The sequence below is a fragment of the Streptomyces lateritius genome (assembly GCF_014649715.1).
GTDB lineage: Bacteria > Actinomycetota > Actinomycetes > Streptomycetales > Streptomycetaceae > Streptomyces > Streptomyces lateritius.
In genome coordinates, this window is the sequence record NZ_BMTO01000012.1 from 123,647 (window position 1) to 170,084 (window position 46,438).

Below are 46,438 nucleotides of genomic sequence, written 5' to 3' on the forward strand. Positions count from 1 at the left end.
TGCAGGTCGCACGCGAGGTTCGGAGGAGCGGACAGCAGTGTGGTCGCGGTCACCGTGCAGGTGGGTCCGGGGCCGGTGGTGAGGCTGCCGATGCGGATCGGTTCGGGCGTGTGCGTCAGCTGGCCTTCGGCCAGGGCGAAGCGGAGGAGCAGCCTTCCGGCGTCGTTGGCGTGGACGCGGAGCTGCTGGCGCACGCTTCCTCCGGCGGGGAGTGGCGGCAGGTCGAAGTCGACGGTGTTCAGGGCGGCGTGCGCGGCGGTCTTGACAGTGAGGACGGCGCTGCCGTGAGTGGCGTCCGTGGGGCGGGCTCCGGCGGTGCGGGCGGCCTCGATGCCGGCGGCGAGGTCACCGCCCCTGGGGACGTAGGCGAAGCCCCAGTAGACGGCTGTCATGTCCGCCGCGTCGTTGGGGATGAGGAATTGTGGCCGCATATCAGCGGGGCCGCACACGTAGACGGCGACGAGCCCTGCTACCTCCGTGCAGTCGTTGCGGTTCGCGATGAATCCCGTGGGGACTCCCGCACCGTCACCGGCCGGTCCGGTCAATGGCTTGGTGGAGAAGGCGATCACGGTCTTGCCGTCGGCGGTCCCGGACTCCACCTTCGGGCCCAGGCGGGGTGCGGTGCCGGGGGCCGCGGCCTGGTCCTGCGTGGAGTGCCGCACGGTCTCCTCGGTAGGGACGGAGCGGAGTTCGCGAGGGTTGCCACGGTCAGCAGACCGGCGGCGGCGCTCAGGGTGGCTATACGGCGTGCTGCTCGTCTCACGGGATCCTTCGCAGGTGCGGTTGAGGTGGGCGGAGCGTCGGCGTCCCGCTTTTTCGGCGCCGCTCCCTCATCCTGGAGGTGAGGGAGCGGCGTGGAAGGGGGGGTGACCCCTGGGGAGGGTCAGAAGACGTTCATAAGGCGGAACCACGTGTAGCCGTTGGTCAGGTTGGTGGCGACCCGGCTCTTGAAGGGCTTGCGGTAGTCGCCGGTTCCCGCGTACGAATACGTACCGCCGCCGGCGTCCATGGCGAGCAGGTCAGCCCGGCCGTCTCCGGTGCCGTCGCCGATGCCCACCAGGTGCGGGTACGCGTTCCAGCCGCCGCCGATCCTCACCCGAGGAGCGAAGGTGCCGTCGCCCTTGCCGAGGTACAGCCACAGCACACCCTCCTTGTCGCGGGCGAGAAGGTCTCCTACCGTGCCTCCGGCGATGTTGCCGGTGGCGGTGAGCTGGTTGTAGATCCCCCAGCCGGTGCCGATCTGCTTTCGTGGCGAGAAGGGCGCGTTGACGTTGCCGACAGAACGCGTGACCCGGCCCGGCTAGCACGACGCGCCACAGATTGGGGGGCCCTCCTCACCCACGGCGTGCTCCAGGGCGGACTTGATCACGGAGTGGATGTCGGCCAGCGTCTCAGACGGGGAGTGGCGGGGCGCTGCCTCGGCTGTCGTTCCAGGCCGAGCGGTGGGCCCGGGACGCGGCTTCCGCGTGGCGGAGGGCCGCGGGCGGGAGCGGGACGCGGCACAGGGCGTCGAGGGATTCCAGCATGCGTGCGGCGAAGCGCCGACCGAGGGGTGTGAGGCGGCCGGAGGCCAGGAGGACGACGGTCGCCTCGTGGGTGGCCGAGCGCCAGCGGGCGAAGCGGGTCTGGGCGGCGGCGCGCTGGGCGGGGTCCGGCTCTGTCTCGCTGCGGCGTCCCCAGAAGCGGGCCACTCCCAGGTGTGCGTACGCCCCGTGGAACAGGCCGAGGAGCGGGCGCGGGTCCGGGCGCCAGGGGGCGTAGAACAGTTCCTCGCCGTCCGCTTCGAACAGGTCGAAGAGGTGGAGGAGGGCCCCGAACTTGTTGTGCTGGAGCTCGTGCGCCATCGTCGCCGCGAAGACGGACCCGTTCTGCGGCAGCGACATCGCCATGCAGCCGAAGGTCTCCGCGCTGCTGCCGCTGACGTTGCCCCGGCCGGTGCCGATCAAGGGGACGATGAGCCGGGGGCCGGCGGCCAGTTCCGCGTGGACCTCCGGATGGTCGGCGCGCAGCAGCGCGCACGCGCCCCGCGCCCCCGACGCCCACGCGCGGACCTCGTCCGCGTGCAGCTCGCCGGGGCGGTCCGAGGCGCTCGGGAAGGACGCCGGGTCCAGGGTGTCGAGTAGCAGGGGCGCGCCGGTGCGGAGTGTGGTCAGCAGGTACGGGGCGCGCCAGCGGTCAGGGGGACTCTCGGGCCGGTACGGGGTTGTCGGCACCCTGACAGGGGCGCTGCCGGGGACGGCGAGGCGCGCGTGGCCGTCGGTGTCGACGCGCAGCTCGACGGGGGCGCCGGGGCGGGCGCCGGGGAAGTGGGCCCGGCCGAGCGACGGCAGTGCCAGCACGGGTCCAGGCGCCGGCCACCGCACCTGCGCGGGGACGCGGGCGCGGACCGCCGCCGCGGCGGCGAGCGCGGTCAGCCGGTGCATCGTCATCCGCGGCGGGGTCTCCCCGCCGGTGAGACGAGTGAGCAGGCCGAGCAGGGCGGGCCCCGCCGAGGGGTGGGTCAGGACGGCCGCCACGGCCCCCGGCTCCGCCCGGTCGGCGGCCACCAGCAACTCCCAGGCCTCTTCGGCCGCTTCGGCCGCCGCGCCCCCTGCCTCGCGGGCGGCGGTCACCACCGCGTACACGCAGGCCAGACGCCTGCTGTGCTCGGCGCGCGCGAGCATCCCCATGGCCTCGGCTCCACCTCCGCCCGCGGCGAGCGCGTCGAACATCGCGCCCGGCAGGCGGTGCGGCAGCGGCGTCATGCCGGCTCCGTCGACAACGCGGGGGAGGGGATGGCGGGGGAGGCCGCTCCGGCCCCCGGTGGGGCCGCCGCCGCCCGTGCCGTCGGTCGGGCGCCGGGCAGCTTCGCCATGTCCGCCGCCAGCCGGCCCCGGACGCGGCCGATCAGCGCCGTCAGGTCCGCGCAGTACACGCTCGGGTTGGCGAAGCCCGTGTCGGGGCGGTAGCGGTTGGCGTAGTGGCCGCCGCCGCACACCTGGTGCAGGGGGCAGGACCGGCAGGTCGCGCACAGGGCGTCGGCGCCCCACTGGCGTGCCGCGATGCCCGGGTGGCGCAGCAGTTCGTCGAAGGAGTGGCGCCACACGTCCAGGCCCGTGCGGGCCGCCCCGTCGTACGCGGTGCGCAGGGTGTCGTCCTGGGCGAGGGAGCCGTCGGTCTCCACCACCGCGTACCGCACCGGGGAGAGGCCGAGCGCCTCCGTCTGCGGCGCGGCGCCGAGCAGCAGGGCCATCAGGTCGTCGAGGAGGCGTACGCCCGTCTCGCGCGCCGGCGCTCCGTACCAGCGCTCGAAGACCGCCCACAGCCAGTCCGCGTACGGGGTGCGGCGCGCGCCCGGGACGAGACCGGGCGGCGGGGTGCGCCAGTGCCCCAGCGGGAGCAGGAAGTCGACGGTCGGCGGGCGGTGGACGAGCAGCTCCTCGTACGTGCGGACGGGGTCGTTGCGCAGGTCGATCGTGCACAGCAGGGCGGCGAACAGCGGCCGGTACGGCTCCTTTGCCAGCAGTCGCAGGGCCTCGCGGACCCGGCCGTGGCTGCCACGCCCGTCGGCGCCGCGCCGGTGCCGGTCGTGGGCGGCGCGACCGCCGTCGACGCTCACCCCGATCCGGACGCCCAGCTCGCCGCAGAGGTCGAGCCGCCGCTCGGTGAGGCGGACACCGTTGGTCTGGAGGGAGAAACGCAGCCGTACGCCGGGGCCGACCGCCGCTCGCAGGGTCCGGACGGTGCGGGCGAGCGCGGCGTCGCCGGCGAGGAGGGGTTCCCCGCCGTGGAGGACGACACCCGCCTCGCTCAGTCCGTGCGCGGACAGGTGCTCGGCGATCCGCCGCGCCGTCCGGTCCACGGTGGCCGGGGCCATCGTCCGGGGCTGGGCGCGCCAACCCTGGTCCGCCGAGCGGTACATGTAGCAGTAGTCGCAGGCCAGGTCGCAGCGGCTGTGCACCTTGAGGACGAAGGAGTGGAGCGGATACGGCACCCAGCCCGCCGCCTCACGTGTCGCCACGTCCGTGGAGCTCGGCCAGGGCGGCTCGCCATGGCGCAGTGGCGGTCGGCTCATCCGCTCCCCCCGAAAGCGTGTGCGGCGATCCGTCGAGCATCGGGACCGGGCCCACTCCGTTCGTCCAGTATTCGGTTGGGGTGCGCCGGCAGTCAATATCATGAATGAGCCAACAGGTGTCCATGGCAACGAAGTTGGGGCCGCTCGGACGGTACGCCGACTGCCGTGCCGGAGGGGGCGGCGCTAGGCTGGGAGGGACACCGGTCTCCCGGTCCACGCGACCCCACGGAGTGGACACCATGGCAGTTGCCGAAGGCGCCGCCCCGGTCCCTCCGGGGCCCGACGCGAACTCCGCCGTCCCCGAATCCGGCGTTCCGGATTCCGCCGTCCTGGAATCCGTCGTCCTGGACATCGCCGGGCTCGCGCTCGACGAGGTCGCGGCCCTGCCGGACTCCGTGCTCGGCGCGGTGCTGCGCCGGGTGCGCGACAGTTGCGCGGCGGGCGACCCGTTCGTCACCGGACACACGGAGAGCGCGTGAGCGACGCGAGCCCGGCGGGGCGGGACCGGGGCCGGACGGGTCCTATACTGACTTCCCCGCATGTCTGTTATGTCCATCTTCATTTGCCGCCACCTCGCCGAGCGGAGAGGTCATGCCGGACGCCAACACCCTGGACGGCGCAGGTTCGTTCGCCGTCTTCTTCACCACCTCGGAGAACCTCGGCCTGAGCACCACCCTGCGCAACGCGGCGGACATCCTCGCCGAGGGCAACCGCAGTGTCCTCCTCGTGGACGGCCGGCCCCGTGCCCGGCGGCACGACGACCCCACGAGCGACGCGACCGCCGCCGGCGTGACCGTGCCGGAGCCCGTGGCCGGACAGGTCGCCGCCGTGGCCGCCACCACCCCGGACCGGCTCGCCGCGATCGGCGACGACCCGACGGCGGCCCGCTACGACCATGTCCTGATCGAGGCGCCCGTGCCCGAGGCGCCCGGCGCCGTGGAGCACGGCAGGCTGATGGAGTTCGCCGACGCGCTCGTGGTCTGCTTCGCGCTGACCGCCTGGTCCATCGACGGAGCCGCCGCCCTCGCCGAGGACCTGTCCGCCCGCCGCACCGAGCGCCCCGTACGGCTGCTCACCCTCGGACTCAAGAGCGACGTCGGCGTGCGGGACCGGCTGCGCGAGAGCCGTGAGCGGGCCCGCCGCAAGTTCTCGGCGCTCGCCCGGACCCTCGGCGAGCGCGAGTTCCCCCTGCTGGAGATCCCGTACAACCCGCTCTACCTCGACAGCCGCAGCCTCGCCGTCGAGACCGAGGACGCCGGCACCGTCGTCGGCCTGCGCCCCTACTACGAGCGGCTCGCCGACTGGCTGCGGGAGCGCCGCCCCGCACGGCTCGACGGCGTCACGGTCGTGCACTCCGGACGCCACGTCCTCTGGGCGGCCTGGCTGCGCGACCGGCTCGCGGAGAAGAACCTCCGGATCGAGCTGCGCCGAGCCGACACGTACACCGGGTGGCGCCCCGAGCCCGGCACGGCCCTGCTCTTCCTCTCGCCCGGTGACGGCGACGACACGCTCCTCGCCCAGATCGGCACCCTCTCCCACACCGACGTACGGATCGTCCTGGTCGACGAGGCCTTCCCGAACGCCGAGGCGGCGCACCACGAGCTGATCGACCTGCGCGTCCCCACCGAGGACGAGGCGCTGCGTCGCCTCTACACCGGCCTCGGCCTCGGCCCGGCGGACCCCCGCGAGCGCACCGCCGAGACCCGCTTCCCGCGCCTGCCCGAGACCACCAACATCACCCCCCGGGGCGGTGGTTTCGTCGACCGCGACGACCTGCTCACCACCCTCGAGGAGAAGCTGCGGGAGGCGGGCCGCAACGGTACGGGCCTGGTCCTGCACGGACCCAGCGGCTGGGGCAAGAGCGAGACCGCCCGCGAGCTGTGCCACCGCTACGGCGCCGGATACGACGTGGTGTGGTGGGTGCGGGCCTGGGAACCGCAGCGCATGCGCCGGGGCCTGACCCGGCTCGCCGCCCGCCTCGGCGCCACCGGGGACCGGCTGGGCGCGGTCACCGCCGACGGCGACCTCTCCCCGCTCCTGACCCGTCTCTCGCGCCCGGGTGACGACGCCACCAGCTGGCTGATCGTCTACGACGGCGCGGCGGACCCCGCCGACCTGGACGGCCTGCTCCCCGTCCCGCACGAGCGGGGCCACCTGCTGATCACCAGCCGGGTCGCGCCGGCCGAGGCACCGCGCGACGCCGTCCCGCCGCACCTGGCGGGCTGCGCCATGCGGGCCATGGTGCCCGCCGAGTGCGCCGCGCTGCTCGGCGAACGCGTGCCGGAACTCACCGAGGAGCAGGCCCAACAGGTCGGCAGTGCCGTGGACTTCGTGCCGCTCGCCCTGCGTCTCGCCGCCCACTGCCTCGCCGCGCGGGCCGACACCCACCGCCGCGACGACCACATGAGCCAGGACGCGGCCGTCCGCGCGGCCGTCGCCGACCTGCTCGTCGCGTACCGGACCGCAAAGACCGGGATCCTCGGCGAGGCGGACGCCGCACCGCCCGTCACCGTCATGGTCCGCGTCGCCCGTCAATTCGCCGCCGCGACCCCGGGCGCCGCCGCCTGGCGCGCCGAGAGTCCCGCGCACGACGCCCTCGGCTGGCTCCTCAACGCGGCCTCCCTGCTCACCGGCCGGGGCATGGGCCTGGAGCTGCTGCTGTCGCGCCGCATCCTGTCCGAACTGGCCCGCGACGACTCGGCCGGACCGGACCGCGTCGGCGGAGGGGCCGACGCCCGCCCCCGCCACCCCGACGACGTCCAGCTCCCCGACGAGCACATGGTCGGCGTCGCCCTGTGGTCGCTCGCCCAAGTCGGACTGCTGGAGGTCGACTTCGATGACAAGGAGGAGCCGCTCGCACAGCACCACGCGCTGCGGGACCTGATCCGCGACTCGATGGACCCCGAGGAGCGGCGGCACGTCGAGTCGGTGCTGCGCGGTGTCCTCGCCGAGTACGGCCCCCGGGACGAGGACCTGCCGCCCGACTGGGCCCGCGAGGTCAACTCGCTGCGCCTGTGGGAGGACCCCCGGCCCCGGGTGCGCCGCTCGCTGCTGCGGCACCTGAACGCCCTCGCCTCCCGCGGTGAGAGCGCCGACCTCGCCCGCCTCCTCGGTATCGCCGAGGAAGCCCGCAGGGAATGGGCCGGCGACAGCGACGAACCGACGCCCGAATACCTGCGCCTGCTCAACCTCACCGCCCGCGCCCACCGCCTCTGCGGCGCGTACGAGAAGTCCCGCGAACTGTCCCAGGCCGCCCTGCGCGGCCACCGCAGGCTCCTCGGCCTCACCCACCCGCGCACCCTGCTCTCCGCCGACTCGCACGCCGCGACCCTTCGGGCGCTCGGCCGCTTCGAGGACGCCCTGATGCAGATCAGGCCCGCCGTCGAAGGGCTCACCCTGCTGCTCGGCTGGAAGCACTCCGCCACGATCCAGGTCGAGCGCAACCTCGCCCTCACCGAGGCGCTCACGGGGCGCGTCGCCGCCGCCCTCGGCCGGGTCGAGGAGCGCTTCCGCTACCGCCAGGCCGTCGGCGGCAAGGACGACCCGGTCGCCTGGGCCTCGGCCGACCTCCTCGCCCACCTCTACCGCGCGACCGGCCGCGACGGCGAGTCCCGCGACCTGCTGCGCCAGCGCCTGCGCCGGCACGGCGACGCCTGGGACGCGGCGCGGCTGCGCACCGAGGTCGGCCTCGCCGTCAGCGAGCGCCGCCTCGCCGACGGCTTCCCCGCGGCCAGGGACCCGCGCTACGGCTTCGAGATGGCGCACGAGCGGGACCTGCGGACCCTGCGGGAGTACATCAGCCGCTTCGGCACCGATCGTCTCGACACCCTGCGCTGCCAGTTCAGTTACGCCGCCGACCTGCACGCCCTCGGCAAGGCGGACGAGGCCGAACTGCAGGCACGGCAGTGCGGAGAGATCCTCGGGGAGCAGTTCGGCACGGGCCATCCGTACACCGCGCTCAGCGACGTCCGCCACGGTGTGTACCTGCGGGCGACGGGCGACCTGCAGCGCGCCGAGGTGGCGGGCCGGTGGGCGCTCGACCGCCTCGGTCACAAACTCGGCCGGGCCCACCCGTGGGTCGCCGCGGCCGAGAACTCCCTGGCCGCGACCCTCGCCGCCGACGGCCGGACCGAGGAGGCGGTGGAGCTCGCGCGCAGCGCCCTGGACCGGATGCGCGACCTGGGGATCGCCCACCGCCCCGACGGACGGCGGGTGAAGGCGCATCACGCCCGCCTGACCGGAGCCGACACCGCGGTCCCTCCGTCGGGCTTCGACATCGACCTGGAGCTCCCGGGACTGTAAGAAGGAATACAGACACCTGCCAAGACAGACCGAAGACTGACGGAAGACAGACGGACACCGACGGAAGACGGACACAGTCGGACGACGGACACGGTCGCAGGACGACCCCCGGCGGACGGCGCGAGGCCGTCCGGCGAAAGGCGAGCGTACGTGGCAGCCCCCGCACCGCATCGCACCGAGACCCTCACCGAGCACCACTGGTCTCCCGAACGGCACGGCCGCATAACCGCGTTGTGTGAAGAGGCGGTCGCCTCGGAACCCGGGATGCGTTCGCTGTCCCACTACAGCAACGGCATCCTCGACTTCGTCGTCGGCCGCACCGGCCGGCCCCCTCTCAGCAGCATGGTCGCCGAGGCGGGCGACGACCGGCAGGACGAGTCGCTGCCGGGCAGCCGGCTGCTGCTGTGCACCCAGGACCTCGGCGCGCTCCTGCGCCCCCTGGGCACCGGCGAACTGATGCGCACCGTCCTCGCCAACGGGCAGGGTGGGCTGTGGGGCGGGCGCGTGAAGCCGGGGGAGTACCTCGCCGCGCTCACCGACAGCGGCGCGTGCGTCGACGCCGTGGACGCCGCCATGAACCGGCTGGTCACCCGGATCCGTACCGAGGTGCACAGCCTGCCCGACGAGCTGCCCGGCGGTGACGTCTCCGGCGATCCCGGCCTCGCCCCCGCCGGCCCTGTCTCGCGCTCCGCCGCGCGCTTCGTCCCGCTCACCGACCAGGGCCCCGCCGTCGGCGACGCCGGGAACGCGGTGCCGCGCGTCGACTTCGGTACGGCCGCCGCGCCGGACCCCGCGTACGAGGAGCGGCTGCGCGCCCTGTGGCGCCGGCACGTCAACACGACCGACCTCCAGTACGCCGGTTACTACCGCGACCTGACGCTGGTCTGCGCCGGGGACGTCTTCGACGCGCCCGAGCTCGGGCCGCGCTTCATCGACGTCAGCGTGCGCAGCAGGCGCACCGCCTACCGGGACCTCTCCCGGGGCCTGCGCGGTCATCTGGTCCGGCTCACCGACGCGCTCCACCTCGTCGCCCCGGCGCAGGACGGCAGGCCACCGCTCGACCGGCTGGTCCTGGACGTGCAGGAGGGCGCGGTGTACGTCGTGTGGACCTCGGCCCGCGAGTTCCTCATCGGGGTCACCCTCGACCAGACGCAGGTTCGCAACGCCGACATCCGGCTGAACCGGCTCGCGAGCGCCCTGCGCGGGGTCACCCCGGCACAGCCGTCGAGCTGAGCGTGGACCACACCTCCTCCGCGAGCACCTCGACCGTTCGGGCCGCCGTCCTCGGGTGAGGGGGGCCCGCGCCGCCCAGGAGGTGCACCGGCAGCACCTCGACCGCCCGTTCGTACTCCCGGCAGATCCGCCGCAGTTCGCGCCACTGCTGCTCACTCGGCGCACCCGGCAGGGCGGCGCCGTGCCAGACCACCACAGCGCCCCGGAACTCCTCCGTCAGCGTGCGTACGAGCGTGGCGCAGCCCAGCACGCCGAGCTCGGCCGGCGTCGCGGTCGAGCGGCGTCTCATGGTCAGCCCGGCCATGCGCCGGGTGACCGTGTCCAGGACGGTGAGGGCCTCCTGGAACCGGCGCCGTACCGGCACCGGAAGCCTCTCCACAGCCGCCTCAGGCTCGGCGCGGACCTCCACGTCCATGGGCTCCATGTCGACGGACTCGGGCCGCTGCCGGTGCGAAGGGCTGCCCCCCGCCCGGCCGGCCGAGGCCATCGTGGCCACGCTCCGGCTCAGTTCGGCGAGCTGGACCGTCTGCTGCTCGAGATCGCGGCGCATGCGCTCGCCGAGCTGGACCAGGCCCTCCTCGCGGCGGCCCTCCGCGACCCGGCCGGACAGCTGCCGCAACGCCTCGTGCACCTCGCGCGGGAAGTCGGTGGTCTGCCGGTACACCAGGGGCCGCGAGCCGATGGAGCGGCCAAGACGGTCCCGCATGGGCCGCGCCACATGGCCGTTGACCACGAGCAGCGCCTCGCACCATCCCGGGCGCACCGCGCTGCGCAGTCCGTGCACCTGGGCGGCGATCCGTTCCGCGTCGTCGGCGACGAGGACCGAGCGGGTGAGGATCACCGCGAGGTACGCGTTCGGTGCGGGGCAGATCCAGTACAGCACGTCCTCCGGGGCGCCCGGCGGGGACGACAGGCGGGCCGGGACCGGCTGGTGCGAGGCGATGCGCCACTGCCCCAGGTTCAGGGCCTCCTGCACGTCCGAGAGGACCTGCTCCCGGGAGACCTTCTCGTGCAGGTCGCGCACCGCCCGCAGGACGGCCGCGGCGGACACGTTCCGTACCGCCCCGTCCGGTTCCGCGCTGAGCCGCCAGGCCCGGCGGCAGGTCTTGAGGACCTCGCGGGGCACGCCTTCGGTCAGCTCGTGCAGCAGCCGCAGCGCCTCGGCCGAGAACGGACCCGCCGTCCGCTCGGGAGCCGCCCCGGCACGCTCCCGGCCGGCCGCGTCGGACCGGCCCGTCCCGACGTACGCGGCGACGAGCTGCCCGGTGAGCCGCTCGTCGAAGCCGGTGGGCCACAGCTGGACGATCCGCTCGTGCACGCTCGGGCGCAACGCCCGCAGCCCCTGCGGCGAGACGCAGAAGACCAGCAGACCGCCGCGGCTCACATAGATGTTGACGAGGCGTTCGAAGGCGTCCACGAAGGGGCGTCTGGTCGCCTCGGGCCATTCGAGCACCTTCTCCAGGGAGTCCATCAGCAGCGCGTACGGGCTGCCGACCCGGCCGTGCAGAAAGCCCTGCACCGCCAGCGCGTCGAAGACCCGGTCGATGCCGCTCCCCGGGTGCTGCTGCCCGCCGTGGCCCGCCGAGGGGCCGATGGCCGCCGTGATGCCGCGCTCGCGCAGGGGCTCGGCGGGCTCGCCCCCGGTCAGCCACTCCCACACCATCCGCGTGAACGGCGGTTCCTGGAGCAGCGCGAGGGCGGTGGCGAACCGGCGGTGCTCGGTCACCTCGCCCAGCGTGCCGCGCAAATCCGCGTGGATCACCTCGGGGTCGTAACGCAGCGCCGAGACCACCTTGTCCGGGTCGAGGCTGCGGTCCCGCAGCCCCGCCGCGATCCCGTCGAGCGTGCCCAGGCGGGGGTCGCTGCCCTGCGCGCCGACCCGGTTCGCGGTCACGTACGCGTAGTAGTCCCGGACCAGTTCCTCGAAGGCGCGTCTGCCCTGAGGCGTGTCGCCGGGGCCGCGCAGCCGGTCCCGGTACATCCCGCCCATGTCCTCCGCGGGCTCGTCCACGATCCAGGTCGCCGGGGCGTCCGGGCGGGCGCCGAGCGTGGCGTACACCTCGCGCAGCGCGTGGCTCTTGCCCAGGCCGAAATCGCCCACCAGCGCGATCGCCCGGCCGCGCCGGCCACCGGCGGCCGGCGCGGCGAGATAGTCGCCGACCAGGTGCCGCAGCTCGTCGAGGGTCGGCGTCAGGATCGTCGCGTTGCCCGAGTCCGCCGCCTCGACGGGCACGTCCCCGAGGTCGGCGGAGGGTCCGAGGCGCACGACAGGGGTCAGGGGGAAGGGGTTGCTGTGCCAGATCTCTCCGCTGTCTGGGGCCACGACGGCACTCCTCGGTGGTCGGTGCGGTCAGGGGTGGTGGGCCGGGGGCGGGTCACGTCTCAGGGTGGCCAGGTCCAGGCCCCCCGTGTGTTCTCTCAGCTCGTCGGCGGTGATGCGGACCGGTCTTCCCTCGCGTATCTGGCGTTCGGCCGTCGCGTGGTAGACCTGCCGCAGCTCCCGTACGTCGGCCGGGTTCCAGCCGTTCAGGAGCGTGTGGTCAGGGTCGGGGTGGCCCGAGCGCGCGCTCCGGCTGAACCGCGCCCTGTCCTCCTCCCGCAGGCGTTCGAGGGCGAGGTGGGTGACGGCGGGGTGCGGCAGGAGTTCCTTGACCACCTCGGCCGCCGGCTCGTCCGTCCCATGACTGATCTCGACGAACAGTACGATCCTGCTCTGCGCGTGTTTCAGACATGTCTTGAGGAACTTGGTCCGCACACCGGCGTCCCTCCAGTCGATGTGGGGCACGATCACGAAGAGCAGCGCGTCCTGCCGGAAGAGCAGGGTGCTGATCGCGCTGAACGCCTTGGCCGGGGCCTCCTGGGAGATCGCCGGGTCGAGGTTGGTGAAGTGCTTGCCCAGGGCGGCGACGACCTTGTCCCGGATGGTGGAGTTGATCGCCGGGGTCGAGGCGAAGTCGCCGTTCTCGTCGGTGCTGATGGCCTTGCCGTTGTTGTCGTAACCGGCCGCCATCGCCACGACGTCCGTCAGGGGTGCGGGCTCGCCCTCCGCCTCTGGGGCCAGCTGGGCGATGTACTGGCGTGCTTCGTGGACGCACCGGTGGATGAGCGTGGTCTTGCCCATGCCGGCCGGGCCCGTCACCACGACGAGACGGCCGTGGTCCACGCCGTCGTTGACCAGCTCCGGCAGCCGGTCCAGACAGAGCCGGAAGGCGTCAAGCTGCTCCTGGGCGTGATCGACGTCCACCCACTGCTCGATGTGGCTCGTGTCGTCCCACGGCACCAGCGGATGGTCGTCCATCGGCCGGGCGGGGGCGTGGGGCAGGCTCTGCCTGCTTCTCGGCACGAACACGCCGTACGGATTGTGCTGGGCGGGAATCGTCATGGCGCCGCCTCCGGAGCCGGGCGCCTCAGACGCGCACGCACCGTGCGCCATCTCCAGTGGAGAGCGCGGCCGTTGAGCTCGGCGACGGCGCGCAGCTCCCGTTCCACCGCCCCCCGCACCTCCTGCGCGTCCCGGGCGCGGGCCGCCGTACCGAGCAGGGTGCCGGCGCGGGCGCCGGGCAGGGGCTGTGCCAGGGGCAGCCCGTCCGCGAGCTCCTGGGCCCGCTTCCGCCGCGCACCGGGTCCGGCCACCTGCGCGAGGGCGCCCAGCAGCGCTTCGCGGGCGCCCACCACCGCCGTGTGGTCCGCCTGCGGATCGGCCTCGTACGCCGTCAGGTAGGCGTGGGCCGCCGTCCGGAAGGCCGTCGCGCCCGCGTCCAACTGCTGCTTGAGGAGGCGACGTTCGGTGGAGAGACGCTCCGACATCTGCCCGCCGAGGGTGAGCAGCGCGCCCACCGCGAGGAGCGGCAGCGAGGTCAGGAACGCCTCGAACCAGCCGTCCTCCTTCTTCTCCGCCGGGGCGCCGGGCGCGTCGGCGTCGGCCGCCATGAGCGCGGAACAGGCACGCGAGAAGTCGCCCTCGTGGCGCACCGCCCACGTCTCCGGGCTCATGCGCCCGACGGGCGGCGCGGTGGGCATGACGCTGTCCGGGGTCGACACGTCCGGCCGGAGCAGACCCAGGCGTACGGCGGCGGTGACGAGGTCCCCGCGGTGCGCGGAGTCGAGGCAGTACACGAGCTGGACGTCACGCTCCTTGGAACCGGGGGGCGCGGCGAACGCCGGTGCGGCGGCGGCCAGCAGTGCGATCACCGCGGCGGCCGCCGGCGGCACGACCGCCGCGGCGGCGCTCCTGCCCGGCGCTCGGTCGTCGAGCGGTGCCGCCACCGTGCTGGAGGCCCGGCGGGCCGCTCGGCCGAGGGAAGGTGCCGCCACCGCGGCGATCCCGGCCCCCGTCCGGCCTCTGAGCGGTGCCGCCACCGTGCCGTGCCTCGTCCTCTGCCTCATGCGCCCCTCCCCGTCCGGCCGCCCCAGGCCGGGTCTCCGCCGTGCGTCGACTCCCCTTCGTGTCCCCCGTACCGCTCGCATGGCCTCCGATCAGGCGGGTGAACGCCCGTTCGCCAGCGGCCCCTTCGCCATGGGGCCGCCGTGCGCCGGCGTCACGTGCGCCGCCGACTGGTCACACCCTTCCGAGGGACGCCCCTCGTCGGCGTCGAGTTCCCCCGTTCCGGATCGCCGCCACAGGCGCGGCGGACGAGCGAGCAGCGCCTGCGACGTGGCGTGCAGCAGGTTGACGGTGATGACAGCGGGACCGACGGTGGCGACCGTGCCGGGGAAGTCGCGCTCCAGGGCGAGCGCGATGAGGACGGCGGTGATGCCGTTCTGCTGCCCGAGCCCGAGCGCGACCCTGTCCCGCCGCTCCAGGCCGCGCACGAACAGCGGCATGACACCCAGCGCCACCACCGCCTGCGCGCCGAACGCCGCCAGGCCGAGGACGACACCGGGCAGCAGTGCCACACCCTGCGCCAGGAACAGGCCGAGCGCCAGGAACGCGGCCAGATAGGCCACCGTGACGGCGCGGTCGACCGCCTTGTCGAGCACCGCCGAACGGACGACGAGACCGGCCACCGCCACCGCGAGCATCAGCATGTCCGCCGCGGCGAGCACCAGCATCGCCACCACGAGCGCCCCCGTCAGGACCGCCCCGACGTGCTTCCGGAACCGCGGGGCACGGGCCGCTGACGCCGCCGCCGAGGCCACCCGCCGACCCGCCCACCACAGCAGGACCACGCTCGCCAGCAGGGCGGCGTTCAACGCGAGGCCGGTGGCGTAACCGCGCGCTCCGTCGCCCGCGACCGCCGGTGCGCCCGCGTGCCCCGTCGCCGTGTGCGCGTAGGCGGCGACGTACAGCGTCAGCAGGACCGTCATCGGGTCGTCGAAGGACGCCCATGCCGTCAGAAGCGACCGGGCACGGGGTGACATGCGTCCGCTCCTGCCCAGCGCGGCGACGGAGAGCGGATCGATCTGGGCCACCGCGATGCCGAGCACCACGTACTCGGGCCGCCCGAAGGAGAGCACCATCACGCCCGCGATGAGCGAGGCCTTCAGGACGACCCCGAGCGTCACGGCCGCGACCACACCGGACAGGTCGGCGCGCAGGGCTGTGAGGTCCATCGAGTACGTGCTGCCGTACAGGCCGACGGCGAGGAGGAGGCCCGCCCCGAAGAGATAGCCGCCGGTGCCGACCAGCGCGTGCGGATCGGCCACCAGGCCGACCGCCAGGCCGAGGAGCAGCGTGCCCGCCGCGCCGGCCACGATGCCGGGGACCGACGCGGGCAGCCGCCAGGTCCGGGCGCGTCCGGATGTCGCCACCGCGTCTTCCTCCCCTTGACGTGCCGACGTGCCGATGTGGCCCCGCGGCCGTCCAGCACCGGGGACAGGTGAATCGTAGGGGCCCCGGACGGTGCGCCGGAAGCCGGACTCCAGCCTGTCGTACGGCAGTTGGCCTTATCGCTCACCTGTGTGAGTGGGGCGCTCCTGTCGGGAGGATGCCCTGCCGCGGGCCCCGCCGAACGCGCGGCCCGCGGTGTGTCGAGCAGTTCACCCGTTCCCCACCGCGGGCTGGAGCAGGTCCCAGCGGTTGCCGTACAGGTCCTCGAAGACGACGACGGAGCCGTACGGCTCGTGGCGCGGCTCCTCCAGGAAGCGCACCCCCGCCACGGTCATCCGGGCGTGGTCGCGCGCGAAGTCGTCGGTGTGCAGGAAGAAGCCGACCCGGCCGCCCGTCTGGTCGCCCACGCGGGAGGCCTGTTCGCCGTTCTTCGCGCGGGCGAGCAGCAGCCCCGTGCCGGCGGCGGCGCCGTCGGGGCCCGCGGGCGGGCGGACGACGACCCAGCGGCTGCCGTCGCCCCGGTCGGTGTCCTCGACCAGGTCGAAGCCGAGGGCGTCGGTGTAGAAGGCGATGGCCTCGTCGTAGTCACGGACGACGAGGGCGACAAGAGCGAGGGAGGACATAAGTCCAACGTCATACGTACAACTGGTCCGTGTCAAACGGAGCGGGGCCGAGTGGAAGAACGAGGAGCACACGGAGCGGGTCCGCGTCGAAGCACGAGGGCCGAGGGAGCGGGTCCGCGTCGAAGCGCGAAGGCCGGACGGAGCAGGGTCCGCGTCGGACGGAGCGAACCGGACGGAGCGGGTCCGGGTCGGACGGAGTGGGAGAATCCCCGCATGGACGCCCAGCAGCTCGCCGAGCTCACCGCCCGCGCCCGGCTCCTCGCCGTCCCCGGCCGACGGCGGATCCTGGGCATTGCCGGCGCGCCCGGCGCCGGGAAGTCCACCCTGGCGGCCCGGCTCGTCGACCGGCTCGACGGACGCGCCGCGCTCGTCCCCATGGACGGCTTCCACCTGGCCCAGAGCGAGCTGGCGCGGCTCGGCCGCGCCGGGCGCAAGGGCGCCCCGGACACCTTCGACGCCGCCGGCTACACCGCGCTCCTCGCCCGTCTCCGTACGCCCGAACCCGGCACCACCGTCTACGCCCCCGCCTTCGACCGCGCCCTGGAGGAGCCCGTCGCCGGGGTGATACCTGTCCCGCCCGACGTCCCGCTCGTCGTCACCGAGGGCAACTACCTGCTGCACGACGAGGGCCTCTGGGCCGGCGTCCTGCCGTTCCTCGACGAGGCGTGGTACCTGGAACTGGACGACGGGCGCCGGCTGTCGCGGCTCGTCGAACGCCATGTCCGCTTCGGCAAGGAGCGGGCCCACGCCGAGCGCTGGGTCCGGGACTCCGACGAGGTGAACGCCCGGCTCGTCGCGCGCGGCCGCGACCGCGCCCACCTGGTCGTCCCCATGAGCTGACCCGCCCCGAGCCGCCTGCGGGGCATCGGCGATGATCAGCGCATGAATCTCACCAGCCGACGCACCCTGCTGACCTCCGTGGCCGCCGCTGCCGCCACCCTGCCCCTGCTCAACGACCTCGCCGGGAACGGCTCCACCGCCGCCGCGGCCACCACCGCGGACACCTTCCCCTCCAACTCGGCGCTGTACAGCAGCACCGAGTACCAGGAAGGCACCCACTGGATGCGGCGCTTCCGCACCCACCCCCGGGCCGACCTCTTCGACAACGTCAGCGCCACGAGCGAGCCCGTCCGCAGCACGGCGATCATCGCGCCGCACGGCGGCGGCATCGAGGCGGGCACCAGCGAGCTGTGCCTCACCCTCGCCGGCTACAGCCGGGTCGGGGCCGGCACCGACCCGGTGGCGGAGACCGGAGCGCCGCAGCGCGACTACTGGATGTTCGAGGGGATCGCGTCCTCCGGCTCGCTCCACGTCACCTCCACCCACTGCGACGACCCCGCCGCCCTGGCCGTCTGCGGCAACAACATGTACGCCGTCTCCCTGCACGGCTTCGCCCCCGACGCGGGCACCCCTGCCAAGCAGATACTCATCGGCGGCCGGGACCAGCGGCTGATGCGGAACCTCGGGGCGGCCTTCGCCGCGCACGGCCTGAAGACGGGGAACAGCAACAGCGCGCTGGACGTGACGGTGCTCATCGCGGGAGTCAACAGCCCCCTGAACGGCGACGACCCCGCGAACATCGTCAACCGCACCCGCACCGGAGCGGGCGCCCAGCTGGAGATCTCCACCGAACTGCGCAGGGCCATGTTCGGTGACTTCAGCACCGCCTCCGCCCGCAGGACGACCGCCGGCGTGGGAACCGCGAACCAGGCCCACTTCTGGAACGGGTTCGTCGGCGCCGTACGCGAGGCCGTCGACCGCCACGAGCGCGGCCTCGACTCGCTGTAGGGAGCCCGGGCCGCACGCACTCGCTGGAGACGGGGCCGCACCGACCGACCTGCCGCACGCCGTCGGGCCCTCGCTAGGCTGGGCCGGACGACGACGCAACGGCGACGGAAGGCGGCGCACGTGGGGTTGTTCCGGCGCGGACCCAGGCGGGACGGCGACGAGGTCTCCCGGGACCCCGAGTTCGCCTACTTCTCCGAGCGCGAGGCGGCCCTCTTCCGCAGCCTCGTCAGGGAGTCGTTCGCCGAACTCGGCCTGGAGGTCACCGTCTACGCCGACTTCGTCCGCGACGACGCCGGCCGCCAGTTCGGGCTCGGCAACCTCGCCGCCGTCTGCCACAACGACCGGCGCGGACCGCGCGTCTGGCCCCAGCTCGTCCGCCGCCACGTCGGCCTGGTCCTGCGCACCATGGACGGCCCCTCCGCGCTCGACACGCTCCCGGCCGAGCAGATCCGCTCCCAGCTCTACCCCCGGGTGGTCAGCGGCGAGGGCATCGACCCCGGGACCTTCGGCTACGCCAGGTCCGTCGCGCCCGGACTGTACGAGATCCTCGCCCTCGACCTGCCGGAGAGCGTCATGATGCTCACCGACGAGGCCCTGGAACCGCTCGGCGACCTCCAGCGGCTGCGCGACCGGGCGCTGGACAACCTGCGCGGGCTGCCCGTCGAGGGCCACGAGACGGTGCGGGACGCCGACGGCATGTGCTTCGAGGTGATCCTCGGTGACTCCTTCTACACCGCGAGCCGCGTCCTCGACCTCGACGCGGTGGTGCGGCGCGTCACGGGCCGGCCGCTCGGCGAGCACGGGGCCCTGGTCGCCCTGCCGTTCCGCCACCAGCTCGCCTTCCATCCGATCCGGGACACCACGATCGTTCCCGCGCTCGGTGCGATGGCCTCGTTCGCCGCCTCGGGTTACGAGGACACCCCGGGCGCCATCAGCCCGTACGTCTTCTGGTGGCGCGACGGCACGCTCACCCAGCTCAGCCGGCGCGACGAGGACGGCGGGGAACTGCGGATCGTCGTCGGCGACGACTTCCAGGAGCTGCTCGAACGGCTCATCGCCCAGGGTCCGGGACCGGACCGGCGCTGAGCGGTCGCGGCCCGCCCCTGCCACCGGCAGGATGCTGTACGTCGAGGAGGAGACCCATGTCCGTCACCACCCCACCCGCCCCCTTCACCGCCGAGGACTACCGGGCCAGGATGGACCGCGCGGCCGCCGAGGCCGCCGACGCCGGACTCGCCGGCATTCTCGTCGCCCCCGGCCCCGACCTGGTCCACCTGACCGGCTATCAGCCGACCGCGACCACCGAGCGGCTCACCGTCCTCGTCCTCGCCGCCGGCCGGGAACCGGTGCTCGTCGTCCCGACGCTGGAGGCACCGGACGCCGAGCAGGCCCCGGGCGCCGCCGCGTTCACCCTGCGGGACTGGACCGACGGCAAGGATCCGTACGCCGTCACCGCCCCGCTCCTCGGCGCCGGCGGCACCGGTGCCAGGTTCGGTGTCAGCGACAACACCTGGGCCCTGCACCTGCTCGGCCTGCAGAAGGCGCTGCCGGCCACGTCGTACGTCTCGCTGACCGAGGCACTGCCGATGCTCCGGGCCGTCAAGGACGCGCGGGAGCTGGAGCGGATCGCCGCCGCCGGGGCGGCCGCCGACGAGGCGTACCGGGAGATCCTAACCGTCCGCTTCGAGGGCCGCAGGGAGACGGAGGTGGCGGCGGACCTCGCCGCCGCGCTGATGCGCTTCGGTCACTCCCAGGTCGACTTCACCGTCGTCGGCTCCGGGCCCAACGGCGCCAACCCGCACCACGAGGCGGGGGAGCGGGTCATCGAGCGCGGGGACATGGTGGTCCTCGACTTCGGCGGGCTCAAGCACGGTTACGGCTCCGACACCACCCGTACCGTCCACGTCGGCGAGCCCACGGACGAGGAGCGGCGCGTCCACGACCTGGTCCGCGAGGCGCAGCAGGCCGGTTTCGAGGCGGTCCGGCCGGGCGTGGCCTGCCAGGAGGTGGACCGGGCCGCCCGCAAGGTGATCACGGACGCCGGGTACGGCGCGTACTTCATCCACCGCACGGGCCACGGCATCGGGGTCACCACCCACGAGCCTCCGTACATGGTCGAGGGCGAGGAGCGGCCGATCGTGCCCGGCATGTGCTTCTCCGTCGAACCGGGCGTGTATCTGCCGGGCCGCTTCGGCGTCCGTATCGAGGACATCGTGACGGCGACGGAGGACGGCGGGGGCCGGCGGTTCAACAACACCCCGCGCGAGATGGCGATCGTCGAGTGAGACGCACGCCGTGGCCGACGCCTCATGGCGTCGGCCTCAGCTGTCACCCGTCCGTCAGGATCACCGCGCACTCCGCCGGCAGGCGCAGGAGGCCGTCCCGGCCCGGGGCCTCGACCGGCTCCCAGGAGGCGAGGACCCGGTCGCGGCCGTTGGTGCCGAGGGCGATCTCCGTCGGCTCCTTCCCCAGGTTGACCGCGACCCGGACCACACCGCGGCGGAAGGCCAGCCAGCGGGCGTCCTCGTCGAACGCGACCCGGACCGCCGCCAGGTCCGGGTCGGTCAGGTCGGGCAGCGTCCGGCGCAGCGCGATCAGCTCCCGGTGCCAGGCCAGGAGCCGGTTGTGCGGGGGGCGTTCGCGCTCCGAGCGGTCCAGGACCGAGCGGTTCCGGGTGGCTGGGTCCTGCGGGTCCGGAATGTCCCCCTCCGCCCAGCCGTGCTCCGCGAACTCCCGCCGCCTGCCCCGCCGTACCGCCTCCGCCAGCTCGGGGTCCGTGTGGTCGGTGAAGTACTGCCAGGGCGTGGTCGCCCCCCACTCCTCGCCCATGAAGAGCATCGGAACCGAGGGGGCGGTCAGGACCAGCGTCGCCGCGCAGGCGAGCAGCCCGGGGGAGAGCGTCGCGGACAGCCGGTCGCCGAGCGCCCGGTTGCCGATCTGGTCGTGCGTCTGGGCGTAGCCCAGGAACCGGTGCGCGGGGGTACGTGTCCGGTCCACCGGGCGGCCGTGGGAACGGCCCCGGAAGCTCGAGAACGTACCGTCGTGGAAGAAGACCCGGGTCAGCGTCTTGGCGAGCGCGGCCAGCGGGGCCCGGGCGAAATCGGCGTAGTAGCCCTGGGACTCCCCGGTGAGCGCCGTGTGCAGGGCGTGGTGGAAGTCGTCGTTCCACTGGGCGTGCAGGCCCAGACCGCCCGCCGTGCGCGGCTTGGTCGTCCGGGGATCGGCGAGATCCGACTCGGCGATCAGGAAGTGCTGCCGGCCCTGCTCGCCGGCCAGCTCGTCGACGGCCTCCGACAGCTCCTCCAGGAACGTCAGCGCCCGGGTGTCGGCCAGGGCGTGCACCGCGTCGAGGCGGAGTCCGTCGATCCGGTAGTCCCGCAGCCAGGCGAGGGCGCTGCCCAGCAGATAGGCGCGGACCTCGTCCGAGCCCGGCGCGTCCAGGTTCACCGCCGCGCCCCACGGCGTGTGGTGGGTGTCGGTGAAGTACGGGCCGAAGGCCGGCAGGTGGTTCCCGGACGGCCCGAGGTGGTTGTGGACGACGTCCAGGACCACGCCCATCCCGAGCCCGTGCGCCGTGTCGACGAAACGCTTGAGCGCCGTGGGGCCGCCGTACGGCTCGTGGACCGCCCAGGGCGCGACGCCGTCGTATCCCCAGCCCCACGTTCCCGGGAAAGGACAGAGCGGCATCAGCTCCACATGGGTGATACCGAGCCCCGCCAGCTCCCCGAGCCGCTCCGCCGCCGCGTCCAGGGTTCCGTCGGGGGTGAAGGTGCCCACGTGCAGCTCGTACAGGACCGCGGCGCGCAGCCGCAGCCGCGGGGGTTCGTTGAACCAGACGAACGCGTCGTGGTCGACGACCGCGCTCAGACCGTCCGGACCGTCGGGCTGGCGCCGGGAGCGGGGGTCGGGCAGCACGGGCCCGCCGTCCAGGGAGAAGCCGTAGCGATCGCCGTCCCGGGCCGCCGCCACCCCGGTCCACCAGCCGGCGCGCTCGGCGTCCCGCTCCAGCGGGTGCCCGGCACCGTTCAGTTCCAGCGACACCCGGTCACGGGCCTGCGGAGCCCACACCTCGAACAGCACCGGCCGATCCCCTCGTCGATGGGCCAACGACTACGGCGTCCATCCTGGCAGCCGGGAGCCGTCGCCGCCCGGCGCGTCACGGAGCTGGTACAGGCCCGTTCTGGACACTTCCCGCCCCTCGGCCCGACAATCACGGATGTGACGACGCCTTTCGAGTTCTCCACGCACCCCGCTCGGCTCACCGACGCCGAGCGGGACCGTGCGCTGGTGCTGCTCCGTGAGGGTGCCGCGCAGGGCCGGCTCTCGCACGACACCTTCCTGTTCCGGATGGAGCGGGCGCTCACCGCGCGCCGCCCGGACGAACTCGCCCTCCTCACCGCCGACCTGCGGACCGAGTCCACGTGGACCCGGCGGGTCGTCGGCGCGGTCGAGAAGATGTCGGCGTTCACGGCCAAGGTCGGACGCGCCTGGCAGGCCGAGCGGCTGCCGAAGCTGCTCCTGCCCGAACCGGGCCCGTACCCGCTGCGGATCGGCCGCGATCCGGTGAACGGACTGCGGCTCAGCCACGAGACCGTCTCCCGGCTGCACGCCGAACTCTCCCTCCAGGGTGGCCTGTGGGTCCTGCGGGACCTCGGCTCGACCAACGGCACGACCGTCAACGGACGCCGGGTCACGGGCGCGGTGGCGGTCCGGGAGGGCGACATGGTCGGGTTCGGCCAGATGTCCTTCCGGCTCTCGCTGCGCTGAAGTCCTCTCGTCCGGCCGGGCTTTCCCTTACGGGTGGGGGTAACCCCCCTTGCCTTGCACCGGAGTCCACCAGTGACGCGCGGCGCCTCCGACGGGAGGCTGATCGGCATGAGAAGCCCAGGTCAGCAGTCCCACGTCGGCCGAGTGCCGGTCGGCCGAGTGCCGGTCACGGTCCGCACGGCGCGGTGGTGCGCCACCCACCCTCGGAAGGCGATCGCCGGATGGGTGCTCCTGCTCGCGCTGTGCGTCGGTGCGGGGGCGGCGGCGGGGACGAACAAGGGCTCCTCCGCGGACTTCTGGGTCGGTGAGGCGGGGCGTGCCGAGGCCATGGCCTCGGGCAGCGGGCTCACTCCGCCGCCGGTCGAGCAGGTGCTGATCGAGCGCCGGGCCGGGGGTCCGGCGGCGGGGGCGGCCGGACCGGGGGAACCCGGGGCCGCCGCGACCGAGATCCGCAGGCGGATGGCGGCGCTGCCCGCCGTCGAGTCGGTCGCGGAGCCGGTCGTCGCCCGGGACGGCGGTGCCGTACGGGTCGCGGTCACCCTGCGCGGTGACAAGGAGACCGCGAAGCAGGACGTCGACGCGCTGCTCGCGCAGACCGCCGCCGTCCAGAAGGCCCACCCGGCTCTGCTGATCGAGCAGACCGGCAGCGCGTCGATCTCCGTGGCCGTCAACGACAAGCAGGGCGAGGAGCTGGGGCGGACGGAGATGATCAGTCTCCCGGTCACCTTCCTGATCCTCCTCGCCGTCTTCGGCGCCGTCCTCGCCGCCGGCATCCCGGTCCTGCTCGCCCTCTTCGCCTTCGCCGGCGCGGTGGGCCTGTACGGGCTGGCGTCCTGGGTCTTCCCGGACGCGGGAGGCGCGGCCCTGAGCGTCATCTTCATGATGGGCATGGCCGTCGGCGTCGACTACTCGCTCTTCTACCTCAAGCGGGCCCGTGAGGAGCGCGAGCGCTCCGGCTCCACGATCTCCCACGTCCGGGCCGTCGAGCTGGCCGCCGCCACCTCGGGACGGGCCGTCGTCGACTCCGGCCTCGCCGTCGCCCTCGCGCTCGCCGGCCTGTACCTCGTCGGGGACGTCGTCTTCTCCTCCATCGCCACCGGGGCGATCCTGGTCACGCTGGTCGCCGTGGGCGGGTCGCTGACCGTCCTGCCCGCCCTGCTCGCCCTTCTCGGGCACCGGACGGACGGGGGCCGGTTCGCCCGTCGCAGGGGGCGGCGCGCCGAGGGGTGGATGTGGGCGGCGGTCCTGCGGCCCGTCGTGCGCCGACCGCTTCTCGCCCTGGTCGCCGGACTGGTCGTGACGGTCGCGCTCGCCGCACCCACGTTCTCCATGAGGCTCGGTACGGAGGGCAAGGAGACCTTTCCGGACAGCCTTCCGTCCGTCGCCGCGTACGACCGGCTCGTCGCCGCCTTCCCCTCGGAGGGGCCCGCGCATCTCGTTCTCGTACGAGGAGAGGACCCGGCCGTGCCGCTGCGGAGGCTGGCCGAGGCCACGCGCGGGGACGCCCTCTTCGCCCAGGACCGGGCGCCGGTGGCGCGCATCGCGCAGGACGGGCGCACGGCACTGCTGGCACTGCCCGTTCCGTACGCGGCGAACTCGGCGGAGGCGAGCCGCTCCCTGGAGCGGGTACGGGAGCGGCTGCTGCCCGCCGCCGTCGCGGGGATGTCCGGGGTGTCCGGGGCGCAGTGGGCGGTGTCCGGCGAGATCGCGGCCGGCGCGGACTACGCGGCCCATCAGGAACGGCGCCTGCCCTGGGTGGTCCTCTTCGTCTCGCTCGCCACGCTGGCGGTCATGTACGCGGCGTTCCGCTCGCTTGTGGCGGCGGCGCTCGGCATGCTGCTCAACCTGGCCGCGGTGCTGGTGTCCTGGGGCGTGCTCACCCTCGTCTTCCGGGGAACCTGGGCGGAGGGGCTGCTCGGCTTCGAGTCCCTGGGCTTCGTCGGCTCCCGCACGCCGCTGATGGTCTTCGCGATCCTGGTCGGGCTCTCCACCGACTACCAGATCTTCGTGGTCAGCCGGATCCGGGAGGCGGTGCGGCGCGGGGTGCCGACGCGGGAGGCGGTGGTCGACGGGATCGCCGGCTCGGCGAGTGTGGTGACGAGCGCGGCGGTGATCATGGTGTCGGTCTTCGTCAGTTTCCTCTTCATCGACCGCATCGAGATGAAGCAGATCGCGGTGGGCCTGACGGTCGCCGTCCTCTTCGACGCGATCGTCCTCCGCGCGGTGATCCTCCCCTCGGCGATGTCCCTCCTGGGCGCCCGCGCCTGGTGGCCGGCGCGCCCGCCCCGTGCGCGAGCGGGCGCGGCCTCGCCGGACCAGCCGGGAACCGTGACCGGTGACGTGGCCCGAGTCCGAGGCTCTGAGGCCTCTGAGAGGTGAGAGGCGACGGGGCCGGGGGCGGTGCTTCCGCGCCGCCCCCGGCTCCTGGTTCAGACCTACGGCGTTCCCCAGCCCAGGTCGACGGCGCTGTGGGTGCCGAGACCACCGGGCTTGCCGGGGTAGAGGTGGCCGCTGCCGTCGTTCCAGACGGCCATGAGGTCGGGCTGTCCGTCGCCGGTGAGATCGCCGGCTCCGGTCATGGCCCGGACGGGGCCCCAGCCGGTGGAGATCTGCGTCCGGACACCGAGCGTGGCCTGCGTGCCCGGGTACAGCCACAACGCACCGGCCCCGTCCACGGCGAGGACGTCCGGACGGCCGTCGGCGGTGAGATCGCCGACCCCGGAGAAGAGCCGCATGGTGTTCCAGTTCGTACCGATCTGGGTGCGTGTGCCCAGGCCGCCGGGCTTGCCGGGGTAGAGGTGGGCGGTGCCGTCGTTCCAGACGGCCATGAGGTCGGGCTGTCCGTCGCCGGTGAGATCGCCGGCTCCGGTCATGGCCCGGACGGAGCCCCAGCCGGTGGAGATCTGGGTCCGGGCACCGAGCCCGCCCTTGGCGCCGGGATACAGCCACAGCACCCCGGTGTCGTCCACGGCGAGGACGTCAGGCCATGTGTCGGAGTCGAGGCGTCCGATCCCGGACACCAGACGCATGGAGTTCCAGTTCGTCCCGATGGAGGTGCGGGCGCCCGCACCGTTCACGGCTCCCGGGTACAGGGTGAGGTTCCCGTTCCCGGCCAGGGCCGACGGGGAGGCGTCGGGTCGGACGGCGAGCAGGTCGGGCACGGTGTCACCCGTCAGATCGCCCCAGGTGCCGGTGAGGGAGCGCAGCGGTATCTCGGGCTTGGGCCAGCCGGTGTGGAACACCGTCCGGTCGCCCGGGGCTTCGTTGATCGTCCACAACTCGTCGGTGGCGGGCCAGTAGGAGACGTTCTGCGCGTAGATGCCCGTACGGGTCCACAGGCGTACCGGCTCTCCGGGCCAGGCGTGGTAGAGACAGCTGGCGATCCGGGTCTCCAGAGCGACGAACTCGGGGCAAGCCGCCGACACGACGACGCGACCCCGGTGCATGGCGACGCCCTGTGCGCCGCTGACGGTCGATTGGTAGGCACCCGCCGGGCGGACGATGTGATCGGCCTTCGCGGCCGGCAGGCCGGTGGTCCTGTCCAGCGGCCATCGCACGATGGACCTCTTGGTGCCGAACGTCTGAGGCTCGTGATCGGGGATCTCGCCGACCTCCGTGGTGACGAGAGCCGGTTCGGCGCCACTGTCGTCCAGGGAGACTCCGGCGAAGCACGGAGGGTCGCCGAACTGGGACCCGCAGTTCGTCGGGGAGTACGTCGGGCTGTTCTCCGGCTTGTACCGGGGGTTGTCCGGGTCCCACCCCGGATCGTTCGGTGCTTCGAGGAGATGCTGGTAGCGGTCGACCTGAGGAAGGGCGTACGCGTGCCAGGCGGCCGCATGCGTACCACCCGAGCTTCCGACGCCACCTGCGCTTGCGTCCGTGCGCCAGATCCTGGTCAGGTCGAATACCGCCAGACCGGCGGCGGTGGAGACGTACAGATGATTCCGGTACCACGTCACCGAATTGGCGTGGCCGCGCAGATTGGTGAATCCCGATGCGGTGGGCGTCACCAGGAGGGCGTGTCGGTAGCGCACATTCGCGGGATCGGTCACGTCCGCGAAGGTGACCCGCATGAGGTCTTCCTTGTCGTACGTCGGATGCGGGTCGCCGCTGTACCAACTGCTGACGACGATCCGCCGATCACCCACGAGCTGCTGGTTGTGCCGGGACTCACCCGATCCGGTCAGGCCCTGCGGGACGAACTCCATCTTGCTGTCGTCGCCCCAGGCGTCGTTCCAGCAGAACCCCTCGGCGCCGGCGGCGTTCGTCGCATGGCACAGGGGCCGCGCGGCGACGTTCAGATCTCCCAGGACCTCAGCGATTCCCACACGTTGGACCCCACGGGCCTCGGCCGCGGCGATGTTCTGCGTGAACGCGGTCCGGTGGGCCTGAGGGACGACTCCCGACTCGGTCGACGTCAGCACCCAGGACTTGCCCGGCGCGATCGGCGTGATCGTGGCGGGCACGACCTCCCCGTTCGGTACCGTGGCCGCGGAAGCCGACTGCGGCAGTACGCCGACGGCCAGTACCGCAGAGATCAACGCGACGGCGAACCGTGTGCCGCGCCCTCGTTTCAACATTCCATCGCCTGCATTCTCCTCCGGGCGTTCGAACAAAGCGCGGATGACTCTAGCGGCAGAGAGTGACAGCACCGCTATTTCACCCATTCAGCGGTTTACGAGGTGCGATGCCCCTCAACCGATGGTGGGGTGGGGGGACGCGCGCCAAGACCTCGGGCCGCGGAACGCAAGCGACCGACAGGGGGCGCGATGAGCGACGAGTCGAACCCGGGTATACGGCGGGACGGCTGGGCGGAACTCCCGCCCATGGCGCCGGCCGGGACTCCGGCGAGCAGCGCGATCCTGCCCCCCGCCGCCGCACGGGTCAGGGCCGTCCGGCCCGCGGCGGGCGAGGCGTCCGCCGCGCGGACCGTCGCGCCCAGTCCGCTCGACCCCGGGGCGACCCGCAATCCGCACCCGCTCCACCGCGTGCTCCGTGAGGAGTTCCCGCTGACCTACGACCCGCTGCTGCGGGCCTGGGTGCTCAGTCGGTACGCCGACGTCGCCGCCGCCCTCACCGACGCCCGCTTCACCCACGGCCACCGGCCCGGCGACCCGCCCTGCGCGCAGACCCACGTGGAGGTCGACGAGGGCGAACTCCGGCGTGTCACGGCGCGCACGGCGTACGTCCTCGCCCGGCGGATCGCCGACCGGCCGCAGGCCGACCTGGTCGCCGACTTCTGCCGCTGGCTGCCCGCCGGGGCCGTCGCCGCCGCGATCGGCGTGCCCTACCGCGACATGATGCGCCTCGTGCGCGGCCGGGCCGCCTCCGCGCTCGCCGGCCAGTGCACCGGGCAGATCTCGGTACGGGAGAAGGCCCTGGCCTCCTTCCTCGCCAACGTCCTCGCCGACCGCGAGCGGGCCGCGGCGCTCCAGGGCGCCCCGGCCGGGCAGATCGCCCGCGCCTGGACCGAGTCGCTCCGCCGGGACCCGCCCGTCCAGATCGCCGTACGCCGCACCGGCGCCGAGGTCCGGGTCAGCGGCGGCACCATCCCCGCCGGGGAGTCCGTCGCCCTGCTGATCGGAGCGGCCGGCCGGGACCCCGAAAGATTCCGCGACCCCGATCGCTACGACCCGCAGCGCGACGACCCCGGCCAGCTCACCTACGGCAGCGGCACCTGCCCCGCCGTCCTCCTCGCCGGACTGGAGGCGGAGTACGCCGTGCGCGCGCTGCTCGACGTCATGCCGAAGCTGCGCCTCCCCGACGGCTTCGTGCCCGAGCGGACCGGGCTCATCACCCGAGCCCCCCGGACCCTTCTCGTACGGCCCGGCGGCTGAGCAGCGCCACCGGCCGCTCGGCGAACAACTCGGCCAGCTTCACCTCCGAGTCCGGGCCGCCCGTGAACTCCCGCACTCCGTCGAGGAGATCGAACCAGCGGCCGGCCGGCAGCACCAGCTCCGTGTCCTGCCAGCCCCCCGCCTCCGCGAGCCGCAGCGGCAGCCGGGTGACCGCCGTGACCACCTCGTCGGAGCGGGCGAAGGCCAGGCAGTGGCCGGCCGCGGGCCCGGCCGCCGTCAGCGGGGCGTAGCCTCCCGCCTCGCCGAAGAGATCCGGGTGCCGGCGCCGCAGGGCCAGCGCCGCCCGGACCACCGCCGTCTTCTCGTCGTCGGGACCGACCGCGAACGGCCGCCGGTTGTCGGGGTCGACGAGCGCGCGGTACTCCCGCTCCGTCCCCTGGTACAGCTCCGGTACCCCCGGCATCGTCAGCTGCACCAGGGCCGCGCCGAGGACGTGCGTCCGGATGTGCGGCTCCAGGGCGAAGGCCGCCTCGGACGCGGTCCGCAGCGGAATCCGGCCGGGACCGGCCGCCACGAACTCCTGCACGGCCCGTTCGTACCCCGGATCGGGCTCGGTCCAGCTGGTGTGCAGCCCCGCCTCCCGTACGGACTTCAGCACCGCGGGCCCCAGCCGGGCGGCGTCCGGCGTGCCGAAGCCGAACGCGGTCTGCCACGCCGTCCACGCCAGATGCGGGTCGGGCGCGGGCACCCCGGCCGCCTCCTCCAGCAGGCCGGCCCACACCCGGGGGCATTGGGACAGCACGGAGATTCCGGCCCGGACGTCGGCGCTGCGCTTGGTGTCGTGCGTGGTCAGGACGGTCCCGGTGGCCGGCCAGTCCCGGGCGAGCCGCAGGCAGTAGGCGTGGAACTCCTCCGGAGTGACGGCGGGACAGCCGGGATCACCGCCCACCTCATTGGCCGACAGGAGCGGGGTGTAGCGGTAGAAGGCCGTGTCCTCCACGGACTTGGCGCGCAGCGCCGAGGAAGTCTGCGCGAAGCGCGCCTGGAACGCCTGGTGTTCGGGCCCTTCGCCGAGCCGGCCGAGCGCCAGATCCCGTACGGTGTCGACCGCCGACGCCTCCTCCGGCACGGCGAAGGCCGCCTTCGCGCCGCGGGCCGCGTCCGGGGTGAGGACGTTCTCGCCGCCCGTCCGGTAGGTGCGGTAGACCGGCACCCGGACGAGGAGTTCGCGGATCGCCGTCAGCAGCGCCCAGGGCGCGTGGTCGCGCAGATCCGGGTCCGCGGCGCAGATCCGCCCGGCGATCCGGGTCAGTGCGGCCGTCTCCGCCGCCAGTTCGTGCGTCACGACCTTGTACGCGGCGCGCCGGGCGGTCGCCTCCCAGTAGCCGCCCCTGTCCCCGGCGCGTCCGACGAACTCCCGGTAGAGATCGAGCAGTTCGTCTGCGCCAGCCGGGTCCACGAAGACCCCGTCCACGTACCGCAGGGCGTCGTAGCCGGTGGTCCCCGCGACGGGCCAGGACGGCGGAAGCGGTTCCGTACCTGTGAGGATCTTCTCCACCACCGTCCAGCACCGGCCGTCCGTCGCCTCGCGCAGCCGCTCCAGATAGCCCTCGGGGTCGGTGAGCCCGTCCGGGTGGTCGATCCGCAGGCCCTCGATCACCCCGTCCCGCACCAGCTCGACGATCTTCCCGTGGGTCGCCGCGAAGACCTCGGGGTCCTCCACCCGTACCCCGATCAGGTCCGAGATGGTGAAGAAGCGACGGTAGTTGAGCTCCGTCCGGGCCAGGCGCCACCAGGCGAGGCGGTACCACTGGGCGTCGAGCAGCTCGGCCAGGGGCAGCTCCTCGGTACCGGCGCGAAGGGGGAACTCCTGCCCGTCGAGGTGCAGCATGCCGTCGGCGACCCGCATCCGCTCCCGTACCTCCGGGAGCCGGCCCGGCAGGACGGGCAGCAGCATCCGGCCGTCTCCCGCCGCCCAGTCGATGTCGAACCAGCGGGCGTAGGGGGAGTCCGGGCCGTCGCGGAGCACTGCGCGCAGCGCGTGGTTGTGCCGGGGCACGGCGGCCATGTGATTGGGCACCAGATCCACGACCAGACCCAGGCCGTGCGTCCGGGCGGTCGCGGCGAGCGCCCGCAGGCCCTCCTCGCCGCCCAGCTCGGCCCTGACCGTGCGGTGGTCGGTGACGTCGTAGCCGTGCGTCGAGCCGGGCACGGCCTCCAGGACCGGCGAGAGGTGCAGGTGGGACACCCCGAGGCCGGCGAGGTGAGGGACGGCCCGCTCGGCGGCCGAGAACGGGAACTCCGGCTGGATCTGGAGCCGGTAGGTGGCGGTGGGAACCGTCGAGGCGGTGGGCGAGGGCGTCATGCGAACGTACGTACCCGCCTGGGAGGCTTCTGTTTCATCGCCTCATGCGTCCGTTCGGGTGCATCGCGTTACGTCCGGCCGATGCTCCGGATGCATCGCGACACCCTCTCCCCGCTCGGACCGGTGCTTCCGGTCGTCGCGTTCCCGGGGCGGCTGCCCACCGTCCTGTGCCGGCTCGCCACCCTGCTCCTGACCGCCGGGACGAGTGGGTCCCTCACCACGACGGGGCTAGCGGGAGGGGCACTCGCCGGGGCGACCGTCCCACAGGTCGGGCCGCTCGCCCGGACCCGCTCGGTCCCGCCGGCCCGGCGCTCCGGAGCGGACGACCGCCGGGTGGGGACGCTGCTGTCGTGCGAAGAAACGCTGGACGAGGTCTCGCTCGTCCTCGGTCCGGCGCTCGTGGGCTCGCCGCGGCGCTCACTCATCCGGCCGCCGCGGCGCTGGTCGTGGCCGCGGTTCTGCCGGTGACGTGCGGCACGGCGTTCGCCCTGCACTCGTCGGCCGGGGTGGCGGAGGCGCGGGGGAGGGCACGGAGGGAGGCGCGCACCACTCGGACGGGCGCCGCCCAACGGGGGCGGCTGCCCCGGTCCGCGTACGCCCTTCGGGTCACGATGGTGCTTCAGGGAGCCGTGTTCGGCGCCTCGCGGGCGGGGGTCACCGCGCTCACGGAGAAGCACGGCGCTCCGGCCCAGGCGGGGCTCGTCTACGCCGCGAGGGGGTGATGAGCGTGGCCGTCGGGCCCTCGATGCGGCGGGGCCGGCGCGGATCGGACTGGCGACGCGGTGGCGGCCGGCGACGGCGGCGCTCGTGGTGCTTTCGGTTCCGCTTCTGTCCGTCGACTCCCTCATGGGGCTGTACGGGTCGTGCTCGTCCTCGGTGCGGCGTACGCGCCGCACCTGATCACGGTCTTCGGCCTGACGGAGCGGGCCGTGCCGGCGCCCCGGCTCGCCTTGACGCGATGGCATTTCTGACCAGAGGGATCGCCGGCGGGCAGGCGCTCGCGCTTTCGGGTCGCCCGGCGGAGACCTACGGGCCGGTGGCGGCGTTCGCGGTGACAGTGACAGTGACCGCGGCACTCCTCTGCACCCCCTCTCCTGGACGGCCCGCCCCCCGAGCCCCAGCCGACCCACCAAGAGCCGGCGGCGGCCTCCTGACCGCCGGCTCCCGGGCGCGCCGGTCCCTACGGGGTGTCCGGTGGATCTTGCCGGGCGGCTTGATCCACCAGACATCCCCTGGGTCGTGTCCGGAATGTAGCGCCGTCTGCCCGCGGGCCAGGCGGAACTTCACGGACACGGCTTAGGCCGGACGGCGGAGGACCGTCAGGCTCAGGGGGGCCAGGGTCACCCGTTCGCCGGCCGCCACCTTGGGGCCCTCCTGGGGCGGGATGCCCTCCGGGTGGGACGTGTCGACGACCACGCACCAGGTCTGGCCGTGGTTGACCGGCACCTCGAACTCCAGCTCCTGCGACGACGCGTTGAACATCAGCAGGAACGAGTCGTCCGCGATCCGTTCCCCCTGCGGCCCCGGCTCCGAGATCGCGTTCCCGTTCAGGAAGACCGTCAGCGCCTGCGCGTGCGCCGCCTGCCAGTCCCGCGACGTCATCTCCTCGCCCTCCGGCGTGAACCAGGCGATGTCCGTCAGTTCGTCGTGGGTGCCCTCCACGGGACGCCCGTGGAAGAAGCGGCGGCGCCTGAAGACCGGGTGGTCGCGGCGCAGCCGCACCATCGCCCGGGTGAACTCGAGCAGCGTCCCCTCCTCCTCGGCACCCGGCTCCGGCCACCTCACCCACGCGACCTCGTTGTCCTGGCAGTACGCGTTGTTGTTGCCGCCCTGCGTCCGCCCGAACTCGTCGCCGTGGCTCAACATCGGCACGCCCTGCGACAGCATCAGCGTCGCCAGGAAGTTCCGCATCTGGCGGGCCCGCAGCTCCCGGATGCCGATGTCGTCCGTGTCGCCCTCGGCGCCGCAGTTCCAGGACCGGTTGTGGCTCTCGCCGTCCCGGTTGCCCTCGCCGTTCGCCTCGTTGTGCTTGTTGTCGTACGAGACGAGGTCGCGCAGCGTGAAGCCGTCGTGACAGGTCACGAAGTTGACCGAGGCCAGCGGGCGCCGGCCGTCGTCCTGGTAGAGGTCGGAGGAGCCGGTCAGGCGGGACGCGAACTCCGCCAGCGTCCGTGGCTCGCCGCGCCAGAGGTCGCGCACGCAGTCGCGGTACTTGCCGTTCCACTCGGTCCACAGCGGCGGGAAGTTCCCCACCTGGTAGCCGCCCTCACCGACGTCCCAGGGCTCGGCGATCAGCTTCACCTGGCTGACCACCGGATCCTGCTGCACCAGGTCGAAGAAGGACGACAGCCGGTCCACCTCGTGGAACTGCCTCGCCAGCGTCGCCGCCAGGTCGAAGCGGAAGCCGTCGACATGCATCTCCGTCACCCAGTACCGCAGGCTGTCCATGATCAGCTGCAGCACGTGCGGCGACCGCATGAGCAGCGAGTTACCGGTGCCCGTGGTGTCGGTGTAGTACCGGCGGTCGTTCGACAGCCGGTAGTACGAGGGGTTGTCGAGCCCGCGGAAGGAGAGCGTCGGGCCCAGGTGATTGCCCTCGGCCGTGTGGTTGTAGACGACGTCGAGGATGACCTCGATCCCCGCCTGGTGCAGTGCCCGCACCGCCGACTTGAACTCCAGGACCTGCTGACCCCGGTCGCCCCAGGAGGCGTACGCGTTGTGCGGCGCGAAGAAGCCGATGGTGTTGTAGCCCCAGTAGTTCGCCAGGCCCGCGTCCACCAGCCGGTGGTCGTTGACGAACTGGTGGACCGGCATCAACTCCAGAGCCGTGACACCCAGTTCCTTCAGATGGCCGATCACCGAGGGGTGCGCGAGCCCCGCGTACGTCCCGCGCAGTTCCTCGGGCAGCTCCGGGTGGAGCATCGTGAGGCCCTTCACATGCGCTTCGTAGATCACCGTCCGGTGGTAGTCGGTGCGCGGCCGACGGTCGTCGCCCCAGTCGAAGTAGGGATTGACCACGACCGAGGACATCGTGTGCGGCGCCGAGTCGAGGTCGTTGCGCGAGTCCGGCCGCCCGAAGTGGTAGCCGTACACCGCCTCGCTCCAGTCGATCGAACCCGACACCGCGCGGGCATAGGGGTCGAGCAGCAGCTTCGCCGAGTTGCAGCGCTGCCCGCGCTCCGGCGCGTACGGCCCGTGGACCCGGAATCCGTACCGCTGACCCGGCATCACTCCCGGCAGATAGGCGTGCCGGACGAAGGCGTCCGTCTCGCGCAGCTCCACCGCCGTCTCCGAGCCGTCGTCATGGAGCAGACACAGCTCGACTCTGTGGGCGGCCTCCGAGAAGACCGCGAAATTGGTTCCGGCGCCGTCGTAGGTGGCGCCCAGGGGATACGCCTGTCCCGGCCAGACCTGCATAGATAAGACTCTTCCATTCTGATCCGGGTGTGGGGGTGCACTCCGGCCAAATCCTGCCCGAAAGACGGGCAACCTCCTAGGACTTCGGCCCGTCCTACCGGGTGACCGCAGGGAAACAGGGGAGAACCGCAGCACAAGGGGGAAGTGTGTACGAAATAGTGCGCCGCCATCTGGGGAAGGTGGTGGCGGGCGCGGCCATCGCGGTGACGGGGACCGCCGTCATGGTCGGGATCACCTTGCCGGGGACGGCGGGGGCCGAGGACGGCGTGAGGACCGGAGCGGCGGCCGGGCGTGGCGCCGGACCGGCGGCCCCCGAGGGGACGGACGCGGGGACGGACGCCTCCGCCGGGAGCCCGCCCGGGCCCGCGACCATGGCCACCGCGCCGCCGGAGGGCGAGAAGGGAGTGGGCACCGACCCGCTCACCGACGACGAACTGCAGCGGGCCGCCGAGCTGGCGCTGACCCCGCCGGCCAGGGCCGCCCAGCGCGATGTCGAGGGGGCTCGCGGCCCCCAGCTCCTGGCCACGGAGCTGGCCGACCCGCGGCCGGAGGAGATCGACGACCCGGCCGCGCCACGCCGCGCGGAGGTGCGGTTCTACGACTACGAGCGCGACGAGCTGATCACCCGGACCGTCAACCTGGCCACCGGCAAGGTCGAGAGCGCGGCCGCTCAGCGCGGGGTCCAGCCCTCGGCGCACCCGGACGAGCTGCGCGAGGCCCTCGAGCTCATCCTGGCGAGCAAGCTCGGCGACGGCGTCCGGGAGGACTACAAGGACGCCACCGGCAAGGCGCTGACCTCGGCCGACCAGCTCTGGTTCAACGGGGACGTCTACCGCCCGTACCGCGAGGCGAACGTCCCCGCGCCTCTCGTGAAGTGCGGTGAACACCGCTGCGTCCGCCTGGTCACCAAGATCCTCAACGGTTCCTGGATCGACACCCGGAACCTGATCGTCGACCTGAGCGCCCGGACCGTCACCCGCGTCGGCTGACCACCGACGCCCACCGACTGCTCGCGCGGGCCGACCACTCGCACATCCATCCACCTTCTGAACGTCCGTACGTCCGTACGAGGGAGTTCGTTCTCATGCCCAGTCCGTCGCTCATCGGCGCCCGCAAGCACGGCGCCGTACTCGCCGCGGCCGCCCTGCTCGCCACCGCCACGGCCGCCGCGGGACCGGTGACCTCCGCCACCGCCGCGCCCGTACCGCCCCGCGCCGACTGCTCCGCCGCCTACCGCATCGAGCAGAAGCTCGACGGTGGCACCACCTGGCGCATGTGCTGGCGCTACGACACCGACTCCGGGCTCGTCCTGGACAAGGTCACCTACCAGCCCAAGAACCAGAACACCCCGATACGCGTCCTGACCAGCGCGAAGCTCGCCCAGATCCACGTGCCGTACGACGACGGCAATGCCGAGTACGACGACCTCACCGGCGCCGGGTTCGGCTGGGGCCTGCAGAACCTGAAGCCGGCCGAGTGCCCCGGCGGAACGATCACCAAGGTCAAGGTTCCGGAGCTCGGCGACGTGAGCGGCCTGTGCACCACGACCCGGGCGCGCGGACACGCCTACCGGATGGCCAACGACGAGGGCACGAAGGTCTGGCAGTCCCAGGGCAAGGACCTGCTGGTCTACACCGTCAACAAGGTCGCCTGGTACGAGTACATCACCGAGTGGCGCTTCTCCTCCGACGGCACCATCGCCGCCAACGTCGGCGCCACCGGCAGCCTCGCGCCCGGCGACTACAACGGGACAGACGGGCGCGGCTGGCCCATCGGGCACGGTGCCCGCTCCTACGCCACCAGCCACGCCCACAACGTCTTCTGGCGGCTCGACTTCGGCCTCGACGGCAGCGTCAGGGACCGGATCGAGCAGTACGACTCCAAGGTCACCGCCCCCAGCCGCAACGGCGGCCCGACCGTGAAGACCACCCGCACCCCGGTCACCAGGGAACTGGCCGGTGACGCGAAGAACATGCGCTGGTGGCGGGTGGTCAGCGCGACCGGCAAGAACAAGGACGGCCACCAGCGTTCGTACGAGATCGTGCCCGGCCCCTCCAACACCCACGCGGGGCGCGGCTTCACCAAGCACGACATCTACTTCACCCAGAGCCGGGCCTGCGAGCAGTTCGCCAGCAACAACATCCTCGACTGCGGCCGGAACGCGCCCGACAGCGTGGACAAGTGGGTCAACGGCGAGACGCTGACCGACCCGGCCGTCTGGGTCAACATCGGGTTCCACCACATCGCCCGGGACGAGGACCAGCAGCCGATGCCGGTGCACTGGCAGGGCTTCCAGCTCGCGCCCAGGGACGTGACCGCTATGAATCCGCTCACTCCGGCCGATCTCGCCGACCAGAACGGGGCACCGCGACTGGGCAGTTGAGTCACGAGCCTGCCGATCCTGCTGCACCGCCTCCCGCTCCCGGAGTACCCTTCCTTGATCGTTGACAGACGGTCGGATCGGGCGTTCGGGAGCAGAAGGCGGTGCACGGGTGAGCTCGGGAGGTCTGGAGCTGCCCCCAGGTGACGCGGGTCACGAGGGGGACTCCTCCGACCCCGTGGACGTGACGCCCGGAGCGGTCTCGGTCGCCAGGCCGATGGAGATCGGGGCGGAGCTGGACTGGGGCGCCGAGGCCTGGAGCGAGGTGCGCACGCGTGCCCAGCGGGCCGGGCGGGCCTACATTTGGCTCAATCTCGTCGAACAGCGGCTGCGTGCGGTGGTCGCCGCCGTCCTGAGACCGGTGTACGAGCCGGTGCACGGCGAGGACTGGGTGGTGGCCGCGGCCGGTCCGGCCGGCCAGGAGTGGGTGCAGCGGGCGGTCGCCGTCCGCGAGGTCTCGCGGCGCAAGGGTTATCTCCTCGACCCGGCCGACGACAACGTCCTCAGCTTCCTCACGCTCCCGCAGCTGCGGGAGCTGATGGTGCAGCACTGGCCCTGCTTCGAGCCCTACTTCGACGACCGGCGCGAGGTCGAACTCGCCCTGGACGAGCTGGAGGTGACGCGCAACGTCGTCTCCCGCAACCGCGCCCTCTCGCTGACCGTGCTCGCCCAGTCCGAGCGGGCCTCGGCCCGCCTCCTGGAGATCCTCGGCAGCGGGGCGGGCGTGCCGTCCGCAGACCGGCTCCCCGTGGACGCGGTCGAGGACCTGGTCGGTGACCGGTACGCGGACGTGGTCTCGGTCCACTCCGACCGGGTGCGGCTGCAGCGGCAGATTCCCGCCGAGGACCTGTTCGGCGGGGCGCGGCGCCTCGACGCCACCGGCATAGGCCTGAACCTGCTGGTGCAGAACTTCTCGGGGCGGCGTCTGGTCCGGCTCGCCGAGTCGGGATGCCGGATACGGCTGCTGTTCCTGAACCCGGCCAGCAGCGCCGTCAAGCGGCGCGAGCGCGAACTGGGCCTGAAGAAGGGCGAGCTGAGCCGCTCGGTGGAGATGAACATCCTCCACATGCGCCGGGTGCGCTCCAGGCTGCGCGATCCGGGCGCCTTCCAGATCCACGTCTTCGACGAGACCCCGCGCTTCACCGCCTACCTCGTCGACGGAGACGGCCCCGACGGGGTCGCCGTCGTCCAGTCGTATCTGCGGCGGGCGCGCGGGATGGAGGCGCCGGTCCTCGTGCTGCGCGGGGGCGGGCGGAACGTGGTGCGGTCCGGAGGGGCGGACGGCCGAGACGGCGAACACGGACTTTTTGAGACATACAGGGAGGAGTTCGAGTCCGTGTGGCTCGACTCCCGTCCGGTTTCCTGAGCGTTGTCAGTGGCGCGTGCGAGGGTGTTCAGCACCACGGGGGAGATCACGTAAGGAGGACCCGATGGCTTGGCATGGGGAAGAGCTGGTCGGTTTCGACCTGGAGACGACCGGCACCGAACCGCTGGAGGCGCGGATCGTGACGGCCTCGATCGTCGGCGTCCACGACGGACGGGTGGTGCGGCAGCGGGACTGGCTCGCCGACCCGGGGATCCGCATCCCGGCACAGGCGTCCGCGATCCACGGCATCAGCAACGAACGGGCGGCCGCCGAAGGGCGCCCGGTGCGCGAGGTGGCCGACGAGATCGCCGAGACCCTGACGGCGTACTGGCGCCACGGCGTCCCGGTCGTGGCGTACAACGCGGCCTTCGACCTGACCCTGCTCTCCGCGGAACTGCGCCGCCACGGACTCCCCTCCCTGGGCGACCGGCTCGACGGCGCGGGCATCGGCCCGGTCGTCGACCCCTACACCATCGACCGGGCCGTCGACCGCTACCGCCGGGGAAAGCGGAACCTGGAGGCGGTCTGCGGGGAGTACGGAGTGGTCCTCGGCACCGCCCATCAGGCCGCCGCCGACGCGCTGGCCGCCGTGCGCGTGGCCGTGGCGATAGCCCAGCGGCACCCTTCGGTCGCCGCACTCACCCCGGCCGAACTGCACGAGCGTCAGGTCGGCTGGTACCGCGCCTGGGCGGAGGACTTCCAGGACTTCCTGCGGCGCAAGGGCAGCCCGGACGCGGTCGTCGACCCGTCGTGGCCCCTGCGGGAGCTCGCGCCGGTGGCGTCCTGACGGGCGGGACGAGTGTGGGCCGTCAGCCCGCCGGGTTCTCGGCGAGGAAGTCCAGGAGCAGTTCGTTGACGCGCTCCGGACGGTCCAGCGGGAGCCAGTGGCCCGCGTTCTCGACGCGCTCGTTGCGCCAGGTGCCGTCCACGTGCTTGGCGGTGCCGGTCATCGACTGCTCCGTGAGGAATCGGTCGCCGGTGGACCACACGCCCATGACGGGACCGCGCAGCGGCGGCAGCGGCAGGGCCGGGCCGAACTGCGCCTCGGCGGGAAGGCCTGCACGGTAGATGTTCAGGGCGGCCGTGAGCGCGCCGGGCGCCCGCAGCGGTTCGACGATCTCCTCCGCGTCGAGGTGCTCGCCCAGCATGTCCCGGAAGTTGGCGAAGTCGTCCCGCGCGAGCCATTCCTCGGCGAGCCCCGCGAGCTGGAAGAGGATCATGTACCAGGACAGCTGCTTCTGCTCCCAGCCCGCGTCACGGATCGCCGCCAGGTGCCCCACGGACAGGATGCTCAGGCTGGTCACGCGTTCGGGCGCGACCTGGGCAAGGCCCTGCACGATGCCGGAGCCCCAGTCGTGGCCGACCAGATGGACCGGACCGGCGACCCCCAGCCGGTCCAGCAGCTCCAGCAGGTCGCCGACGTGCTTGGCGGGGTGATAGGCCTCCGGGCCGCCCTCCGGCCGGTCCGAGGCGCCGAAGCCGCGCAGCGTCGGAGCCACGCACTTGTACCCGGCGGCTGTCAGCGCCGGCACCTGACGGCGCCACAGGCGGTGGCTGTCGGGGAAACCGTGCACCAGCAGCACGGTGGGCCCCTCGCCGCTCACCTCGACGTCCAGCGTCACCTCGGGCAGTTCCACGCGCATCACAACACCCCGTTCCCGAAGGCCCTTTCCGGTCCCGTCATGATGTCAGAACGGGTACCAGCGCACCTCGGGGTCTCCGTCCCGCAGCGAGGCCACCCGCCGCTCGAATTCAGCCAGCGCCTTCGGGTTCGTCGGCGCGTGCTGGGCCACCCAGGCGCAGCTCGCGGTCTCCCGGGCGCCGCGCAGCACGGCACATCCCTCCCAGTCGCGCACGTCCCAGCCGTACGCCTCGGTGAAGGCGTCGTAGGCGGCGGGGTCGAGCCCGTACCGGTCGCGGGAGAGGGCGAGTACCACGAGGTCGTGCTCGCGCAGGTCGGAGGAGAAGGTCTCCAGGTCGACGAGGACCGGCCCGTCGGGGCCGACGTGGACGTTGCGGGGCAGCGCGTCGCCGTGGACCGGGCCAGGGGTGAGATGCGGGGTGAGTGCCGCCGCCGCCGGGGCGAAGGAGTCGCGCCGCTCCCGCAGGAACGCCGCGTCGGCCGGGTCGATGGCGTCACCGGCGAGCCGAAGCCACCGCTCGACCTCGCCCAGCAGCTCGCGGCGGGGGAGGGTGAAGGGCGCCGGCTCCGGCAGGGCGTGGACCCGGCGCAGCAGCGGAGCGAGGTCGCGGGGTTCGGCCGGCCGTACGGCGTCCGGCAGCCGGTGCCAGAGCGTGACCGGGTGGCCCTCCACCAGGCGCGGCTTCGGCTCGGCCGCCCGTACGGCGGGGACGCCGCTCTCGGCGAGCCAGTCGGCGAGCGCGAGCTCCCGCTCGGCGCGGGCCAGCAGCTCCGCGTCCCTGCCGATCTTGACCACGAGACCGCCCACGCCGAAGACCGCGTTCTCGCCGAGGGCGAGCAGTGACGCCTCCGGCTCCCGGGCCGGCAGCTCCGCGGCGGTCAGGATCTCCCGCGCCCGAGCCTCGTCCATCCGTCTCTCCGTATCTCCCCGATGCGTATGCGAATCGGCCAAAGTCTCGCATCCGTGCAGGTGGCCTTGACGAAGCGACAGCCCGTCAGGACCATGACGGAGGCCGATGCAACGTGGCAAAGGGCGCATAAGGGGTCGAATCTGTGAGTGTGGAGACCGCGACGAAGCGGTCCGGCGGAACGGCGGCCGCCGGCGAGAGGCCCGGACACGGGCGGCCGGCGGGGCGGGACCACGCCGCCTGGTTCCTGGTGCTGCCCGCCCTGATCCCCATCCTGATCCTCAGTGTCGGACCCCTGCTCTACGGCATTCTCCTGGCCTTCACCGACGCCCAGTCCGGCCGCACCCAGGCCACCCGGTGGGTGGGCACGCTCAACTTCCAGGACCTCCTGCACGACTCGCTCTTCTGGGAGTCCTTCCGGATCGGCCTGCTCTGGGCCGTCGGCGTCACCGTCCCGCAGTTCCTGCTCGCCCTCGGCCTCGCGCTGCTGCTCAACCAGAACCTCCGCTTCCGCTGGCTGGCCCGGGCGCTCGCGATCATCCCCTGGGCGATGCCCGAGGTGGTGGTCGGCATCATGTGGCGGCTGGTCTACAACCCCGACGCCGGCATCCTCAACGAGACCCTCCGCGACATGGGCCTCGGCGACGGGCGGGACTGGCTCACCGGACTGGCCACCGCCCTGCCGGCCGTGATCCTCGTCGGCATCTGGGCCGGCATGCCGCAGACCACCGTCGCCCTGCTCGCCGGGCTGCAGAACACCCCGCACGAGCTCCACGAGGCCGCCGCCCTCGACGGCGCGGGCGCCTGGCGCCGCTTCCGTACCGTCACCTGGCCCGCCCTCAAGCCGGTCGCCCTCGCCATCACCGCCCTCAACTTCATCTGGAACTTCAACTCCTTCGCCCTGGTCTACGTGCTGACCAACGGCGGCCCCGGCGGCCGGACCCGGCTGCCCATGCTCTTCGCCTACGAAGAGGCCTTCCGCTACGGGCAGTTCGGGTATGCCGCGGCCATGGGCTGTGTCATGGTCGCCGTCATCTCCGTGCTCCTCGCCCTCTACCTCGTCGGACGGCTGAAGGGGGACCAGGACCGGTGAGCACGCTCCGTACCAGCAGGTCCGCGCGGGTCGGCCAGTACCTCGCGCTTCTGGCGTATCTGGTGTTCCTGGCCTTCCCGTTCCTCTGGCTGATCTCCACCGCCTTCAAGCCCGCCCCCGAACTGGGCTCCCTCCACCCCACCTGGATCCCGCGGGATCCCACCCTCGCCAACTTCCGGCAGGCCTTCGACGAGCAGCCGCTGCTCCAGGCCGCGGGCAACAGCCTGCTCGCCGCCCTCTCCGCGGCCCTGATCGCCGTCCTCATCGCCACGCCCATGGCCTATGTGATGGCCCGCCACCGCGGTCGGCTCTCCACGGCCGCAACCGGCTGGGTCGTGATCAGCCAGGCGTTCCCCTTCGTCCTGGTGATCATCCCGCTCTTCCTCGTGCTCAAGAACCTGCACCTGATCAACAGCCTCTTCGGGCTCGTCATGGTGTACGTCGTCTGGTCGCTGCCGTTCGCGCTGTGGATGCTGGTCGGGTACGTACGGGCCGTCCCGGCCGAGCTGGAGGAGGCCGCGGCCGTCGACGGCGCCGGGAGGCTCCGTACGCTCGTCTCGGTCACCGCCCCGCTGCTCGCCCCCGGCATCGTCGCCACCGCGCTCTTCGCCTTCATCACCGCATGGAACGAGTTCTTCTTCGCGCTCGTCCTGCTCAAGACCCCGGAGAAGCAGACCTTGCCGGTCGTCCTCACCCACTTCCTCGGTGCCGAGGGCGTCGCCGACCTCGGACCACTGGCCGCGGCGGCGTTCCTCGCCACGATCCCGTCGCTCGTGATCTTCGCGATCATCCAGAAACGCATCACGGGCGGGATGCTGGCCGGGGCGGTGAAGTCCTGATGCGTGGACGGGTGTTCACCGCGGCGGCGGCCGCCCTGGCCCTGCTGCTCACCGGCTGCTCCTCGGACGGGGACGAAGCGGACGACGGGAAGATCCGGCTCCGCTTCCAGTCCCTGGCCTGGCAGCAGGATTCCGTCGAGGCCAACAAGGAACTGGTGGCGGAGTGGAACGCCGCCCATCCCGACATCCAGGTGGACTACGTCCAGGGCAGCTGGGACTCCGTGCACGACCAGCTCCTGACCTCCTTCGAGGGCGGTGAGGCGCCCGACATCATCCATGACGCCTCCGACGACCTCGCCGACTTCGCCTACGGTGGCTACCTCGCCGATCTGACCACGCTCCTGCCCGCGCGGCTGAAGGCGGACATCCCCGCGCGCAGCTGGCGGACCACGACCTTCGGCCAGGGGATCTACGGCGTGCCGTTCCTCCAGGAGCCGCGCGTGATCATGGCGAACAAGAAGATCCTGGAGTCCTCCGGTGTCCGGATCCCGACTCCCGAACGACCGTGGAGCTGGGAGGAGTTCCGGCAGGTCACCAAGGAGCTGACGGCGACGATGGGCAAGGGCGGGTACGCCATCGCCTGGCCGCTCAAGGAACCGGTCTCCGTCAGTCTCAACCTCGGTCTCTCAGCCGGCGGGCAGCTCTTCCACCGCGGTGCGGACGGCAAGGTCACCGTCCGCTTCACCGAGGCCGACGGGATCGTGCCCGGGACCGTTCACGACCAGGTCAACACCGACCTCAGCGCCTCGCGTTCCACCCTCGGCACGGGTGGCTCGGACGCCCTGCCCGGCTTCTTCGGGGGCAAGTACGCGATGGTCCCGCTGGGCTTCTCGTACCGGCAGCAGATCACCCAGCAGGCACCGAAGGGCTTCGAGTGGACCGTGCTGCCCGCCCCGGCCGGCAAGGAGGGCCTCGCGCAGGGCGTCAGTCCGCAGACGCTCTCCATCGCCGAGGACAGCCCGTACAAGAAGGAGGCCGCGCGGTTCCTCGACTTCTTCCTCCAGCCCCGGAACATGGTCCGCCTCGCGCGCGGTGACTGGATGCTGCCGACCGGCACGGCGGCGCTCGCGGACCCGTCCCTGCGCACCGCGAAGGACGGCTGGGCGACGGGGGCGGCGGTCGCCCAGCAGCTGCGCTCGGCGCCGGCGCAGTCGGTCCGCGGCTATCCGGAGTGGAAGGACAAGGTGGCCACCCCGGCGTTCCAGGAGTACTACAGCGGGGCCATCGACGCCGATGAGCTGCGCAGACGACTGGTGGAGGACGGCAACCTGGTGCTCGCCCGCTACCAGCGCGACTGAGCCGCGCGTGGCCGGCCCCTCCGGCGGAAAGCAATGGACGAGACGTCTCGTCTCGTTTGAGGTGAGCGTCATGACCACCACCCCGCGCGCCCACATCGCCATGTTCTCCATCGCCGCCCACGGCCATGTGAACCCGAGCCTCGAAGTGATCCGCGAGCTCGTCGCCCGGGGGCACCGCGTCAGCTATGCCATTCCGGCGTCCTTCGCCGGAAAGGTCGCCGCGACGGGCGCCACCCCCGTCGTCTACACCTCGACGCTCCCCACCGACGACGACCCGGAGGCGTGGGGCGCCGAGCTGATCGACAACATCGAGCCCTTCCTCGACGACGCGATCCAGGCGCTGCCCCAGCTCGCGCGGGCCTTCGACGCCGACCAGCCGGACCTCGTCCTGCACGACATCACCGCCTATCCGGCGCCGGTCCTCGCCCATCGCTGGGGCGTGCCCGCCGTCGGACTCTGGCCGAACCTCGTTCCGTGGGAGGGGTACGAGGAAGAGGTCGCCGAGCCGATGTTCGCGGAGCTGAAGGCGTCCGACCGAGGCCGGGCGTACTACGCGCGCTTCGAGGCGTGGCTCGCCGAACACGGCGTCGGCACCCACCCCGACCGGCTCATCTCCCGCCCCCGCCGCGCACTGGTGTTCATCCCCGAGGCGCTCCAGCCGCACGCCGAACGGGTCGACACCTCCGTCTTCACCTTCGTCGGCGCCTGCCAGGGCGAGCGGGCCGACCAGGGGGAGTGGCGGCGGCCGGAAGGCGCCGAGAAGGTGCTCCTGGTGTCGCTCGGCTCGGCCTTCACCAAGCAGCCGGACTTCTACAGGGCCTGTGTCGCCGCCTTCGGTGACCTGCCCGGCTGGCATGTCGTCCTGCAGATCGGCAAGTTCGTCGACGCCGCCGACCTCGGCGCGGTTCCGGCCAACGTCGAGGTGCGTTCCTGGGTACCGCAGTTGGCGATCCTCCGGCAGGCCGACGCCTTCATCACCCATGCCGGGGCGGGCGGCAGCCAGGAGGGGCTCGCCACCGCTACCCCGATGGTCGCCGTCCCGCAGGCCGTGGATCAGTTCGGCAACGCGGACATGCTCCAGTCCCTCGGCGTGGCCCGTCACGTGCCGATGGAGGAGGCGACGGCAGATCGCCTTCGGGAAGCCGTGCTCGGCCTCGTCGGTGACCCTCATGTGGCCGCGCGTCTGGGGGAGATCCAGGCCCGGATGGCCGGTGAGGGCGGTACGCGCCGGGCGGCGGATCTGATCGAGGCCGAACTGCCCCGCAAGTGAACGGACATCACTCCGGAGGGCCCCTGGGAAGCCAGGGGCCCTCCGCGTGCGACGAGTTGGGCGGAGATGACCGCTTTATTATTAAGAAACCTTGTTGAATAAGTGGCGGGTATATGAAGGCCTTGATTTGCACTCGTCAATCGGTCAGGGTTTCGATCAGTCGCCGGAGAGTTTCCTGCCGGTGGCCCAACCCCCCACAAATCCTGGCGAGGAGACCCCTCTACATGGCAACTCACAAGCGTGTCCGCAGGACGAAGCTCATCGCCGTCGCGACCGCGACAGCGGCCGCGGCCGGACTGACCGCCCTCGGGACCTCTTTCGCCGGCGCGGCCCCCACGCCCGCCCTCGGAACGGTTCACGGACTCGGCGTCGAAGGCGCCGTCAGCGGCAGCTTCATCGTTCTGCTCGACGAGAAGGCCGACAAGGGCGAGCTGGCCGAGGAGTACGGCGGCACCCTGCGCCGCAGCTACGACTCCGCGGTCAACGGCTTCTCGGTGAACGGCCTTTCGGAGACCGAGGCCAAGCGCCTCGCCGCCGACCCGGCCGTCGCCAAGGTGGTCCAGAACAAGAAGTTCACCATCAACGCCACCCAGGCCGACCCGCCCTCCTGGGGCCTCGACCGGGTCGACCAGACGGAGACCGCCGGGGACGCGAAGTACACGTACCCCGACAGCGGCGGCGAGGGCGTCACCGCGTACGTCATCGACACCGGAGTCCGCGTCAGCCACCAGGACTTCGGCGGCCGCGCCTCCGACGGTTTCGACGCCATCGACAACGACAACACCGCCCAGGACGGCAACGGTCACGGCACGCACGTCGCCGGCACCATCGCCGGGACCGCCCACGGTGTCGCCAAGAAGGCGAAGATCGTCGCCGTGCGCGTCCTCGACGACAACGGCTCCGGCACCACCGAGCAGGTCGTCGCCGGCATCGACTGGGTCACCAAGAACCACCAGGGCCCGTCCGTCGCCAACATGAGCCTCGGCGGGGGCGCCGACCCGGCCCTCGACGAGGCCGTCAAGAAGGCCATCGCCGCCGGCGTCACCTTCGGCGTCGCGGCCGGCAACGAGTCCGCCGACGCCGGCCAGGGTTCCCCCTCCCGCGTCCAGGAGGCGATCACCGTCGCCTCCTCCACCAAGGACGACCAGCAGTCCAGCTTCTCCAACTTCGGCTCGGTCGTCGACCTCTACGCGCCCGGCTCGGACATCACCTCCGCCTGGAACGACAGCGACACCGGGACGAAGACCATCTCCGGTACGTCCATGGCGACCCCGCACGTCGTCGGGGCCGCCGCCGTCTACCTGGGGGCGCACGCCGGCGCCACCCCGGACCAGGTGGCTCAGGCACTGCTCGCCGGTGCCACCGCGGACAAGATCAGCAACCCGTCACAGGGCACCGCCAACAAGCTGCTCAAGATAGTCGAGTAGCGGCGGCGTCCCGTTGACCGGCGGCCGCCGTGCCCTCCCCACGGGGCGCGGCGGCCGCCTATCGTGTGACCCATGACGACGACGTACGCCGCTCTGCT

At 72.8% G+C, this 46,438-nt stretch carries 34 protein-coding genes and 1 pseudogene; 20 read left to right on the forward strand and 15 right to left on the reverse strand.

Annotated features, from left to right (window positions below; all coding sequences use genetic code 11):
• From IE136_RS35260 to IE136_RS24175, 4 genes are all read right to left on the reverse strand, one after another.
• On the reverse strand, positions 1 to 662 hold a 662-nt coding region (locus tag IE136_RS35260; protein WP_194497713.1), incomplete at its 3' end, for a hypothetical protein.
• 221 nt (positions 663 to 883) lie between these two features.
• Positions 884 to 1,240, reverse strand: coding sequence for an FG-GAP repeat domain-containing protein (locus IE136_RS24165; protein ID WP_189601446.1), 357 nt, complete (start codon positions 1,238 to 1,240; stop codon positions 884 to 886).
• Between the two features lie 151 nt (positions 1,241 to 1,391).
• On the reverse strand, positions 1,392 to 2,744 hold the full coding sequence (locus IE136_RS24170) for an aKG-HExxH-type peptide beta-hydroxylase (RefSeq protein WP_189601386.1): 1,353 nt from the start codon (positions 2,742 to 2,744) through the stop codon (positions 1,392 to 1,394).
• Complete coding sequence (locus tag IE136_RS24175) at positions 2,741 to 4,054, reverse strand: FxsB family cyclophane-forming radical SAM/SPASM peptide maturase (RefSeq protein ID WP_158991611.1); 1,314 nt, start codon at positions 4,052 to 4,054, stop codon at positions 2,741 to 2,743. The genes IE136_RS24170 and IE136_RS24175 overlap by 4 nt, the downstream gene beginning before the upstream one ends.
• A 239-nt stretch (positions 4,055 to 4,293) precedes the next feature.
• Between IE136_RS24175 and fxsA the strand changes: the two genes are divergently transcribed.
• The 3 genes from fxsA to IE136_RS24190 all read left to right on the forward strand — a co-directional run bounded on the left by fxsA (position 4,294) and on the right by IE136_RS24190 (position 9,589).
• Positions 4,294 to 4,533 carry an FxSxx-COOH cyclophane-containing RiPP peptide gene (fxsA, locus tag IE136_RS24180; protein WP_189601387.1) on the forward strand — a complete coding sequence of 80 codons (240 nt, stop codon included), beginning with the start codon at positions 4,294 to 4,296 and terminating at the stop codon, positions 4,531 to 4,533.
• 112 nt (positions 4,534 to 4,645) lie between these two features.
• Positions 4,646 to 8,356, forward strand: coding sequence for an FxSxx-COOH system tetratricopeptide repeat protein (gene fxsT / locus IE136_RS24185; RefSeq protein WP_189601388.1), 3,711 nt, complete (start codon positions 4,646 to 4,648; stop codon positions 8,354 to 8,356).
• Positions 8,357 to 8,506: 150 nt separating this feature from the next.
• A complete protein-coding gene (locus IE136_RS24190) occupies positions 8,507 to 9,589 on the forward strand; it encodes a hypothetical protein (protein ID WP_189601389.1) in 1,083 nt (360 codons plus the stop codon).
• Here IE136_RS24190 and IE136_RS24195 read toward each other — a convergent pair.
• The 5 genes from IE136_RS24195 to IE136_RS24215 form a co-directional block, all read right to left on the reverse strand.
• Positions 9,564 to 11,912, reverse strand: a complete 2,349-nt coding sequence (locus IE136_RS24195; protein WP_158991619.1) for a hypothetical protein — start codon at positions 11,910 to 11,912, stop codon at positions 9,564 to 9,566. The two genes, IE136_RS24190 and IE136_RS24195, sit on opposite strands and share 26 nt — an antisense overlap.
• Positions 11,913 to 11,939: 27 nt before the next feature.
• Positions 11,940 to 12,971 carry a P-loop NTPase family protein gene (locus tag IE136_RS24200; protein ID WP_158991621.1) on the reverse strand — a complete coding sequence of 344 codons (1,032 nt, stop codon included), beginning with the start codon at positions 12,969 to 12,971 and terminating at the stop codon, positions 11,940 to 11,942.
• Complete coding sequence (locus IE136_RS24205) at positions 12,968 to 13,975, reverse strand: hypothetical protein (RefSeq protein ID WP_189601390.1); 1,008 nt, start codon at positions 13,973 to 13,975, stop codon at positions 12,968 to 12,970. Before IE136_RS24205 ends, IE136_RS24200 begins: the two co-directional genes overlap by 4 nt.
• Before the next feature lie 90 nt (positions 13,976 to 14,065).
• Positions 14,066 to 15,340 carry a cation:proton antiporter gene (locus IE136_RS24210; protein ID WP_189601391.1) on the reverse strand — a complete coding sequence of 425 codons (1,275 nt, stop codon included), beginning with the start codon at positions 15,338 to 15,340 and terminating at the stop codon, positions 14,066 to 14,068.
• A gap of 228 nt (positions 15,341 to 15,568) precedes the next feature.
• Positions 15,569 to 15,982 (reverse strand): VOC family protein, encoded by a 414-nt coding sequence (locus tag IE136_RS24215; protein ID WP_189601392.1) that lies wholly within the window; start codon positions 15,980 to 15,982, stop codon positions 15,569 to 15,571.
• A 213-nt stretch (positions 15,983 to 16,195) separates the two neighbouring features.
• Between IE136_RS24215 and IE136_RS24220 the strand changes: the two genes are divergently transcribed.
• The 4 genes from IE136_RS24220 to IE136_RS24235 all read left to right on the forward strand — a co-directional run bounded on the left by IE136_RS24220 (position 16,196) and on the right by IE136_RS24235 (position 20,055).
• A complete protein-coding gene (locus IE136_RS24220) occupies positions 16,196 to 16,822 on the forward strand; it encodes a nucleoside/nucleotide kinase family protein (RefSeq protein ID WP_189601393.1) in 627 nt (208 codons plus the stop codon).
• A gap of 42 nt (positions 16,823 to 16,864) precedes the next feature.
• The gene (locus tag IE136_RS24225) at positions 16,865 to 17,770 is read left to right on the forward strand and encodes a poly-gamma-glutamate hydrolase family protein (RefSeq protein ID WP_189601394.1); all 906 of its coding nucleotides are present in this window, start codon (positions 16,865 to 16,867) and stop codon (positions 17,768 to 17,770) included.
• 120 nt (positions 17,771 to 17,890) lie between these two features.
• The gene (locus tag IE136_RS24230; RefSeq protein ID WP_158991633.1) at positions 17,891 to 18,856 is read left to right on the forward strand and encodes a DUF1444 domain-containing protein; all 966 of its coding nucleotides are present in this window, start codon (positions 17,891 to 17,893) and stop codon (positions 18,854 to 18,856) included.
• Positions 18,857 to 18,912: 56 nt separating this feature from the next.
• Positions 18,913 to 20,055: an aminopeptidase P family protein gene (locus IE136_RS24235; protein WP_189601395.1), complete on the forward strand. Its 1,143-nt coding sequence runs from the start codon at positions 18,913 to 18,915 to the stop codon at positions 20,053 to 20,055.
• Positions 20,056 to 20,098: 43 nt separating this feature from the next.
• On the opposite strand, the gene treZ is transcribed toward IE136_RS24235, so the two are convergent.
• A complete protein-coding gene (treZ, locus tag IE136_RS24240; protein ID WP_189601396.1) occupies positions 20,099 to 21,850 on the reverse strand; it encodes a malto-oligosyltrehalose trehalohydrolase in 1,752 nt (583 codons plus the stop codon).
• A gap of 138 nt (positions 21,851 to 21,988) precedes the next feature.
• Here treZ and IE136_RS24245 point away from each other — a divergent pair, with 138 nt between their 5' ends.
• Together IE136_RS24245 and IE136_RS24250 are read left to right on the forward strand one after the other, a co-directional pair.
• Positions 21,989 to 22,537 carry an FHA domain-containing protein gene (locus tag IE136_RS24245; protein WP_158991639.1) on the forward strand — a complete coding sequence of 183 codons (549 nt, stop codon included), beginning with the start codon at positions 21,989 to 21,991 and terminating at the stop codon, positions 22,535 to 22,537.
• Positions 22,538 to 22,645: 108 nt separating this feature from the next.
• A complete protein-coding gene (locus IE136_RS24250; protein ID WP_189601397.1) occupies positions 22,646 to 24,916 on the forward strand; it encodes an MMPL family transporter in 2,271 nt (756 codons plus the stop codon).
• A 56-nt stretch (positions 24,917 to 24,972) separates the two neighbouring features.
• Here the strand turns inward: IE136_RS24250 and IE136_RS24255 are convergent, their stop codons facing one another.
• The gene (locus IE136_RS24255; RefSeq protein ID WP_189601398.1) at positions 24,973 to 27,003 is read right to left on the reverse strand and encodes an FG-GAP repeat domain-containing protein; all 2,031 of its coding nucleotides are present in this window, start codon (positions 27,001 to 27,003) and stop codon (positions 24,973 to 24,975) included.
• Positions 27,004 to 27,306: 303 nt separating this feature from the next.
• On the opposite strand from IE136_RS24255, the gene IE136_RS24260 reads away from it, so the two are divergent.
• Complete coding sequence (locus IE136_RS24260; protein WP_189601399.1) at positions 27,307 to 28,374, forward strand: cytochrome P450; 1,068 nt, start codon at positions 27,307 to 27,309, stop codon at positions 28,372 to 28,374.
• Here the strand turns inward: IE136_RS24260 and treY are convergent.
• The gene (gene treY / locus IE136_RS24265) at positions 28,331 to 30,700 is read right to left on the reverse strand and encodes a malto-oligosyltrehalose synthase (RefSeq protein ID WP_189601400.1); all 2,370 of its coding nucleotides are present in this window, start codon (positions 30,698 to 30,700) and stop codon (positions 28,331 to 28,333) included. The genes IE136_RS24260 and treY overlap by 44 nt on opposite strands.
• Before the next feature lie 81 nt (positions 30,701 to 30,781).
• Here treY and IE136_RS24270 point away from each other — a divergent pair, with 81 nt between their 5' ends.
• Positions 30,782 to 31,168: a hypothetical protein gene (locus tag IE136_RS24270; RefSeq protein ID WP_189601401.1), complete on the forward strand. Its 387-nt coding sequence runs from the start codon at positions 30,782 to 30,784 to the stop codon at positions 31,166 to 31,168.
• A gap of 828 nt (positions 31,169 to 31,996) precedes the next feature.
• On the opposite strand, the gene glgX is transcribed toward IE136_RS24270, so the two are convergent.
• Positions 31,997 to 34,117, reverse strand: coding sequence for a glycogen debranching protein GlgX (gene glgX / locus IE136_RS24275; RefSeq protein ID WP_158991649.1), 2,121 nt, complete (start codon positions 34,115 to 34,117; stop codon positions 31,997 to 31,999).
• A gap of 146 nt (positions 34,118 to 34,263) precedes the next feature.
• Here glgX and IE136_RS24280 point away from each other — a divergent pair, with 146 nt between their 5' ends.
• The 4 genes from IE136_RS24280 to IE136_RS24295 all read left to right on the forward strand — a co-directional run bounded on the left by IE136_RS24280 (position 34,264) and on the right by IE136_RS24295 (position 38,650).
• Entirely contained in the window at positions 34,264 to 35,106 is an 843-nt protein-coding gene (locus tag IE136_RS24280; protein WP_189601402.1) for a Tat pathway signal sequence domain protein, read from the forward strand.
• A 95-nt stretch (positions 35,107 to 35,201) separates the two neighbouring features.
• Positions 35,202 to 36,500 (forward strand): copper amine oxidase, encoded by a 1,299-nt coding sequence (locus IE136_RS24285; RefSeq protein ID WP_189601403.1) that lies wholly within the window; start codon positions 35,202 to 35,204, stop codon positions 36,498 to 36,500.
• Positions 36,501 to 36,609: 109 nt separating this feature from the next.
• Positions 36,610 to 37,863 carry a DUF5919 domain-containing protein gene (locus IE136_RS24290; protein WP_158991653.1) on the forward strand — a complete coding sequence of 418 codons (1,254 nt, stop codon included), beginning with the start codon at positions 36,610 to 36,612 and terminating at the stop codon, positions 37,861 to 37,863.
• Between the two features lie 64 nt (positions 37,864 to 37,927).
• On the forward strand, positions 37,928 to 38,650 hold the full coding sequence (locus IE136_RS24295) for a 3'-5' exonuclease (protein ID WP_189601404.1): 723 nt from the start codon (positions 37,928 to 37,930) through the stop codon (positions 38,648 to 38,650).
• A gap of 22 nt (positions 38,651 to 38,672) precedes the next feature.
• On the opposite strand, the gene IE136_RS24300 is transcribed toward IE136_RS24295, so the two are convergent.
• Positions 38,673 to 39,506: an alpha/beta fold hydrolase gene (locus IE136_RS24300; protein WP_189601405.1), complete on the reverse strand. Its 834-nt coding sequence runs from the start codon at positions 39,504 to 39,506 to the stop codon at positions 38,673 to 38,675.
• 45 nt (positions 39,507 to 39,551) lie between these two features.
• A complete protein-coding gene (locus tag IE136_RS24305; protein WP_189601406.1) occupies positions 39,552 to 40,415 on the reverse strand; it encodes a phosphotransferase enzyme family protein in 864 nt (287 codons plus the stop codon).
• 149 nt (positions 40,416 to 40,564) lie between these two features.
• On the opposite strand from IE136_RS24305, the gene IE136_RS24310 reads away from it, so the two are divergent.
• The 5 genes and pseudogenes from IE136_RS24310 (at position 40,565) to IE136_RS24330 (ending at position 46,340) form a co-directional block, all read left to right on the forward strand.
• Positions 40,565 to 41,506, forward strand: a complete 942-nt coding sequence (locus IE136_RS24310; protein WP_158994804.1) for a carbohydrate ABC transporter permease — start codon at positions 40,565 to 40,567, stop codon at positions 41,504 to 41,506.
• Positions 41,503 to 42,345, forward strand: a complete 843-nt coding sequence (locus IE136_RS24315) for a carbohydrate ABC transporter permease (protein WP_158991661.1) — start codon at positions 41,503 to 41,505, stop codon at positions 42,343 to 42,345. The genes IE136_RS24310 and IE136_RS24315 overlap by 4 nt, the downstream gene beginning before the upstream one ends.
• Positions 42,345 to 43,643: an ABC transporter substrate-binding protein gene (locus IE136_RS24320; RefSeq protein ID WP_189601407.1), complete on the forward strand. Its 1,299-nt coding sequence runs from the start codon at positions 42,345 to 42,347 to the stop codon at positions 43,641 to 43,643. The genes IE136_RS24315 and IE136_RS24320 overlap by 1 nt, the downstream gene beginning before the upstream one ends.
• A gap of 33 nt (positions 43,644 to 43,676) precedes the next feature.
• A pseudogene (mgt, locus tag IE136_RS24325) lies at positions 43,677 to 44,913 on the forward strand (macrolide-inactivating glycosyltransferase).
• Between the two features lie 224 nt (positions 44,914 to 45,137).
• Positions 45,138 to 46,340: a S8 family peptidase gene (locus IE136_RS24330; RefSeq protein ID WP_189601409.1), complete on the forward strand. Its 1,203-nt coding sequence runs from the start codon at positions 45,138 to 45,140 to the stop codon at positions 46,338 to 46,340.
• Positions 46,341 to 46,438 lie beyond the last annotated feature (98 nt).

Coding starts and splice junctions, on each gene's coding strand:
- IE136_RS24170 (WP_189601386.1), bottom strand. CDS start 2,744: ATGACGCCGCTGCCGCACCGCCTGCCGGGCGCGATGTTCGACGCGCTC.
- IE136_RS24175 (WP_158991611.1), bottom strand. CDS start 4,054: ATGAGCCGACCGCCACTGCGCCATGGCGAGCCGCCCTGGCCGAGCTCC.
- fxsA (WP_189601387.1), top strand. CDS start 4,294: ATGGCAGTTGCCGAAGGCGCCGCCCCGGTCCCTCCGGGGCCCGACGCG.
- fxsT (WP_189601388.1), top strand. CDS start 4,646: ATGCCGGACGCCAACACCCTGGACGGCGCAGGTTCGTTCGCCGTCTTC.
- IE136_RS24200 (WP_158991621.1), bottom strand. CDS start 12,971: ATGACGATTCCCGCCCAGCACAATCCGTACGGCGTGTTCGTGCCGAGA.
- IE136_RS24205 (WP_189601390.1), bottom strand. CDS start 13,975: ATGAGGCAGAGGACGAGGCACGGCACGGTGGCGGCACCGCTCAGAGGC.
- IE136_RS24215 (WP_189601392.1), bottom strand. CDS start 15,982: ATGTCCTCCCTCGCTCTTGTCGCCCTCGTCGTCCGTGACTACGACGAG.
- IE136_RS24220 (WP_189601393.1), top strand. CDS start 16,196: ATGGACGCCCAGCAGCTCGCCGAGCTCACCGCCCGCGCCCGGCTCCTC.
- IE136_RS24225 (WP_189601394.1), top strand. CDS start 16,865: ATGAATCTCACCAGCCGACGCACCCTGCTGACCTCCGTGGCCGCCGCT.
- IE136_RS24235 (WP_189601395.1), top strand. CDS start 18,913: ATGTCCGTCACCACCCCACCCGCCCCCTTCACCGCCGAGGACTACCGG.
- IE136_RS24250 (WP_189601397.1), top strand. CDS start 22,646: ATGAGAAGCCCAGGTCAGCAGTCCCACGTCGGCCGAGTGCCGGTCGGC.
- IE136_RS24260 (WP_189601399.1), top strand. CDS start 27,307: ATGAGCGACGAGTCGAACCCGGGTATACGGCGGGACGGCTGGGCGGAA.
- treY (WP_189601400.1), bottom strand. CDS start 30,700: ATGACGCCCTCGCCCACCGCCTCGACGGTTCCCACCGCCACCTACCGG.
- IE136_RS24270 (WP_189601401.1), top strand. CDS start 30,782: ATGCTCCGGATGCATCGCGACACCCTCTCCCCGCTCGGACCGGTGCTT.
- glgX (WP_158991649.1), bottom strand. CDS start 34,117: ATGCAGGTCTGGCCGGGACAGGCGTATCCCCTGGGCGCCACCTACGAC.
- IE136_RS24285 (WP_189601403.1), top strand. CDS start 35,202: ATGCCCAGTCCGTCGCTCATCGGCGCCCGCAAGCACGGCGCCGTACTC.
- IE136_RS24295 (WP_189601404.1), top strand. CDS start 37,928: ATGGCTTGGCATGGGGAAGAGCTGGTCGGTTTCGACCTGGAGACGACC.
- IE136_RS24300 (WP_189601405.1), bottom strand. CDS start 39,506: ATGCGCGTGGAACTGCCCGAGGTGACGCTGGACGTCGAGGTGAGCGGC.
- IE136_RS24305 (WP_189601406.1), bottom strand. CDS start 40,415: ATGGACGAGGCTCGGGCGCGGGAGATCCTGACCGCCGCGGAGCTGCCG.
- IE136_RS24320 (WP_189601407.1), top strand. CDS start 42,345: ATGCGTGGACGGGTGTTCACCGCGGCGGCGGCCGCCCTGGCCCTGCTG.
- IE136_RS24330 (WP_189601409.1), top strand. CDS start 45,138: ATGGCAACTCACAAGCGTGTCCGCAGGACGAAGCTCATCGCCGTCGCG.